Origin of the sequence: Caballeronia calidae (genome assembly GCF_900044055.2) — a bacterium.
Classification (GTDB): domain Bacteria; phylum Pseudomonadota; class Gammaproteobacteria; order Burkholderiales; family Burkholderiaceae; genus Caballeronia; species Caballeronia calidae.
This window is the reverse complement of record NZ_FCOX02000049.1, coordinates 1-57,383: the sequence shown is the minus strand read 5'-3', so window position 1 is coordinate 57,383 and position 57,383 is coordinate 1. Positions and strand designations below refer to the sequence as shown.

The window sequence follows — 57,383 nt, the reverse complement described above, 5'->3', positions numbered from 1 at the left end:
GTGAAACGACTCCACGCCGATGATAGTGCGGATCACCCGTGTGAAAGTAGGTAATCGTCAGGCTCCTCATGCTGAAATCAAAAACCCCACCCCGAAAAGGTGGGGTTTTTGCGTTTGAGGTGGCGCTTATAGCTTGGCAATGACTCAAGCAGCGGGCATTCGCCCGCGCCAAGTTTTCAACGCGCCAAGAACCGCTCCGCCAGACGCACCCAATACGACGACCCAATCGACAACAAATCATCGTTGAAGTCATAGCTCGCGTTGTGCAGCATGCATGGACCTGCGCCATGCCCGTGTTCGCGATGTCCACCATCGCCATTACCCAAGAACGCGTAGCATCCGGGCTTTTCGAGAAGCATGAACGAGAAGTCCTCTGCGCCCATCGTTGGTTCTGCGGCACTATCGACTCGATCTTTGCCAACGACTTCCGCCATCACTTCCGCGGCAAATCTCGCCTCCGTAGGAGTGTTGATCGTCGGGGGGTAGTTTCTGTGGAAGTGCAGATCCACTTCGCAATCGTAGGCGGCCGCGGTCGCTTCGACGATCTTGCGCATGCGCTCTTCGATCAGATCGAGCGTATCCACAGTGAAGGTGCGCACGGTGCCGCCGAGCCAAGCCTGATCAGGTACGACGTTCATCGCGTCGCCGGCGTGAATTTGCGTGATGGAAAGAACCGCGGTATCGATCGGCTTTTTGTTCCGCGTAATGATGCCTTGAAGGCCATTCGCAATCTGGACCGCCGTAAAAACAGGATCGCGCCCGTTATGTGGCAAGGCTGCATGCGAACCGGTCCCCCGAATCGTGATCCGAAATTCGTTACTCGACGCCATGATGGGTCCATCGGTCACGCCGAAATGACCGGTAGGAATGCCGGGCCAGTTGTGAATGCCAAACACCGCATCCACGGGGAAGCGCCTGAAGAGACCGTCCTCGATCATGGCTTTCGCGCCCGCACCGCCCTCTTCGGCGGGCTGAAAGATAAAAACGACCGTCCCATCGAACTTGCCGTGTTCGGCCAGATGTTTGGCGGCGCCGAGCAGCATCGCGGTGTGACCATCGTGACCGCACGCGTGCATGCGACCGTCATTCGTCGATCGATGTCCGAATGTATTCACTTCCTGGATGGGCAGCGCGTCCATATCGGCGCGCAGTCCGATCGATCCAGCGCCGGAACCCCGCTTCAATACTCCGACGACGCCCGTCTTGCCCAGCCCGCGATGGACTTCGATTCCCCATCGTTCAAGGCAATCGGCCACGAGTTTCGCGGTGCCGACTTCCTCGTAACGCAACTCGGGATGAGCATGGATCGTTCGTCGGAGCGTTTTGATTTCGTCGTGTGATGCTTCGATTTCCGGGATCAGATTCATTTGAACCGCTCTCACGTTTAAATTCAGAGCGCGCGTATTGACCGCGCAGAGTCGTTCCATTCTACGCCGCCAGTATTTACTCCACCGGACGGTCGATCGCATAGCGTCCGTAATAGAATTCGGTCATCTGCCGCCTTTAATCTGATTTACCGGACTTCCCGATGAACGCTCCAGCCGAGTTTGCCCGAGCCGTATGCCCGCACGATTGCCCCGACACATGCGCGATGCGCGTAACAGTAAAGGACGGCAAAGCGGTCAAAATCAGCGGCGATCCTGATCATCCGCCGACGCAAGGTGTCCTTTGCACGAAAGTGACGCGATATGCCGAACGCACGCATCACAAGGATCGCCTTCTGACTCCGCTCAAGCGAGTCGGGAAGAAGGGCGAAGGAAAGTTCGAACCGATCGGCTGGGACGAGGCGTTGCAACTTGCCGCCGAACGCCTGAATACGATCGCCGGGCGCGCGCCTGAGGCCATCGTCCCCTACAGCTACGCCGGCACGATGGGACTGGTGCAGGGTGAAAGCATCGCCGCCCGATTTTTCAACGTACTCGGAGCGTCACGCCTGGAACGCACGATTTGCGCCGCGGCGGGCGCGGCCGGTCTGCGCTACACCTACGGCGCAAGCCTCGGCATGCACGCGGAATTTTACGAAGAGAGCGAACTGATCCTGATCTGGGGCGCGAACCCGATCGCCTCGAGCCTGCACTTCTGGACACGCGCCCAGGAAGCCAAGCGACGGGGCGCGAAGCTGATCGCGATCGATCCCTACAGATCGCTCACCGCCGAAAAGTGCCACCAGCACATCGCGTTGCGCCCGGGCACCGATGCCGCACTCGCGCTCGGGATGATCGATGTGCTCGTCCGCGAGAATCTCATCGACCATGAATACGTGCGCGCGCATACCGTCGGCTTCGACGAGCTAGCAGCGCGCGCGGCGCAGTATCCGCCGTCGCGCGTCGCAAAGATCTGCGGCATCGAAGAGAACGTCGTCGTCGAGCTCGCCCGTGCATTCGGATCGACGAAGAAGGCTGCGATTCGGCTCAACTACGGCATGCAGCGCGTGCGGGGTGGCGGCAATGCGGTTCGCGCGATCGCCTGCCTGCCGTCATTGACCGGAGCGTGGCGTGAACGCGCTGGCGGATTGCTGCTCTCATCGTCAGGCTGGGCGCCGATCGACGGAAGCGCGCTCGAGCGTCCCGACCTGCTGCCCGGTCGACCCTCGAAACCGCCGCGCGCGATCAATATGAACGCGATCGGCGACGCATTGCTGCATCAAGGCGACGAGGCCTTCGGGCCGAAAATCGAAGCGCTGATCGTCTACAACTCGAATCCGGTGGCGGTCGCGCCGGACTCGGCGAAAGTCGCCGCCGGGTTCGCGCGTGACGACCTGTTCACGATCGTGCTCGAACACTTCCAGACGGACACAGCCGACTACGCCGACCTGATCTTCCCCGCGACGACGCAACTCGAGCATCTGGACGTCCACAAGTCATACGGACACACGCACGTGATGGCGAACCTGCCCGCGATTCCGCCGGTCGGTGACGCGCGCCCGAACACGGAGATCTTTCGCGGCCTCGCGCGCGCGATGGGCCTCGTCGAGCCGGCGCTTTTCGAGACCGACGAACAGATCGCGTCGAAGGCTTTTCGTTGGGACGACCGCACGCTCGAAGGTCAGAACTGGGACGCGCTGAAGTCCTCGGGCTGGCTGAAGCTCGACATCGCCGAGGCGCCGCTGGCGGAGGGCGCGTTCCGCACGCCGTCGGGCAAGTGCGAGTTTTACAGCGAGCGGCTGAAACGCGAAGGCCTCGATCCATTGCCCGATTACCTGCCGCCCTATGAATCCGCGGACGGCTCGCCGGAGCTGGCGGCCCGATATCCGCTCGGGATGATTTCCCCCCCCGCGCGCAACTTTCTGAACAGCAGCTTCGTGAACATCGAGAGCCTGCGCGCGGCGGAACGCGAGCCTTATCTGGACATTCATCCCGACGACGCCAAGGCGCGCGGCATCGTCGATGGCGCGCTCGTGCGTATCTTCAACGACCGCGGCTCCATGCAGGCTCGCGCGCGCGTGACGGAGCGCGCGCGCGAAGGCGTCGTGGTTGGACTCTCGATCTGGTGGAAGAAGCTGTCGCCGGACGGTTGCAACGCCAATCAGGTCACGAGCCAGGCATTGACCGATCTCGGGGGATCGGCGACGTTTTACGATTGCCTCGTCGAAGTGGAACAAATGGACGGATGGCGCTCGAAAGAGCGGGCCGGGATGGGCCTGGTGTAAGGCGTCTAACCCAATTGCCGCAGACTTGTCGAGAAGCTAGGATCTCGTTTCCGCACGATCATTCTAAAATCCTATAAAGGAGACGCCGTATGGAGAAACCCTGGCTGAAGTCTTACCCGGCCGGCGTGCCTGCGGACATCGATGCATCCGCGTACCGGTCGGTTTCCGAGCTGCTCGAGGACAGCTTCCGCGCGAATCGCGATCGGCGCGCGTTCGTGTGCATGGGTCAGTCGATCACCTACGCCGAGCTCGACGCGATGTCGAGAAAACTCGCCGGGTGGTTCCAGAAGAAGGGCCTCAGGCACGGCGCGCGCGTCGCGCTGATGATGCCCAATGTCTTGCAATATCCGATTGCGATCGCGGCCGTGCTGCGCGCCGGCTACATCGTGGTCAACGTCAATCCGCTCTATACGCCGCGCGAGCTGGAACATCAACTGAAGGACAGCGGCGCCGAAGCGATCGTCATCCTGGAGAACTTCGCGGGCACGCTGCAGGCCGTGGTCAGGAATACGGCGGTCAAACATGTGATCGTCGCGTCGATGGGCGATCTCATGGGGCTGAAGGGCCTGCTGGTCAACTTCGTCGTCCGACGCGTGAAGAAGATGGTGCCCGAATGGAGCTTGCCGGGCAGTATCCGGTTCAACGACGCGCTCGGTGAAGGTAGCCGGAGCACGCTTCAACCCGTCACTCAAAATCCCGATGACGTCGCGTTCCTGCAGTACACCGGCGGCACGACGGGCGTCTCCAAGGGCGCGACGCTCACGCACCGGAACTTGATCGCGAACACGCTGCAATCCGAAGTCTGGCTGGAGCCGGCGCGCAAGCGTCGTCCCGACATCGACCAGTTTGTCTGTGTGGTCGCGCTGCCGCTGTATCACATCTTCGCGCTGACGGTCTGCGGAATGCTGACGATCCGGACCGGTGGCCTCGGCGTGCTGATTCCGAATCCGCGAGACATCGCGGGGACGATCAAGGAGCTGAAGGGCATTCCCATCAACACGTTTCCGGCGGTCAACACGCTCTATAACGCGCTCCTGAATCACCCCGATTTCGGCAAGCTCGACTTCTCCAAGCTCATCGCGGCGAACGGCGGCGGCATGGCGGTCCAGGAAGCTGTGGCGAAGCGCTGGTTCGCCGCGACCGGCGTGCCGATCGTCGAGGGCTACGGTTTGTCCGAGACATCGCCGTGCGTGACCTGCAATCCGGTGACGGCGACGGAATACACCGGCACGATCGGCTTGCCGCTGCCGTCGACGGAAATCTCCATCCGCGACGACGACAACAACGAAGTGCCGCTCGGCCAGGCCGGCGAGATCTGCATTCGCGGACCGCAGGTAATGGCGGGCTACTGGAATCGCCCCGACGAAACCGCAAAGGTGATGACGCCGGACGGCTTCTTCCGCTCGGGCGATGTCGGCGTGCTCGATGAGCGCGGCTACGTGAAGATCGTCGATCGCAAGAAGGACATGATTCTCGTGTCGGGCTTCAACGTGTACCCGAACGAGATTGAGGACGTCGTTGCGATGTTGCCCGGCGTGTTCGAAGTCGCGGCGGTCGGCGTGAAGGATCAGACTTCCGGCGAAGCGGTGAAACTCTTCATCGTGCGCAAGGATCAGAGCCTCACCGAGGCCGACGTCATGGCCTACTGCAAGGAGCGGCTCACGGGGTACAAGCGCCCGCGCATGATCGAGTTCCGGAACGACCTGCCGAAGAGCAATGTCGGCAAGATTCTGCGGCGCGAATTGCGCGACGGACGCGCTTAGGCCGCTCCAATTTCCCGAAAACAAAAAGCCTTCGCGTCGCGAGACACGAAGGCTTTTTTGTTGTCCGCACGCGACACGAACGCAGAGCATTTCCGCCGGACGCATACGAAAAAAAGGCGCCCGAAGGCGCCTTTCAGAGCGTACTGCTTTGTTACGACCTTATTAGAACTTGTGGCGCATGCCGATGATAGCAGTCACCTGGTTCGACGTCGACGACGGCGACAGGCCGTTGATGTTCGCGACAGCCGAGGTGTTCGTCGAGTCCGTGCCGCTGGCGTGCTGGTACACACCGTTGATGTACACGTCGGTACGCTTCGACAGGAAGTAGTCCGCGCCGAGCATTGCCTGCTGATACTTGGCGTCGGTCAGGCCGTAACCCTTCGTGTAGTCATATGCCACGCCCAGGAGCAGAGCCGGGGTCAGCTGATACTTGAAGTTGATTTCGGCGTTGTGGAACTTGCCCGCACCGCTCGTGAAGCCAGCCGGGTTCAGGCCAGTGCCCGTAACGGTACCGACGTCCTTGAACATCGTGTTGCTATACGTCGCGCCGATGGTCGCCGCGCCGAACGTGTAAGCACCGCCAGCCGAGATCACTTGCTGCGTCTTCGCCGATGCGAAGCCCGAGTACACGCGGCTGAGCATGTTCGAACCCGTGGTGCTCGACGACGGCGTGTTGCCGAAGAACGAGAAGTTCGGGTCGCGCACGTTCAGGTAGCCAGCGCCCAACTGCAGGGGACCTTGCGAGTAGCCGAGACCAACCGACCAGATCTGGTTGCGGTTGAACTGGCCAGCGACGCCGCCGAGGCTGTACAGACCGCCGAACGTGAAGCCGGCGTAGTTCGCGCTCGTGTACTTGATCGCGTTGTTCACGCGATTCGCGTTGTTCATGTTATCCAGGTCGCCCGGGTGCGCACCGGCGAACGTTGCCCACTGGCTGCCGGCTTCGAGTGCGCCGGTGTAGTCGACCACGGAGTCGTACTGGCGACCCAGGGTGACCGTGCCAAACTGAGTCGAACCCAGACCGACATACGCCTGACGGCCGAACTCAGCGCCGCCTTGACCCAGACGGCCGTTGAACACGTTGAAGCCGTTTTCCAACACGAACAGGGCCTTCAGACCGCCACCCAGATCTTCCGTGCCGCGCAGGCCCCAACGGCTGCCCTGCAGGTTGCCGCTGCTCATTGCATACAGCTGTTCGCCGTTGCTGTTGTTGTTGAAGGCGAAGCCTGCGTCGATGATGCCATACAGCGTCACGCTGCTCTGCGCATGTGCGGCGCCTGCGAAAACGCCCAATGCGGCGAGAGCGAGAAGCGACTTTTTCATTGATTAGATCTCCAGGGAGTGTTTGCGACTTTTTGGCAAGGCCACTGTTCTAGCGCCAGTGTGTTGACGGTCCCTGCCGGGCTTCTTAACGAAGTTGACACGTAATGTAACAAAGAGACTTTGACGGACAAAGGAAAAGGGGGCGGTCCGCCGACTCATGTGACGTTTACGCAACAGGCGCTAAAATGTTGGTTTTGCAGGATTTTTACGACTCGTGTTTGCCCTAATTACCAACGGACGCGGTTGCGAAGGGGCGTTTGGGCGTCCGATCGGCCGGTAGAACCTCGTCCGATCAGACAATCCCGCGTTGGCTTGGGGCGGCTGTCGATGCGCTAAAATCCGCGTTTCCGCATGGACCCGACCGACTACCGGTCGAGATGCCGAGTTCGCATGAGCGAACGAGAGGATACGGATTGCTGCAACGCTGGATTTTGAAGAGAGGTGACAACATGACGCTCGATGAAGTCATCAGCGAGTTCGATCGAGGTTTGCGCTCCATGACCGGCGTGAGCCGCATGTCGCGGCCGATTCCCGAAGCGACGGCATCGGGCGCGGTCGCCGACGGCGATGTCCTTTCGGATGAGTCGCAATTGACGGACAAGGAGCGCGCGCACTCGGCCGGCCTGATGCGCGTGAACCATGTCGGCGAAGTCTGCGCGCAGGCGCTTTATCAGGCACAGAAGCTTGCCACCAGTTCGCCCGAGCTCAAGGCGAGCTTCGAGCAGGCGGCCCGGGAAGAGGAAGATCATCTTGCGTGGACCTCAAAGCGCCTGAAGGATCTCGACTCACGACCGAGCCTGTTGAACCCGTTCTGGTATGCCGGGGCACTCGCGATCGGCTTCGTGGCCGGCCGCTTCGGCGATCGCGCCAGTCTTGGTTTCATGGCCGAGACCGAACGCCAGGTCGAACAACATCTCGACGGCCACATGAAGACCTTGCCAGCGAACGATCACGCTTCGCGCGCGATCGTCGAGCAAATGCGTCTCGATGAAAGCGCGCACGCGGCCGCAGCGATCGGTGCCGGCGGCAGCGAAGTACCGTTTCCGGTCCGGGCGCTGATGCGCGCGGCATCGAGGGTGATGACGGGCACCGCTTACTATATATAACGTCGAGACGTCTTCGCCCGGCTCTTCCACCCTCGGACCGGGCGCTTCGTGGCCGCATCCCACCCGCAGCCCATAAATCGGCCGAAAAGACCGTTACATTTCCCTCATTTCGCCGATTGATTTCACGTACTACCTTCACATCCTTCACTAGCCCTCTAATTCATAACGGTTTTCTCTTTCGCCGTCACTTCAAGCTCCTGCGCTAAGTCCTTGTTCTAGCAAATAAAAAGCATTCGAAAAAAAGGTACGCGTCTTGACCGAGGAAATGCGTTCCTCTAAAGTGGGAGACAGTGTGAGAAAGTGGTCTTTTGTGTGATTCAGAGGCCATTTTCGAGCAAAAGCGGAGAGGGACGCACGTCACGGTGGGCGTCGATAACGGGGAGAGGGTGAGTGTTCCAAGGGGCGTCGGCGCTGACGCTCGATGCGAAAGGACGGATGTCGGTTCCGTCGCGCTATCGGGAAGCGCTGCAAGGGCAGGCAGAAGGCCGGGTGACGCTCACGAAGAGCCCGGATGGATGCCTGTTGCTCTTTCCTCGCCCTGAGTGGGAAGTCTTTCGCGCCAAGGTCGCCGCGCTTCCGATGGAAGCCATGTGGTGGCGGCGCATCTTTCTCGGTAATGCAATGGATGTCGAACTCGACGGCAACGGGCGCGTGCTGGTCTCGCCCGAGCTGCGCGCTGCCGCGTCGCTGGAAAAAGAAGTGACGCTGCTCGGCATGGGCGCGCACTTCGAGTTGTGGGATTCGCAGACTTACGCGGCGAAGGAAGCCGCGGCGATGGCGCAGGGCATGCCCGAAGCGCTGAAGAACTTCACTTTCTGACGCGGCGCTGAAGAACATGGCGAAGCCGGGAAATGAACTGCAGCACCGCACGGTGCTGCTGACAGAAGCAGTAGACGCACTGATCACGCGCGCGGACGGCATCTATATAGATGGCACGTTCGGACGCGGCGGTCATAGCCGGGCGATTTTGCAGCGGCTGGGGGATGCGGGGCGGCTCATCGCCTTCGACAAGGATCCTCTCGCCATCGCTACGGCGCAACAGATTCAGGACTCGCGCTTTTCGATCGTGCACGACAGCTTCGCGGCTTTACGCGACGCGGCGAGCGAGCGCGGGGTGGGGCGGGTGTCGGGCGTATTGCTCGACCTTGGCGTGTCGTCGCCGCAGGTGGACGACCCGGAGCGCGGCTTCAGCTTCCGCGCGCAAGGTCCGCTCGACATGAGGATGGACCCGACTCGCGGCGAGTCGGCGGCTGAGTGGCTCGCGCGAGCCACGGTGCAGGAAATTACGGAGGTCATCAGAGATTATGGGGAAGAACGGTTTGCTTTTCAGATTGCAAAGGCGCTTGTTGCTCGCAGGGCAGAGTCCGACCGTCTTGGGCCTCTCGACAGCACGGGCGAGCTTGCCGAAATCGTGGGTCACGTCGTCAAAACCCGTGAAAAGGGCAAGGACCCGGCAACTCGCACCTTTCAGGCTATACGGATTCACGTCAATCAAGAGCTTGCGGAGCTGCAGGTAGTACTCGAATCGGCATTGGCATTGTTGGAGCAAGGGGGGCGGCTGGTCGTGATCAGCTTTCATTCACTCGAAGACCGGATCGTCAAGCGGTTCATGCAGGCGCACGCGAGCGCGCCGGCGGTGGACCGTCGTTTGCCGATCCGCGCGGTCGACCTTCCCAGCCCGCCGCTGCGTGTGGTCGGCCGCGTGTTTCCGAGTGATGCCGAAGTCGCCGACAACCCGCGCGCCCGGTCCGCGGTGATGCGTATCGCTGAGCGGATCGCGCCATGAACCGTCTCAATATCTTCCTGCTGATCATCGTGCTCGGGTGCGCGTTGTCGGTCGTCAGTTCCACGAATCAGCAGCGGGAAATCTTCATCGATTTGCAGCGGGCGCAGTCGCAGGAGCGTCAGCTTCAGCAGGACTACGCGCAGTTGCAGTACCAGCAGAGCGCGCTGTCGAAGACATCGCGCATCGAACAGTTGGCCACCAGCTCACTGAAAATGCAGTCCGTGACGACCGGCCGCACGCAATATCTCACCTACGACACGGCGAGCAACAAAGCCGCCGACGCACCCGTGCCGCCGCCGCTGCCGGCGTCGGCGCCACCTGCACGCGGAGCCAAGCGATGAAAAAATCCGCGAAGCAGAAAGACGTCGCCCACACGCCGAACCCCCTCCTCGCCGTGCGCCTACCGATGTGGCGCTCGAAGTTCGTCGTGTTCCTGCTCTTCATGGCGTTTGTTGCGCTCGCCGCGCGCGCGTTCTGGATTCAGGGCCCGGGCAACGCGTTCTTCAAGAAACAGGGCGAGAGCCGCTATCAGCGCACGCTCGAGCTGCCGGCGACACGCGGCCAGATTCGCGACCGCAACGGCCTCGTGCTCGCCACCAGTCTGCCCGTGAAAGCCATCTGGGCCATTCCCGAAGCCGTGCCGAACGATCTCGGCGCGGACAAGTTCTCGCAATTGTCGAAACTGCTCGGAATGCCGGAAAAAGAGTTGCGCGCGAAACTTTCGATGGACAAGACCTTCGTCTACGTGAAGCGTCAGGTGCCGCTCGAAGTCGCGCAGAAGGTCGCCGCGCTGGACATCCCCGGCATTTATTCGCGAGGCGAATACAAGCGCTTTTATCCGGAAGGCGAAATCACCGCGCACCTGATCGGCTTTACTAATATTGAAGACAAGGGACAGGAAGGCGTCGAGCTCGGCGACCAGAACGTCCTCGCCGGCACGCCGGGCATGCGCCGGGTCATCAAAGACCGCATGGGCCACATCGTCGAGGACGTCGACGAGCAGGTCGTGCCGCACAATGGCGCGGACGTCGAACTCTCGATCGACAGCAAGATTCAGTACATCGCGTACACGAACCTGAAGGCCGCCGTCGAGAAGTCGAAGGCGAAGGCCGGCGCGGCGATCGTGATCGACACGAAGACGGGCGAGGTGCTCGCGCTCGTCAACTATCCCACGTACAACCCGAACGACCGTTCGCGCATGACCGGCGAGCAGTTGCGCAACCGCATCCTTACGGACACATTCGAGCCGGGCTCGATCATGAAGCCGTTTACTGTTTCGCTCGCGCTCGATCTGCATCGCGTGACGCCGAATACGCTCGTGGAAACGGGCGGCGGCGTTTTCGTGCTCGACGGCGCGCGCATCACGGACGATGCCGGTTTCGGCACGCTGACCGTGGGCGGCGTGATTCAGAAGTCGAGCAATATCGGCGCGACCAAAATTGCGATGCAATTGCGTGCCGAGGAAATGTGGAACATGTACACGAGCCTCGGTCTCGGTCAGGCGCCAAAAGTCGGTTTTCCGGGCGCGGTGACCGGGCGTCTGCGGCCGTGGAAGAGCTGGCGGCGGATCGAGCAGGCGACGATGTCCTACGGCTACGGCCTGTCGGCGTCGCTGTTCCAGTTGGCGCGCGCTTATACCGCGATCGCGCATGACGGTCAGGTCATGCCTGTCTCGATTTTCCGCACGCCGGGCGACCAGCCGCCTGTAGGTCAGCAAGTGTTTTCGCCGACCACCGCGCGTGAAGTGCGCGCGATGCTCGAAACCGTGACGGCGAAGGGCGGCACGTCGCCGGATGCGGCGGTGCCGGGCTATCGCGTCGGTGGCAAGTCGGGGACGGCATACAAACATGCGGGCCACGGCTACGACCGTTCGAAGTACCGCGCATCGTTCGTCGGCATGGCGCCGATGCCGAATCCGCGCATCGTCGTGGCCGTGTCGGTCGACGAGCCGACTGTCGGTAGCCACTTCGGCGGCCAGGTGTCGGGTCCGGTCTTCTCGGGCATCGTCGGCGATACGCTGCGCGCGCTGAACGTTCCCCCGGACATGCCGGTGAAGCAGATGGTCGTCACCGACGAGTCGAACTCCGCAGCACAGCCGGCCGCGCAGCAGCCGGCGAACACCAACAACGCGAACACCGCGAAGAAAGTCGCGGTGTCGAGCAATATGAAGACGCACCCGGGAGTCGTGCGATGAGCGCGCAAGCCCGACAGAGCAAGATGCAAAAGGACGTATCACATGCCGTTCAATGGCTGCGCGCGCACGCGCAGCCCGAGGCGCAGTTGCATGCCGACACGCGCGCGCTCAAAAGCGGCGACGTGTTTCTCGCCTATGCAGTCGAAGGCGCGGACAACCGTCCGTATCTCGATGCCGCGCTCGCCGCGGGCGCGGCCGCCGCGCTGTATCAGCCGGAGAACTTCACGGGCAAGCCGGATGCATCGACGACGCTCGCCGTGAAGGCGCTCAACGAACTCGCCGGTCCGATCGCGTCCGCGTGGTACGGCGAGCCGACCGCATCGATGCTCACCGTCGGCGTGACGGGCACGAACGGCAAGACCTCGTGCAGCCAGTGGATCGCCACTGCATTGACCGCGCTCGGCCGTCCGTGTGCGATCGTCGGCACGCTCGGCATCGGCATGCCGGGCAAGCTCGTGCATAGCGGCTTCACCACGCCCGACGCGCCGCAGCTTCAGCGCAATCTCGCGCAACTGAAGGCGCAGGGCGCGGAAGGCGTCGCGATGGAAGTGTCGTCGCACGCGCTGCATCAGGGCCGCGTGAATGGCGTCGATTTCGACATCGCCATCTTCACGAATCTCACGCAGGATCATCTCGATTACCACGGCACCTTCGAGGCTTACGAAACGGCGAAGGTGCGTCTTTTCGCGTGGCCGTCGCTCAAGACGGCGATCGTCAATCGCGACGACGCGGCCGGCCAGCGGCTGATCGAATCGCTGCGCGGCAAGGTGCGCACGATCGCGTACGGCGTCGACATGCCCACCGATGCCGCGCCGAGCGCCGACGCCATGCTGCTCGCGACGCAAGTCCGCGCAACGGCCACGGGCACGGCGTTTCATCTTTCGTCGGATTGGGGCGAGGCCGATGTCGAAGTCGGCACGCTCGGCGCGTTCAACGTGAGCAATCTCCTTTCCGTGCTCGGCGTGCTGCTCGAAGTCGGCGTGCCGTTCGATGCCGCGATCGCGCGCATCGAGAAGCTCGAGTCGGTCAGTGGCCGCATGGAGCGCCTCGGCGGGCGCGTTCAGAGCGACGAGCCGCTCGTCGTGATCGACTACGCGCACACGCCCGACGCGCTCGACAAGACCCTCGCCGCGCTGCGCCCGATCGCGCAGGCGCGTGGCGGCGAACTCGTCTGCATGTTCGGCTGCGGCGGCGATCGCGACGCGACCAAGCGTCCGCTGATGGGCGAGATCGCCGAGCGTCGCGCGGATCAGGTCGTCATCACGAGCGACAACCCGCGCAGCGAAGATCCGCAAGCCATCATCGACCAGATCGCGACGGGCATGAAGGACGCCGCGAAAGCGCGCCGCATCGAAGACCGCGCGAGCGCCATTCTGCATGCGATCCGCTCGGCGGCGCGTGAGGATGTCGTCGTACTCGCAGGAAAAGGACACGAAGCCACGCAGGAAATCATGGGCAAGAAGCGCGCATTCTCGGATCAGGATCACGCGCGCCTCGCGCTCGCCGCACGCGCCACGCAACAGCGCGGAGGTGGCGAATGACGATGTTCACTCTTCGCGAAGCCGCCGACATGATGCCCGGCGCAAACATCGACGGCGATGACAACATCACGATCCGCCGCGTCGTGACGGACAGCCGCGGCATTCAGGCCGGCGATCTGTTCGTCGCGGTGAAGGGCGATCGCTTCGATGCGCATGATTTTCTCGATCAGGTTGCGAAGAGCGGCGCGGCTGCCGCGCTCGTGTCTCGCGACCCGAGCAATGCCGATGCCTGGCCACTTCCTTTCATCAAGGTAAAGGACACGCGCGCCGCGCTCGGTGCGCTGGCGCACGGCTGGCGCAAGCGCTTCACGATGCCGCTCGTCGCGGTCACTGGCAGCAACGGCAAGACCACGGTCAAGGAAATGATCGCGTCGATCTTCGCGGCTGCGGTCGGCGAAGAAGCGCGGCTCGCAACCGCAGGCAACTTCAACAACGACATCGGCTTGCCGCTCACGCTTTTCGGTCTGAGCGACGCGCACGAGCTCGCGGTCGTCGAGCTAGGCATGAATCATCCGGGCGAAACGGAAGTGCTCGGCAAGATCGCCGCGCCGGACGTCGCCGTCGTGAACAACGCGCAGCGCGAGCATCAGGAATTCATGGCAACGGTGGAAGCCGTCGCGCTCGAACACGCTTCGGTGATTCACGCTCTGGGCGAAACGGGCACGGCCGTATTCCCCGCCGACGATCAATACGCCGTCTTCTGGCGGACCGCCGCGACGGACAACGCGATCATCGACTTCGCTCTCACCGATGACGCAGCGAAGGCCGCTGTCACCGGCACGCTCGAAGGCACGACAGTACGCATGCACACGCCGCAAGGCGCGCTCGACGTCGCGCTGAACGTGCTCGGCGAGCACAACGCGCGCAACGCATTGGCCGCCACCGCCGCCGCGCTGGCAGCAGGCGTGTCGCTCGATGCGATCAAGCGCGGGCTCGAAGCGTTTCAGCCCGTGAAAGGCCGCTTGCAGGTGAAGCGCGCGATTCTCGGTGCGCTGAACGGCGCGACGGTCATCGACGACACCTACAACTCGAATCCCGATTCGATGCGCGCTGCCATCGACGTGCTCGCGTCGCAAGCTCAACCGCGCGTCCTCGTGATGGGCGACATGGGCGAAGTCGGCGAGGAGGGCCCGGCGTTTCATCGCGAGGTCGGCGCGTATGCGGCCGAGCGCGGCATCGACGCGCTGTTCGCGCTCGGCGCCGCGAGCCGCGATTCGGTGAACGCATTCAACGCGAAAGCATCGAAGCAAACCGGCGCGCATTTCGCCGATGTCGAAAGTTTGATCGCCGCGCTTCAAAGCGCCGGTTACGGCAGCAAGGCAACGTATCTCGCGAAAGGCTCGCGCTTCATGAAGATGGAGCGCGTCGTCGACGCATTGACGATATCCCAGCAACCGGCAGCGGGCGAGAAGTCCGCCGCACACTGACTTACCGAAAGAGAAGGACCAGCATGCTACTCGCGCTCGCGCAATGGCTTCAGAATGACGCCAGTTTTCTGCGCGTGTTCACCTACATCACGTTCCGCGCCGTGGGAGCCACGGCGACGGCGCTTCTGATCGGCCTCGTCTGCGGCCCGTGGGTCATCCGCAAGCTCACCGCGCTGAAGGTCGGTCAGGCCGTGCGCAAGGACGGCCCGCAGACGCACCTCGTCAAATCCGGCACGCCGACGATGGGCGGCGTACTCATTCTCATCGGCATCGCGGTTTCGACGCTGCTGTGGGCCGACCTCACCAATCGCTTCGTGTGGATCGTGATGCTCGTCACCTTCGGCTATGGCGTGATCGGCTGGGTCGACGACTATCGCAAGGTCGTGCACAAGGACCCGCGCGGCATGTCCTCGCGGGAAAAGTATTTCTGGCAATCGGTCATCGGCATTTTCGCGGCGGTTTATCTCGCGTTCTCCGTGTCGGAGGCGAATAACGCGCGCGTGTTCGATCTCTTCATGGCGTGGGTTCGCAGCGGCCTGTCGATGGGCCTGCCCGCGCGCGCCGACCTGATGCTGCCGTTCGTCAAGGCGATCAGCTATCCGCTCGGCGTGTGGGGCTTCATCGCGATGACCTACTTCGTGATCGTCGGGTCGAGCAATGCGGTGAATCTCACCGATGGTCTCGACGGCCTCGTCATCATGCCCGTCGTGCTCGTGGGCGCATCGCTCGGCGCGTTCGCATACGTGATGGGCAGCTCGGTCTATTCGAAGTACCTGCTGTTCCCGCACATTCCCGGGGCGGGCGAGCTTTTGATCTTTTGTTCCGCAATGGGCGGCGCGGGCCTCGCGTTTCTCTGGTACAACACGCACCCCGCGCAAGTCTTCATGGGCGATGTCGGCGCGCTCGCGCTCGGCGGCGCACTCGGCACGATCGCGGTGATCGTCCGTCAGGAAATCGTGCTGTTCATCATGGGCGGCATCTTCGTCGCGGAAACGCTCTCCGTGATGTTGCAGGTCTTCTGGTTCAAATTCACGAAGCGCCGTTACGGCGAAGGCCGGCGCTTCTTCAAGATGGCGCCGCTGCATCACCACTACGAGCTGTCCGGCTGGACGGAGACGCAAGTGGTGGTGCGCTTCTGGATCATCACGTTGATGCTGTGCCTGTTCGGATTGTCGACGCTCAAGTTGCGTTGATTTTTATTCGTTTTCGCGGTTCTTCAGATCTTTGGAAAAGGTAAAGCGATGTTTGGCGAGAAGTTTGTCGGTCGGCAAGGTCCGATGGTGCTCGTGCTGGGACTGGGTGAATCCGGTCTCGCGATGGCGCGCTGGTGCGCCAGGCACGGTTGCCGCCTGCGGATCGCCGACACGCGCGAAACGCCGCCGAATCTTTCCGAACTCGCCATTCACAAGATCGACGCGGACTTCGTTGGTGGCGCGTTCACGCCCGCGTTGCTCGACGGCGGCATCGAACTCGTCGCGATCAGCCCCGGTCTTTCGCCGCTCGCGCCGGATCTCGCGCCGCTGATCGCGGCCGCGAAGGAGCGCGGCATTCCCGTGTGGGGCGAGCTGGAGCTCTTTGCGCAGGCGCTCGCCGGACTGGGCGCGAACGGCTACGCGCCGAAGGTCATCGCCATTACCGGCACGAACGGCAAGACCACGACGACGGCGCTCACGGGCCTTCTGTGCGAGCGCGCGGGCAAGTCGGTTGCGGTGGCGGGCAACATCAGCCCGGCGATGCTCGACAAGCTCACCGAAGCCATCGATCAAACCGCGCTGCCCGATGTCTGGGTGCTCGAACTGTCGAGCTTCCAGCTTGAAACGGCGCACACCTTCGCGCCCGATGCGGCCGCGGTGCTGAATATCACGCAGGATCATCTCGACTGGCACGGCGGACTCGACGCCTACGCAGCCGCGAAAGGCCGCATCTTCGGTCCGCGCACCACGCGCGTGCTGAACCGCGACGATAACCGCACGATGAAACTCGCAGCGAACGTCGCGCAGGATCGCGTCGTGAGCTTCGGGCTGAACGAGCCGCTGCACGTTGGCGATTACGGCTTGCTGCGCGATAACGGCATGTCGTGGCTGGTCATCGGTGTCGATCAGGACGCAAGCGACGAAGCGCCGACGCGTCGCCGTAAGCAGGAAGTCAGCGAGCCGACCGTCGTCTCGAAGCGACTGATGCCCGTCGATGCGCTGCGCATCCGCGGTCTTCACAACGCGGCGAACGCGCTGGCGGCGCTCGCATTGACGCGCGCGATCGACCTGCCGCTGGCCGCGTTGCTGCACGGACTGCGGGAGTATCGCGGCGAGCCGCATCGCGTGGAAGTGATCGCACAGATCGATGGCGTCGATTATGTCGACGACAGCAAGGGCACGAATGTCGGCGCAACGGTCGCCGCGCTCGACGGTCTCGCGCAACGCGTCGTGCTGATCGCCGGCGGCGACGGCAAGGGTCAGGACTTCTCGCCGCTCGAAGCACCCGTCGCACGCTGGGCACGCGCGGTCATGCTGATCGGCCGCGACGCGCCGCGCATTCGCGAGACGCTCGCATCGACGGGCGTCGCGCTCGAAGATCACACGACGCTCGAAGCCGCGACGAACGCCGCCGCGCGCATCGCCGAACCCGGCGACGCCGTGCTGCTCTCGCCCGCGTGCGCGAGCCTCGACATGTTCAAGAACTACGCACATCGCGCCGACGTGTTTCGCGGCGCGGTCGAAGATATCGCCGCGGCGCGGGGAGTGATGCTATGAGCTGGTCGGAACGCTTCGGATCGAAACTGACTGGCCAGCGCAACGCGGTTCCGCACGACTCGCTCGGCGGCCGTTCGAGTTCCGGCGTGCGCTCGCGCCGTGAAGAGGCGAGCGGTATTTCGAGCGCCGTGAACGGCGTGCGTCCCGCGCGCTCGCGCATGCTCGACTACGATTACTCGCTTCTGTGGGTGATGATCGCGCTGCTCGGCCTCGGCATCGTGATGGTGTACTCGGCGTCGATCGCCATGCCGGATTCGCCGAAGTACGCGAGCTACCGCGACTATCACTTCCTCGTGCGCCACCTGATCTCGATCACGACGGCGCTCGTCGGCGCGACCATCGCGTTCAAGATTCCGATCAAGACGTGGGAAAAGTACGCGCCGAAGCTCTTTCTCGTCGCGCTGGTGATGCTCGTCATCGTGCTGATTCCGCACGTCGGCAAAGGCGTGAACGGCGCGCGCCGCTGGATTCCGCTCGGCATCACGAACATGCAGCCGTCGGAAATCATGAAGCTCGCGGTGACCATCTACGCCGCGAACTACACCGTGCGCAAGCAGGAATTCATGCACAGCTTCGGCAAGGGCTTCCTGCCGATGGCGGTCGCCGTCGGCGCGGTCGGCGCGCTGCTGCTGCTCGAACCGGACATGGGCGCGTTCATGGTGATCGCTGCGATCGCGATGGGCGTGCTGTTCCTCGGCGGCGTCAACGGCAAGCTGTTCGGCGGTCTCGTGGCGACGGCGGTCGGCACGTTCACGCTGCTCGTGTGGGCATCGCCGTGGCGTCGCGAGCGGATCTTCGCGTACCTCAATCCGTGGGATGACCGCTATGCGCAGGGCAAGGCCTATCAGCTGACGCACTCGCTGATCGCGTTCGGACGTGGCGAGTGGTTCGGCGTCGGGCTCGGCGGCAGCGTCGAGAAGCTCAACTATCTGCCCGAAGCGCATACCGACTTCATTCTCGCGGTGATCGGCGAGGAACTCGGTTTCGTCGGCGTGATCTGCGTGATCCTGCTGTTCTACTGGATCGTGCGCCGCGCGTTCGAGATCGGCCGTCAGGCGCTCGCGCTCGATCGCACGTTCGCCGGTCTGATGGCGAAGGGCGTGGGCATCTGGTTCGGCGCGCAGACCTTCATCAACATGGGCGTGAACCTCGGCTTGCTGCCGACCAAAGGTCTCACGCTGCCGCTCGTTTCCTACGGCGGCTCGGGCATTTTGCTGAATTGCGTCGCGCTGGCGGTGCTGCTGCGTGTGGACTACGAAAACCGGGTTCTGATGCGCGGAGGAAAGGTATGACCGCGCAAGCTACGCGAACCCTGATGGTGATGGCCGGCGGCACCGGGGGCCACGTGTTCCCGGGGCTCGCGGTCGCGCACTGGATGCAGGCGCACGGCTGGCGCGTGGTGTGGCTCGGCAATGCGAGCGGCATGGAAGCGACGCTCGTGCCGAAGCATGGCATTCCGATGGAATGCGTGCGCTTCGGCGGCGTGCGCGGCAAGGGCATCAAGACGAAGCTGATGTTGCCGGTGAATCTGCTGCGCGCGTGCTCGCAAAGCCTGAGCGCCTTGCGTCGCGTGAAGCCGGACGTGGTGCTCGGCATGGGCGGCTACATCACGTTTCCGGCGGGCATCATGTCGAAGCTCGCCGGCTGCCCGCTCGTGCTGCACGAACAGAATTCGATCGCCGGACTCGCCAACAAGGTGCTCGCGCATCTCGCGAAGCGCGTGCTCGTCGCGTTCCCCAATGCTCTGCCGAATGCCGAATGGACCGGCAATCCGATCCGTGCGGAACTAACGCGCGCATTGCCACCCAAAGAACGCTACGCCGCGCGTTCGGGACGCCTGAACGTGCTCGTCGTCGGGGGCAGTCTCGGCGCGGCCGCGTTGAACGAAACCGTGCCCAAGGCGCTCGCGATGCTGAACGCGGATGAACGTCCGCGCATCGTGCATCAGGCGGGCGCGAAGCATATCGAAGCACTGGAAGCGAACTACGCGGCGGCGGGTCTCGCGCGCGGCGAGGACTTGCAGCTCGTGCCGTTCATCGAGGACATGGCGAGCGCGTACGCATCGGCGGATCTCGTTATCTGCCGCTCGGGCGCGATGACCGTCTCGGAAATCGCGGCGGTCGGCGTGGCTGCACTCTTCGTGCCGTTCCCGTTCGCCGTCGACGATCACCAGACGACCAACGGCGCGTTCCTCGCGAAGAACGGCGCGGCTGAACTGATACAACAACGCGATTTGTCGGCGCAAAAGCTAGCCGACTGGTTACGCGCACAGTCGCGCGCGACGCTCGCGGACATGGCCGAGCGCTCGCGCGCGCTCGCCAAACCGGATGCGACCGAAAGGGTTGCGAGCGTTTGCGCCGACGTGGCCGGCGCGCGTTTCGACGCGCAAGCTCGGGAGGCACATTAAATGAAACATATCGTCAAGCATATTCACTTCGTCGGGATCGGCGGCGCGGGCATGAGCGGCATCGCCGAGGTGCTGCTGAATCTCGGCTATCACGTGAGCGGTTCCGATCTCTCGAACAACGCCGTTACGGAGCGGCTGCGGGCGCTCGGCGCGCGCGTCGAGATCGGTCATCAAGAGCAGAACATCGAAGGCGCGAATGCGGTCGTCGTGTCGACGGCCGTGCGCCCGGACAACCCTGAAGTGCTCGCCGCACGCCATCGCCGCGTGCCGATCGTGCCGCGCGCCGTCATGCTCGCGGAACTGATGCGTCTGAAGCAGGGCATCGCGATCGCCGGCACGCACGGCAAGACCACGACCACGTCGCTTGTCGCGAGCGTGCTCGCAGCAGGCGGGCTGGATCCGACGTTCGTCATCGGCGGGCGCCTGATCAGCGCGGGCGCGAACGCGCGTCTGGGCACGGGAGATTTCATCGTCGCCGAAGCCGATGAGTCGGATGCGTCGTTCCTGAATCTCTTCCCGGTGATCGAAGTCATCACGAACATCGACGCCGATCACATGGACACCTACGGCCACGATTTTGCGCGGCTCAAGCAGGCGTTCATCGAGTTCACGCATCGTCTGCCGTTCTATGGCATCGCGGTGCTGTGCGTCGACGATCCGAACGTGCGCGAGATCCTGCCGTTCGTCTCGAAGCCGATCATCCGCTACGGCCTCGGCGCGGAAGCGCAGGTGCGCGCGGTGAACGTCGAGGCGCGCGACGGCCGCATGCATTTCACGACGCTGCGCGAAGACGCGCCGTCGCTCGACATCGTGCTGAACCTGCCGGGCACGCACAACGTGCAGAACGCGCTCGCTGCAATCGCGATTGCGACTGAACTTGAAGTCGCGGATGCCGATATCCAGCGTGCACTCGCCGAATTCAACGGCGTGGGCCGACGCTTCCAGCGTTATGGCGAAGTGAAAGCGAGCAGCGGCGAAGGCGCGTACACGCTGATCGACGACTACGGTCATCACCCGGTGGAAATGGCCGCGACGATCGCGGCGGCGCGCGGCGCGTTTCCCGACCGGCGTCTCGTGCTCGCGTTCCAGCCGCATCGCTATACGCGTACGCGCGATTGCTTCGAGGACTTCGTGAAGGTGCTGTCGACCGTCGATGCGCTCGTGCTCACCGATGTCTATGCCGCGGGCGAAGCGCCCATCGTCGCTGCGGACGGCCGCGCGTTGGCGCGAGCCATTCGCGTGGCGGGCAAGGTCGAGCCGGTGTTCGTCGAAACGATCGACGAAGTGCCTGACGCGGTCACGACGATCGCGCGCAACGGTGATGTGGTAATCGCGATGGGCGCGGGCTCCATCGGCGGCGTGTGCGGAAAACTGGCGAACGGCCAGAACTGAAATGAAAGACGTAACGAGTCATCAAGTGAATCAAATCGATCCGAAAGTCTTCGGCAAAGTCGCGGTGCTGCTCGGTGGAAATTCCGCCGAGCGCGAGGTCTCGCTCAACTCCGGACGCCTCGTGCTCGAAGGCCTGCGCGAAGCGGGCATCGACGCGCATCCGTTCGATCCGGCCAGGCATCCGCTTTCGGATCTGAAGGCTCAGGGCTTCGTGCGCGCGTTCATCGCGCTGCATGGCGGCTATGGCGAAAACGGACAACTGCAGGGCGCGCTCGATTTCTACGGCATCCGCTATACGGGCAGCGGCGTGCTCGGCTCGGCGCTCGGCATGGACAAGCTGCGCACGAAGCTCGTGTGGCAGCAGACCGGTATTCCGACGCCGCCGTTCGAAACCGTCTTCCGCGGCGAAGACTACGCGGCGCGCGCGCAGGACGCCATCGCGAAGCTCGGGCTTCCGCTCTTCGTGAAGCCGGCGAGCGAAGGCTCGAGCGTGGCCGTCATCAAGGTGAAGAGCGCGGAGGCGCTCGTGCCCGCGCTCGAGGAAGCCGCGCAGTACGACAAGATCGTGATCGTCGAGAAGAGCATCGAAGGCGGCGGCGAGTTCACGTGCTGCATCGCGGGCGATCTCGACCTGCCGGTCATCAAGATCGTGCCGGCGGGCGAGTTCTACGACTACCACGCGAAGTACGTCGCCAACGACACGCAGTACCTGATTCCGTGCGGCCTGACGGACGCCGAGGAAGCGCGCATGAAGCAGCTGACCAAGCGCGCGTTCGAGATTCTCGGCTGCACCGACTGGGGTCGCGCCGACTTCATGCTCGATGCCGACGGCAACCCGTATTTCCTCGAAGTGAACACGGCACCCGGCATGACGGATCACTCGCTGCCGCCGAAGGCCGCGCGCGCGGTCGGCATCAGCTACAAGGATCTCGTCGTGAAGGTGCTGTCGCTCACGCTGAAGAACTAGTTCGATCACACAGGACACGAACAAGCGAAACCATGTGGAACAACGTTCGCCAGATGAACCTCGCCAGCAGCGCACTGCACGCCGTCTTCGTGCTGACGCTGCTCGGCGCCGCCGGTATCTGGGCGATCCAGCGTCCCGAGTTTCGCCTGCGCGCGATCCAGATCGACGGAGATACGGCGCACATCAGCTCGCCGCTCGTGCGCGCGAGCGTGGTCGGTCACCTGAAGGGCAACTTCTTCACCGTCGATCTCGATGCGGCGCGCGCCGCGTTCGAGCAGGTGCCGTGGGTGCGCCATGCGAGCGTGCGGCGCGTCTGGCCGAATGCGCTCGCGGTCACGCTCGAGGAATACAAGCCGCTCGGCACATGGGGCACGGATCAACTGGTGAGCGTGGACGGTGAGCTCTTCACCGCGAACCAGGGCGAGCTCGACGACGACCTTCCCGCGTTCGACGGCCCCGAGGGCACGGCGAAGGAAGTCGTCGCGCGGTATCACGATTTCCAGAAGTGGTTCGCGCCGCTCGACGCGCAACCCGACGAAGTGACGCTGTCGCCGCGTTTCGCGTGGACGGTGAAGCTGTCGAACGGCACGCAGATCGAGCTGGGCCGCGAGCGCAATCAGGACACGCTGAACGAGCGCTGCAAGCGTTTCGTGGCGTCGTGGTCTTCCGTGACGGGACGATGGGGGAAGGACATCGAATATGCGGATTTGCGTTACCCGAACGGCTTCGCGATACGCGCTGCCGGCATGCGCTTCATCAACGACACCGACAAGGCCAAGAAGTAAGCAGACATCACAGGCATGAGCACGCTATGAGCAAAGACTACAAAGACCTGCTGGTTTCCCTCGACATCGGAACGTCGAAGGTGGTCGCGATCGTCGCCGAACTGAAGGGCGAAGGCCACTACGAGGTAATCGGACTCGGTCAGAGCGACTCGAAGGGACTGAAGAAGGGGGTCGTGGTCAATATCGAGGCCACGGTGCAATCCATCCAGCGCGCGCTCGAAGAAGCCGAACTGATGGCGGATTGCAAGATCACAAACGTATTCACCGGGATCGCGGGCAGCCATATCCGCAGCTTCAATTCGAGCGGCATGGTCGCGATCAAGGACAAGGAAGTCACGCAGGCGGACGTCGCACGCGTGATCGAGACGGCCAAGGCGATCAACATTCCGACCGATCAGCAGGTGCTGCACATCCTGACGCAGGAATTCATCATCGACGGCCAGGAAGACGTGCGCGAGCCGATCGGCATGAGCGGCATCCGCCTCGAAGTGAAGGTGCACATCGTGACGGGCGCGGTGAGCGCGGCGCAGAACATCGTGAAGTGCGTGCGCCGCTGCGGGCTCGAAGTGAACGATCTCATCCTGCAGCCGCTCGCGTCGTCGCTCGCGGTGCTGACGGAGGACGAGAAGGAACTGGGCGTCGTGCTCGTCGATATCGGCGGCGGCACGACCGACATCGCCATCTTCAGCGAAGGCGCGATCCGTCATACGGCCGTGATCCCCATCGCCGGCGACCAGATCACGAGCGACGTCGCGATGGCGCTGCGCACGCCGACGCCGGACGCGGAAGACATCAAGGTGAGCTACGGCATCGCGAAACAGGCGCTCGCCGATCCGGACGAAATGATCGAAGTGCCGGGGCTCGGCGAGCGCGGTCCGCGCACGCTGTCGCGTCAGGCGCTGGCGGCGGTCGTCGAGCCGCGCGTCGAAGAGCTGTTCTCGCTGGTGCAGCAGGTCGTGCGCGAGTCGGGCTACGAAGAGCTGCTGTCGAGCGGCGTCGTGCTGACCGGCGGCGCGGCGATGATGCCGGGCATGGTCGAGCTCGGCGAAGACATCTTTTTGAAGCCGGTGCGCATCGGCGTGCCGGAGTACGCGGGCGGTCTCGCCGATGTCGTGCGCAATCCGCGCTACTCGACGGCAATGGGCCTGCTCGCGGAAGGACGTTCGCAACGCATGCGCGGCCGGAAGGTCGCGGTGCAAAACGGTTCGATGGGACAAGTGTTTTCGAGGATGAAGGACTGGTTCCTCGGAAACTTCTAAGTAAAACGCATCGAAGAATTATGCGCTGGTACCGGCGGCTGGCGCGCGACGAAAGGTTGCCCGATCTTTCGCCGAATAACGCCGATTTTCATTCTTGACGGAGGCAACATGGATTTCGAAATGCTGGAAACGGAAACCAACGGCACGATCATCAAGGTCGTGGGTGTTGGTGGCGCTGGCGGCAACGCGGTTCAGCACATGATCAACCGGGGTGTGCAGGGCGTCGACTTCATCGTGATGAACACCGACGCGCAGGCGCTCGCCCGTTCGCGCGCGCCGGCGGTTCTGCAACTGGGCATGACCGGTCTCGGCGCGGGCGCGAAACCGGAGAAGGGCAAGGAAGCGGCGGAAGATGCACGCGAGCGCATCGCCGATGCACTGCGCGGCGCGCACATGGTGTTCATCACCGCCGGCATGGGCGGCGGCACGGGCACGGGCGCGGCACCGGTGGTCGCGCAGATCGCGAAGGAAATGGGCATTCTCACCGTCGGCGTCGTGAGCAAGCCGTTCGAGTTCGAAGGCGGCCGCCGCATGCGCGTCGCGGAAGCTGGCTCGCAGCAACTGGAGGATCACGTCGACTCGCTGATCGTCGTGCTCAACGACAAGCTGTTCGAGGTGATGGGCGATGACGCCGAGATGGACAAGTGCTTCCAGTGCGCGGACGACGTGCTGAACAACGCAGTTGCCGGTATCGCGGAAATCATCAACGTCGATGGTCTCGTGAACGTCGACTTCGAAGACGTGAAGACGGTGATGGGCGAGCAGGGCAAGGCGATGATGGGTACGGCGACGGTTGCCGGCGTCGATCGCGCGCGTCTGGCCGCGGAACAGGCTGTCGCAAGCCCGCTGCTCGAAGGTGTGGATCTGTCGGGTGCGCGCGGCGTGCTCGTGAACATTACGTCGAGCCGTTCGCTGCGTCTGTCGGAAACGCGTGAAGTGATGAACACCATCAAGAGCTACGCGGCTGACGACGCAACGGTCATCTTCGGCGCGGTGTACGACGACGCGATGGGCGACGCGCTGCGCGTGACGGTGGTGGCAACGGGCCTGGGCCGTGCGGCGAAGAAGCAGCAGCAAGCGCCGATGACCCTCCTGCGCACGGGCACCGACAACCAGCCGGTCGCGCACGCGCATCACGCAGCGCACAATTCGTACAGCACGCAGCACGGTCAGGGCACGACGGACTACGGTCAGCTCGACACGCCGGCAGTGTGGCGTTCGACGCGTGAAACCGCGGCATCGCACGTGCAGGCGCTGCAGGAAAAGGGCGTCGATACGTACGACATTCCGGCCTTCCTGCGCAAGCAGGCGGACTGAGCGCGGCGCACGTTATTTGCTGCAAGGTTGGTGATGACGATGCAACCCACCGCGTGCACGCGCTGAATATCCGGCGCGGATGATGCAGGCGTACGTGGGGCGACTGTCCAAGGCCGCGTTCTGATTTGCAATGGACGCCTGGCCGTGGCCAGCCGACCCCCACGAATCTGTTCCTGACGTCGAGGAAGGCAGATTGACGCCGAATTCGCCGCAATGGCGTTCGGCAACGCAGCGGGACGATGCAATCGCGAGGATGTCCGCGAGCACTGACGAGGGAAGGACCGAGCATGATCAAAGTGGGTGACACGTTGCCCGATGTGCGTCTCTTCGAGTTCATCGACGAGGCCACTGAGGGCTGTGCCGTGGGACCGAATGCGTTCCCGGCGCGCGAGCGGTGCGCAGGCAAGCGCGTGGTGATCTTCGGATTGCCGGGCGCGTTCACGCCGACGTGCTCCGCCAGACACGTGCCCGGCTACGTCGAAGCGGCGGCGGAACTCTCCGCGGCCGGCATCGACGAGGTCTGGTGCGTTTCCGTCAACGACGCGTTCGTCATGAGCGCGTGGGGACGCGATCTTCAAACCGCGGGCAAGGTGAAGATGATCGCAGACGGCAGTGCGCGTTTTACCCAGGCACTCGGACTGGATCAGGATTTGTCGGAGCGAGGCATGGGAATCCGTTCCCAGCGCTACGCGATGGTGGTCGACGACGGCGTGGTCAAGACGCTGAAAGTCGAAGCGCCCGGCAAGTTCGAAGTCAGCGACGCTCGAAGCATCCTGGCGACGTTGCGCTGAATGCAGCGGCGCCGCGTTGCCTGCGCGCAACGCTCAAGGCGCCCTCGCAATGAGCAGCAACTTGGGGCCGATGACCGGAAATGCCTCCATTCCGGGCATCGGCCCGCTCTACTTCAAAAATCGCCGTGGACCCGTAACACAGGGAAACAGTTGATACCTCCCGGATCAGGACGTCGCGCGGTGGATGGAGTATAATTAGAGCTATTGGTATTTAATGTGCGATTAATTCTCTTAATAGGGAATATAAATCGGAAAAGAACATCATGTTGAAGCAGCGAACAATCAAGACCGTCGTCAAAACTGTGGGAATCGGGCTCCATTCTGGCCGAAAGGTCGAATTGACCCTGCGCCCCGCGCCCATTGGCACGGGCGTCGTATTTTCGCGGATCGACCTGCCCGAGCCGGTCGATATTCCCGCGTCGGCGATGGCGATCGGCGACACCCGTCTCGCGTCCGTGTTGCAGAAGGACGGCGCACGCGTGTCCACCATCGAGCACTTGATGTCGGCGTGCGCGGGCCTCGGTATCGACAATCTGTATGTCGATGTAACCGCTGAGGAAATCCCGATCATGGACGGCAGCGCTGCTTCTTTCGTGTTTCTGATCCAGTCGGCGGGTATCGAGGAACAGAACGCGGCGAAGAAATTCATCAAGGTGACGAAACCGGTGGAAGTGCGCGACGGCGACAAATTCGCGCGTCTCGAACCCTATTTCGGTTTTAAGCTGAGCTTTACCATCGATTTCCGTCATCCGGCCGTCGATAAAACCGGCCAGGCGTTGGAAGTGGATTTCGCGACCACGTCGTATGTGCGTGAAATCGCCCGTGCCCGCACCTTCGGCTTCGCGCACGAAGTCGAAATGATGCGCGAGTTGGGTCTGGCGCGCGGCGGCAGCATGGACAATGCCATCGTGCTGGACGAATACCGCATCCTGAACAACGACGGCCTGCGTTACGACGACGAATTCGTGAAGCACAAAATGCTCGACGCGATCGGCGACCTGTACGTGGTCGGCCATCCGTTGCTGGCATCGTACAAGGCGTACAAAGGCGGCCACGCGATGAACAATATGCTGCTGCGTGAATTGCTCGCGAACGAAGACGCTTATGAAATGGTCACGTTCGAGGATACGCAGAAGGCGCCGCGCGGTTTCGGATTCGATACGCAGACGGCTTTTGCCTGATATCGAGCGGGCAGTGACAAGTGAGATGAGCGGCAGCGAAAGCGCCGCTCATTTTTTTTGCGCGCGTCCCTGATGGCGCGACGCCATGCGCGCGAGCGCTTCCTGCAGCGGCGAAGGCTCGAGCGTCTCGGCCAGCTCGCGCAGCGCCGACGCGCCCACCGGCGACATGCGCGCTTGTTTCGGCGGCGCGGGCTCTTTCATCGACTGGGGGCGTACGCGGATTTTGAGCGCGTTGACCGCCCAGCCGCGCTGCTGAAGATCGGAGAGCAGACGCGGTTCCAGATGCCGCAAGCGCGCCGCGAGCGCATTATGAGCGGCGAAGAGCGCGAGCACGCCGTCCTTGATGAATCCCGGCTCCACGTTCGACGCCAGATAATCCGGCAAAAGCGCGCTCAGATCGCGCTGCAACGACGCCACCTGCTCGACGCCCGCGCGAAGCGCGCGAAATGCATCGGTGCGGTCGAGCACGTCGGCGACGGCTTGCGGCCGGCGCGGATCGAATCGCGATCTTGAATTTGTAGAAAAGCGGCTCATTTTTGATTAGGCAAACGCCCGATGGAACGGCTCGATTGTACGCGAGGCAAGTCATTGCACGATGCGCGCGCCTTCTCTCGACGCTGCCGGCGACCAAGCTTTCATCACCTTGACTGTCGCGCCGCGCCGACGCCCGCGCGGGCACGCCCACGCAAAGTCTGACAAACTCGCGTGCTAAAATTCCCGATTCGAATTTCACCTTATGGACTTAAGTCGCCGAGGTTCTCCGAGCCCGGACGCAGCTTGCTGCTGTTTCCGTCCGAAGCCGCGACGCAGACACTGATCCGATGACGACCGGTTTCCTTCAGAAGATTTTTGGCAGCCGCAATCAGCGGCTGGTCAAGCAGTATCAAAAGACCGTTGCGGCGATCAATGCCCTCGAGCCGACCGTCGAGAAATATTCGGACGACCAGCTGCGCGCCAAGACCGATGAGTTCCGTCAGCGCGTCGCGGGTGGCGAATCGCTCGACGTGATCCTGCCCGAGGCGTTCGCGGTCTGTCGCGAGGCGAGCAAGCGCGTCCTGAAGATGCGCCACTTCGACGTCCAGCTCATCGGCGGCATGGTCCTGCATTACGGCAAGATCGCCGAAATGCGCACCGGCGAGGGCAAGACGCTCGTCGCGACTCTTGCGGCGTATCTGAACGCGCTGTCGGGCCGTGGCGTGCATGTCGTGACGGTGAACGACTATCTCGCACAGCGCGACGCCGAATGGATGGCGCGCCTCTACAACTTCCTCGGGCTGTCGTGCGGCGTGAATCTGTCGCAGATGGAGCACTCGCAGAAGCAGGAAGCGTACGCGGCGGACATCACGTACGGCACCAACAACGAGTTCGGCTTCGACTATCTGCGCGACAACATGGTCTACGAGACCAACGCGCGCGTGCAGCGGCCGCTCAATTTCGCGATCGTCGACGAAGTGGACTCGATCCTCATCGACGAGGCGCGCACGCCGCTCATCATCTCCGGTCAGGCGGAAGATCACACGGATCTCTACGTCCGCATGAACGCACTGCCGCCGCTGCTCGAACAGCAGATCGGCGAGGAGAAAGCGGATGGCACCGGCGTCGAGAAGCCGGGCGACTACACGCTCGATGAAAAAGCGCGTCAGGTGTTCCTCACTGAATCGGGGCACGAGAAGGCCGAGCGTCTGCTCGCCGAGTGGGGTCTGATCGGCGAGGGTGAGAGCCTTTACGCGCCGCAGAACATCACGTTGATGCACCACATCTATGCCGCACTGCGCGCGCATACGCTCTTCCTGCGCGACCAGCATTACGTGGTGCAGAACGGCGAAGTCGTGATCGTCGACGAATTCACGGGCCGCATGATGACCGGCCGACGCTGGTCCGATGGTCTGCATCAGGCCGTCGAAGCGAAGGAACACGTCCAGATTCAGGCCGAGAACCAGACGCTCGCGTCCATCACGCTGCAGAACTACTTCCGCATGTACGCGAAGCTGTCCGGCATGACCGGCACCGCGGACACGGAAGCGTACGAATTCCAGGAAATCTACGGCCTCGAAACGGTCGTGATTCCGACCAATCGTCCGCCGAAGCGCGTCGACAAGCAGGATCAGATCTACAAGACATCGAAGGAACGTTACGACGCTGTGATTCGTGACATCCGCGATTGTGTCGAGCGCGGGCAGCCGACGCTCGTCGGCACCACGTCGATCGAAGCGTCGGAGTTGCTGTCCGGTCTTCTGGGCCAGGCGGGCGTGAAGCACGAAGTGCTCAACGCCAAGCAGCACGCGCGCGAAGCGGCGATCGTCGCGGAAGCGGGCCGTCCGGGCGTCGTCACCATCGCGACGAACATGGCCGGCCGCGGCACGGACATCGTGCTCGGCGGCAACGTCGAGAAGCAGGCGTCGTTCATCGAGGCGGATCTGTCAATTCCGGAGAGCGAGAAGGCCGCGCGCATCCAGAAGCTGCACGACGAATGGCAGACGCTGCACGATCACGTGAAGGCCGCGGGCGGTCTGCACATCATCGGCACCGAGCGTCACGAGTCGCGCCGTATCGACAACCAGCTTCGCGGCCGTGCGGGCCGTCAGGGCGATCCGGGCTCGTCGCGCTTCTATCTTTCGCTGGATGATCCGCTTCTGCGCATTTTCGCGGGCGACCGCGTGCGCGCGATCATGGATCGCCTGAAGATGCCGGAAGGCGAGCCGATCGAAGCGGGCATGGTCACGCGGTCGATCGAAGGCGCGCAGCGCAAGGTCGAAGCGCGCAACTTCGATATCCGCAAGCAACTGCTCGAATACGACGACGTCTCCAACGATCAGCGCAAGGTGATCTACCAGCAGCGCAACGAGTTGCTCGAAGCAAACGACGTGCAGGAAACCATCGCCGCGATGCGCCAGAGCGTGGTCGGCGACGTGGTGCGCACGTTCGTTCCGGCGGGCAGCATCGAAGAGCAGTGGGAAGCGCCGGAACTGGAAGAAGTGCTGCGCAACGACTGGTCGCTCGATCTCGCCGTTCAGGAGATGATCAACGAGTCGAATTCGATCGACGCCGAAGAGATCTGCGAAGCCGTGCTCGCCGCCGCCGACGAAGCGTACGAAGCGAAGGTCGCCATGGTGGGCCGCGAATCGTTCAGCGCGTTCGAGCGTTCGATCATGCTGCAGACGCTCGACAGCCGTTGGCGCGAGCATCTCGCCGCGCTCGATCATCTGCGTCAGGGCATCCATCTGCGCGGCTATGCGCAGAAGAACCCGAAGCAGGAATACAAGCGCGAAGCGTTCGAGCTTTTCGCCGCGATGCTCGATGCCGTGAAGCAGGAAGTCACGCGCGTCGTGATGAACGTGCAGATCCAATCGCCCGAGCAACTCGAAGAGGCCGCCGAGCAGTACGAAGAGAAGGGCAGCCATCTCGAGAACGTGTCGTTCACGCACGCGGACTTCAATGCGCCGGCTGCGGAACCGACGCCGGCCGCGGCCGCCGCGAGCGCCACCGCGCAGATGGTCAGCCAGGCGATGGCCGCCGGCGACGACATCAGCGTCGCGACGCACCCGGCGGACGATGTGCCGAAGGTCGGCCGCAACGATCCGTGCCCGTGCGGCAGCGGCAAGAAGTACAAAAACTGTCACGGCAAGCTGGCTTGATCGGCTGCTGACCAGACCCAAGCGACGCAGCGATGCGTCGTTTGTCTTTGCAGGTTCCCTTATTCGCGGCGCCGAACTCGCTCAGCCGAACGGCGTCAGTCTTCCAAAGCGTGCCGGTTCGATGAGCCGGCCCGCGCCACCAACAGCCGAGACGCGAACATGGCCGTCAATTTCCCCTCGATCGATCCCGCAGCGCTTCATCCCGTCGCCGGCGTCACGCTAGGCTGGGCCGAGGCGAATATCCGCAAGCCCAATCGCAAGGACGTGCTCGTCATTCGCGTCGACGAAGGCGCGAGCGTCGCGGGCGTGTTCACGCAGAACCGCTTCTGCGCCGCGCCCGTCATCGTGTGCCGCGAGCATCTCGCGGCGGTGGGCAAAGGCGGCAAGGGCATTCGCGCGCTCGTCGTGAACACCGGCAACGCAAACGCGGGCACGGGCGAGCCGGGGATGGTGATCGCGCGTGAGACCTGTGCGGAACTCGCGCGTCTCGCGGGCCTCGATGCGCAACAGATCCTGCCGTTCTCGACCGGCGTGATTCTGGAGCCGCTGCCGATCGACCGTCTAAAGGCCGGTCTGCCGGCGGCGCTCGCGAATCAGGAGAACGCGCACTGGTTCGACGCCGCGCAAGCCATCATGACGACGGACACGCTGCCGAAGGCCGCATCGCGTCAGGTGACGATCGATGGTCACGTCGTCACGCTCTCCGGCATCAGCAAGGGCGCGGGCATGATCAAGCCGAACATGGCGACGATGCTCGGCTTCCTCGCCTTCGATGCGGCCGTCGCGCAGCCGGTGCTGGACCAGCTCGTGAAGCACGTCGCGGATCGCTCGTTCAACTGCATCACGATCGACGGCGATACGTCGACCAACGATTCGTTCATCCTGATCGCGTCGGGCAAGTCGTCGCTGCCCGCGATCACGTCGACGGATTCGCCCGCGTACGCCGCATTGCGCGACGCGGTGACGGACGTGGCGCAGGAACTCGCGCAACTGATCGTGCGCGACGGCGAAGGCGCGACCAAGTTCATGACGGTCACGGTCGAAGGCGGCAAGGACGCTGCGGAATGCCGCCAGATCGCCTATGCGATCGGCCATTCGCCGCTCGTGAAGACCGCGTTCTACGCCTCGGACCCGAACCTCGGCCGCATTCTCGCGGCGATCGGCTACGCGGGCGTGACGGATCTCGATGTCGGCAAGATCGATCTTTATCTCGACGACGTCCTCGTCGCGAAGGCGGGCGGACGCAACCCCGCGTACAAGGAAGAAGATGGCCAGCGCGTGATGAAGAAGAGCGAGATCCTGATTCGCGTCGTGCTCGGACGCGGCAACGCGACGGCGACTGTCTGGACCTGCGACCTCTCGCACGACTACGTGAGCATCAACGCAGATTACCGTTCCTGAAGAAGCGGCGCGCATCGATACGAACATGGACAAGCTCGAACAATTTCTCACGCGCGCCGAGGCGGTCCTCGCGCGCATCGAAGGCATGTTGCCGCCCGCGACGCCCGATATCGACTGGGCATCCGCAGTGGCGTTTCGCTGGCGCAAGCGTCAGGGGCGCGGCTTTTTGCAGCCCGTGCCGGCCATCTCGCAGATTTCGCTCGACGACCTTCAGAACATCGATCGTCAGAAGGGCCTGATTCAGCAGAACACGCAGCAATTCGTGAAGAGGCTGCCCGCGAACAACGTGCTGCTGACGGGCGCGCGCGGCACCGGCAAGTCGTCGCTGATCAAGGCGTGCCTGAACGCGTATGCGAAGGACGGCCTGCGCCTCATCGAGGTCGACAAGGACGATCTGCACGATCTCGGCGATATCGTCGATCTGATCTCGGCGCGGCCTGAGCGCTTCGTCGTGTTCTGCGACGATCTTTCTTTCGAGGAAGGCGAGTCGGGCTACAAGGCGCTGAAGGTCGCGCTCGACGGTTCGGTGGCCGCCCAATCGGACAACGTGGTGATCTACGCGACGTCGAACCGCCGTCACCTGTTGCCTGAATACATGAGCGACAACGAGACGTACAAGCACACGTCCGACGGCGAGATTCATCCGGGCGAAGTGGTCGAGGAGAAGATTTCGCTGTCCGAGCGCTTCGGTCTGTGGGTCAGCTTCTATCCGTTCAAGCAGGACGACTATCTGTCGATCGTCGGACATTGGCTGAAGCACTTCGGCTGCGACGCGACCGAAATCGAAAACGCGCGCGGCGATGCGCTCGTCTGGGCGCTCGAACGCGGCTCGCGCTCGGGGCGCGTGGCGTGGCAATTTGCGCGCGACTGGTCGGGACGCAAGCAATGAGCGGTTCCCAAACCGACATCGCGCCCGATGGCCGCAAGGTGACCGAAGTGGCCGTCGGCGTGATGGTGCAGGACGACGGGCGCTATCTGCTCGCGCAGCGGCCCGAAGGGAAGCCGTACGAAGGGTACTGGGAGTTTCCCGGCGGCAAGCTGGAAGCGGGCGAGAGTATCGAGGCGGCGCTCGGGCGCGAATTGCACGAAGAACTGGGCATCGACGTCACCGCATGTCAGCTCTGGCGCACGCTCGAGCACGATTATCCGCACGCGTACGTGCGTCTTTTTTTCTGCAAGGTGACGGACTGGAAGGGCACGCCGCGCGGGCGCGAAGGTCAGGCGATCGCCTGGCAAACGCTTCCCGTCGAGGTCGCGCCGCTTCTTCCCGCAGCCATTCCGATTCTCGAATGGCTCGAAGAGGAAGAACGCGAGTAAAGGTCAGCGAACGCTCAGTTCAGGCCGCCGTGCGTATCGTCGTCCGGCGGCGTTTCCTGCGAATTGCCCGAGATCTTGTATTTTTCGGCTGCCCACGCGCCGAGATCGATCTGCTTGCAGCGCTCAGAGCAGAAGGGACGAAAGCGGTTCTCCGGAAGCCAGCGGACTTCCTTGCCGCAGGTCGGGCATTTGACGACAGTGGTCATGACGGTAAAACGTGACGGATCACGCCGGCCTGAATCAACATCGATTCCATATGGGGCCGGCTGACCCGATTCAAAGGCTGCAAAGCGTCAGATGAAAGGGCACGTCGACATCGACGGCGCGTGGCTTCAGATCGCCGTCCTGCACCGTGAAGCGCACCCACAGCATGTATTTGTTCGCGCTCGCTTCAGGAATCACGCGCGTGTCGGGTGAAACGCGAACCTGCATCAACTGATAGGTGCGACCGGACAGCATCTGCTGATAGCTGCCCTGCATGGCCATCACTTTCGATGCCTGGCCCGATTCGCGCGCAAGCCGCAGCACGATGGTCGCGGCGTCGCGCAGCGCGAGCATCGGCATGACCCACTTCGCGATGTCCTGACGCCGTTCCTCGACGGGCAACTGCTGCCACGCGTAGTACGACGGCAGATCGAACTTGCACGTTCCGCCGGGAATGATCGTGCGGCTGCGGATGCTCGCGAGCCACTCGTTGTCGGCGAGATGCTGGCCGGTCTTGCCGTGCATTTCGGTCAGCCCGGCGAGCGTCTGCTCGATTTCGCCGAGCACGGCTTCGAGCGCTTCCTGCTCGATGCCCGGATTGCCGCGAAACGGCGCGAGCGTCTGCCGCTGCCGTTCCAGTTCCTTCATGAGGTCGGCCTTGAGATCCGTGCGGCCGGCGACTTCGGCGATCTCGAAGAGTGTCGTGAGCGCGACGTGATGTTCTCGCGCGTCTTCCTGAGTCAGAAAGAACGTGAAGCGCTCGAAGAGGTCTTCGAGGCGCAGCAAAGTCCGGATTCGCTCGTTGAAGGGATACTCGTAAAGGATCAAGCGCGCTCGCCTCGGCGTGGGTCGGTTGCTTCCATGAGCGGAAGTGAGCACATTCTAATGCCGCATCCTCACCCTAGCAAATGGCGGCCTGTTGGCGCGGCAAACTGCGTGTTTACACGCGAAATTGGGAACTTTTCGAGGATTTGGCTAACTCAGGCGACCCTTTTTTTCACGCGGATGCAAGCGAGAGATAGCGCGCATGCAGTGTATCGACTTGCTGCGCGAGCGTGCCGAGCGTTGCGGTTTCGTCGTTGACGACGATGTCGTCGGCCGCCGCGAGACGTGCCTCGCGCGACGCCTGTTTCGCGATGATCGCGAGCACCTGTTCGCGCGTGAAGCCGTTGCGGCGCATGACGCGCGCGATCTGCGTCTCGACGGGGCAATCCACCACGAGCACGCGCGACACGCGGTTCGCCCATTCGCCGGACTCCACGAGCAGCGGCACGACGACGATGTGATACGCCCCCGGCGCGGCGTGCCGCTGCCGTTCCGTTTCCGCGCGAATCAGCGGATGCACGATGCCTTCGAGGCGTGTCTTCGCGGTGTCGTCGGAGAAGACGAGCGCGCGCATTTTCGCGCGATCGAGCGAGCCGTCCGCCGCGATGAAATCGTCGCCGAATTCGCTCGCGATGAGCGGCATCGCGACGCCACCCGGCGCCGTGATTCGATGCGCGATCAGATCCGTGTCGATCAGCGGCACGCCGCGCGCGGCGAACAAGTCCGCGACCGTGCTCTTGCCGCTGCCGATGCCGCCGGTGAGTCCTATGCTGAACATGCGTTGCGCTCCTTCGATCATCCGAACAATGCATAGAGCGGCGTGCCGACGAACAGCGTGATCGCTCCGCCCGCCGCGAGAAACGGCCCGAACGGCAAGGGCTCTTCGAAACGCATGCGCTTGCGCCACGTCGCGACGATGCCGAACGCCGCGCCCGCGACGGCCGCGATCAGCACCACTTGCGCGAGCGCTCCCCAGCCGAGCCACGCGCCGATCGCGGCGAGCAGCTTGAAGTCGCCGTATCCCATGCCTTCGACGCCGCGCACGAGCTTGAAGAGCCAGTACACGCACCACAGGAAAAGATAGCCCGCGATCGCACCGGTCACGGCATCGTGCAGCGTCGCGAATCCGCCTTCGCCGAAATTCACGATGAGTCCGGCCCATAGAAGCGGAAGCGTCAGCACATCGGGAAGATAGCGCGTGTCGTAGTCGATGAGCCCGGCCGCGAGCAAGGTCGCGCACAGGCCGAACGCGGCCACGGCGCCCCACGACGGACCGTAGGCGTAGAGCGAAAGCGCCGCGAGCGCGCCGGTCGCGAGCTCGATCAGCGGATAGCGCGGGCTCACGCGCGCGCCGCACGCCGAGCAGCGGCCGCGCAGCGCGAGGTAACTGATGACAGGGATGTTTTCCCACGCGCGCAGCACATGTTTGCAATGCGGGCACGCGCTGCGCGGCACGGCGAGATTGAAGCGCTCGGGATAGGCATCGGCGGCCGGCTTCGGGTTATCGGGCATGGCCGCGTCGACTTCCGCGCGCCACGCACGTTCGAGCATGATCGGCAGACGATGCACGACGACGCTGAGAAAACTGCCGATCACGAGGCCGAACACGACGGCGAACCCGTACTGCACGGCGACGGGAAGCGCGGCGAATGCCTCTGCATAGCGGCTCGCGAAATGCGCGGCGGTCGGATCGAACGAAGGCTGCATGATGAACGAACGGTTGCTTTGGCCCGCGATGCTACACCACGTTGCCGAGATGAATGATAGGAAGATACATCGCAATGACAAGCCCGCCCACGAGCGCGCCCAGCACCGCGATGACGATCGGTTCGCGCAGGCTCGCGAAAGCGCCGATGCGCTCGTCGACCTGCCGGTCGGCAAGCGTCGCGAGATCGAGCAGCATCGCATCGAGCGAGCCCGATTCTTCCGCGACTGCGATCGGCTGCACCACGTCCTGCGGAAAGCATCCGGCGGCGCGCATCGCGGCGGCGAGGCGCTCGCCGTTGCGCAGGCGCGCGGCGATATCGACGGTCGCGCGATCGAACAGGCGATTTCCGGTGGCATGCGTGAGCGAGGCGAAGGCATCGGAGAGCGGCGTGCCGGCGGCGAGCAGCGTGCCGAGCGCGCGGCTCCATCGCGCGACGGCGAGTGAGCGCAGCAGTTTGCCCGCGAGGGGCAGGCGCAGCGAGGCGCGATCGGCCGCTTCGCGCGCGTCCGGCGAGCGCTTCATCCAGTTCGACGCGACGATGACCCCGCACGCACACATCACGGCAAACGGCACGCCGACGCGCGCCACGCCATCCGAAAGCGCGAGCACGAAGCGCGTCGGCGCGGGCAATGCGGCCCCGAAGCCGTCGAAGATCGTCTTGAATGTCGGCACGACGCCGATCAGCAAGCCCGCCGTGATAGCGAGCGACAACAGCAGCACCATGACCGGATAGGTGAGGGCGGCGCGCAGTCTGGCACGTTGCGATGCCGCGCGCTCGCGATCGTCGGCGAGACGGGCGAGCACAGCGGGCAGGGCGCCGGCCACCTCGCCGACCGAGACCAACTGACAGTACAACGCGCCGAATGCTGCCGCATGCTGGGCAAGCGCCGTCGAAAACCGCACGCCGCGCGTGATATCGCGGGCGAGTGTGCGTACGATGCGCGGCAATCCGCCGCCTGTTGCGCTGCTTCCCAGCAAGTCGAGCGCGCCGGCGAGCGGCAAACCAGCGCGCAGCAGGCCGGCGAGCTGTCGTGTGAATACCGTGATTTCTGCTGCCTTCACTTTGGGCGGCGGCGCGGCGCCGAGCATGTCGAGCCCGACGACGATCACACCTTCGCGCCGCAGCGAAGCGCGTGCGGACAGCGCATCGCTGGCGATGATCTTGCCGTGCCGCTCCTTGCCTTCGGCATCCATGCCACGCCACGCGAAGCGCATTTCACTGGCGGTGCTCATCATTGGATCTCCGTCGCTTCGGCCGCTTCGGCGACGCTCGTCACGCCCTCCCGCACGCGCGCGAACGCCGCGTCGCGCAATGCCGGCATGCCCTGCATCTGCGCCGTGCGCGCAATCGCGTGCGTTGCCGAGCGGGAGACGATCAGTTCGCGTATCTCATCCGAGACCGGCATCAACTGATGCACACCGACGCGCCCCCGATACCCCATTCCATGACACGCCGGACAGCCGCGCGGCTCGAATGGATGAAATCCGTCGGCGAGCGGCAGCGACGAACGCGCGCGACAGCGCTCGCACAGCTTGCGCACGAGCCGCTGGGCGGTGACGAGCCTGAGCGCCGACGCGAGGTTATAAGGCGCCACGCCGATATCGATGAGCCGCGCGATCGCGGCGGGCGCATCGTTCGTGTGGAGCGTCGAAAGCACGAGATGCCCTGTCTGAGCCGCCTTCACGGCGACATCCGCGGTTTCGGCGTCGCGGATCTCGCCGACCATGATGACGTCCGGGTCCTGCCGCATGAACGCGCGCAGCGCCACGGCGAACGTCAGCCCGGCCTTTTCGCGCACGCTCACCTGATTGATGCCGGCGAGCTGGATCTCGACCGGATCTTCGACCGAGCACACGTTGCGTGCCTCGGCGTTGAGCATCTGCAGGAAGCAGTAGAGCGACAGCGTTTTGCCGCTGCCGGTAGGACCGGTCACCAGCACGAGACCGTGCGGCGCGCGTATCGACGATTCGACCGTACGGCCCTGCGCATCATCGAGGCCGAGCGCGGCGAGCGACAGATCGGGCGGCAGTGCGTCGAGTCGTCGCAGCACGAGCTTTTCGCCGAAGAGCGTCGGCAGCGAATTCACACGATAGTCGCCGATCCGCCCGCCCGGCAGATTCAGACGCAATCGGCCATCCTGCGGCACGCGCCGCTCGGCGATATCCATGCGTGCCAGCACCTTGATGCGCGTGACGAATGCGTCGCGCAGATGCGGCGGCGGGCGCTTCAGCACATGCAGCGCGCCATCGACGCGCAGCCGGATGCGCCAGTCGTGCTCGGACGGCTCGACGTGAATGTCGGACGCGCCGCGCTCGGCGGCTTCGCGCAAGGTTTCGATGAGCAGCGAGACGGCGGGCGTTTCTTGATCGGCGGAGGAATCGCGCGCGGCCTCGGCGGTGCGGGCCGGGCGCGCGAAAGTGTCGAAAGCGTCGCGGGAAGGGGAAATCATGGGCGTCGGAGCGTCGGAGTCGAGATGATCCGATCATCCCGTCCGCGGCCGCTTGCGCCCAGTCGTCCGAATGGCTAACGCGATGCGTGTTTGGCGAGCGCCGCCGGACGGAAGATTTTGACGGTGCGGATTGCCTGATCGTCGCTGCGCATCACTTCGACGGTCACGTCCGCGATACGCACGGACACATCGCCGTCCGGAATATCTTCGAGCGTTTCGAGAATCAGGCCGTTGAGCGTCTTCGGGCCGTCCGTCGGCAGCGTGAGTTGCAGCCAGCGGTTCAGTTCGCGCAGCGGCATGCTGCCCGCCACGATGCACTCGCCGTTCTCGTCCCAGCCGCTGCGCGTGCCGGTGCCGCGCGGGATCGTCGTCGTGAACTCGCCGATCAGCTCCTCGATGATGTCCTCGGGCGTGACGAGTCCCTGCAGCTCGCCGTACTCGTCGACGACGATCGCAATACGGTGGCCGCTTTCCTGAAAGTACTGCAACTGCTGGAAGACGGGCGTGCCGGTCGGCACGAAGTACGGCTCGGTGAGCAGATCGCGCAGCGTCTCGCGCTCGAGCTCCTGGTTATGCAGCGCCGACAGCGTCTTCCGCACGTGCAGAATGCCCATCACGCGATCGATATCGCCCTGATAGACGACGAGCTTGTTGTGATAGCACGTCTCGAGCTGATGCAGGATCTGCTCGAAGGGCGCTTCGAAGTCGAGCGCTTCGATGCGGCGCCGCGGAATCATCACGTCGTCGACGGTGATGTTCTCCAGATCGAACAGATTGAGCAGGATGCTGCGGTGCTTGGTCGGCATGAAGCTGCCGGTTTCGAGCACGATGGTGCGCAACTCCTCCGGCGAGATGCGCTGATCGCGCTTGTTTTTCGTGTTGATGTGCAGCGCGGCCAGAATCGCGTTGGCGAACAGGTTGACGAACCAGATCAGCGGCCGCGCGATGCGCATGAGCGGCGCGAGCACGAGGCTCGCGGGCAGCGCCACTTTCTCCGGATACGTGGCGCCGACGATCTTCGGCGCGATTTCCGCGAACACGATGATCAGAAACGCGATGACGCCCGTCGTGATCGACAGGACGAGATTGTTATGCCCGAACGTGTGCAGCGCGATCGATGTGGTGAGCACCGGGATGATCGTGTTGATCAGGTTGTTGCCGATCAGGATCACGGAAAGCAGCTGGTCGGTCTTCGCGAGTAGGCCTTGCGTCGTGCGCGCGCGAAGCGATCCCTGGCTCGCCAGATATTTCAGCCGATGGCGATTGAGCGCCATCATCGACGTTTCGGAGATCGAGAAAAAGCCGGAAAGGATGAGAAGCAGAAAAATGGCGCAAATTTGCGCCCATAAGGGAAGGTTGTCCACGCGATGATCGAGTAGGGGCGGAGATGGGAGGCAATATAGCAGACGGGCCGGCAACCTCGCCCTTGGCCTTTCGGCCAGCGTACGCGATTTCGGTCGGCGGAAATAAAAAACCCGCATGGCGGACCATGCGGGTTTTTGCAATTCTGGTCGGGGTGAGAGGATTCGAACCTCCGGCCTCTACGTCCCGAACGTAGCGCTCTACCAGGCTAAGCTACACCCCGAATTGAATACTGCTGTACTACTTGGACTCTTGCGTCGCTTCAGTCTCTTTCAAGACTGCCGTGACGTCGAGTAAGAACATAATTCTAGCAGGCTATCTTTGTATATGGAAGAGGGAAATGAAGAAATCGCATTCGCCGCCGCCTCTGCCTCTTTGCGCGCGCATTCGAGCGTGTGATCGAGCGCGCCGGACGTGGTGATGGCGTCGAAGATCGTGTCGAAGCGATCCGTGCCGCCCTGTTCGATGGCCTCACGCGCGAGCGCCGCCTGTTCCGGCGTGCCGTGCTCCATCAGATAGATGAGCGGCAGCGTAGGCTTGCCTTCGCGCAGATCGTCGCCGGCGTTCTTGCCCATCGATTCGGGCGTGCCGGTGTAGTCGAGCCAGTCGTCCATGATCTGGAACGCCGTGCCGATGCGCCGGCCGAATTCCGCCGCCGCCGCTTCGGTGCGCGCATCCGCGCCTGAGAGCACCGCGCCCAGTTGCGCGGCCGCTTCGAACAGCTTCGCCGTCTTGTAGCGGATCACCTGCATGTAGCGCGCTTCGTCGACGTCCGGGTCGTGCATGTTGAGAAGCTGCAGCACTTCGCCTTCGGAAATGATGTTGGTCGCGACGGAGAGAATCTCCATCACGCGCATCTTGCCGACGCTCACCATCATTTCGAACGAGCGCGAATACAGGAAGTCGCCGACCAGCACGCTCGCCGCGTTGCCGAAGAGCGCATTGGCGGTCTTGCGGCCGCGGCGCAGATCGGATTCGTCGACGACGTCGTCGTGCAAAAGCGTCGCCGTGTGAATGAACTCGACGACGGCCGCGAGTTCGTGGCGATGCCCGGTCGTGTCGCCCAGCGCGCCCGAAACCAGCAGCAACAGCGCCGGACGCAGCCGCTTGCCGCCCGCGCCGATGATGTATTCCGAAATCTGGTTGATCAGCATCACTTCTGATGCCAGGCGCTGCCGAATGACGCGATTGACCTGCTGCATGTCCTCGGCGATCGGGGCAAGCAGCGCGGCGGCGTTTGGAGAGGAAGTGGCGGTGGACGACATGATCGGCAAAAAGGGTAATCCGGCGGATTATAAGGCGAATCCGACAGACGACGGGATTCGGCAGCGTCGATTCGCGCAACGTCGGCGGAATTCAGACACGATTCGTGTCCTATTCGCCGAGGGTCGGATGCGCGGCGCATGTCGGGCTGCTCCGTCGCGGTGGGCGGCACAGCGTTTTGACGTCGAGCGTAACTCTATGTATAATCGCGTGTTTTCCCCCGCGTGGTGCGTGGGAAATATAGTTTCCCGCGCGAGCGGGAAAGAATTTTGAGTGAGGTTCTCAATGTACGCGGTCATAAAAACCGGCGGCAAGCAGTATAAGGTTGCTGTTGGCGAAAAATTGAAAGTAGAACAGATACCGGCAGACATTGACGCTGAAATCACGCTCGACCAGGTTCTCGCAGTGGGCGAAGGCGAATCGATTAAGTTCGGTACGCCGCTGGTCAGTGGGGCTTCCGTCAAGGCTACCGTCGTGTCCCAGGGTCGTCACGCCAAAGTGACCATCTTCAAGATGCGTCGCCGGAAGCACTACCAAAAGCACGCTGGCCATCGCCAGAACTACACCGAACTGCGCATCGACGCGATCAACGCGTAAGCGCACCGGTAAGGAGCTAAGCAAATGGCACACAAAAAAGCAGGCGGGTCTTCCCGCAACGGCCGCGACTCCGAGTCGAAACGCCTCGGCGTGAAGGTGTACGGCGGCCAGGCAATCAACGCAGGCGGCATCATCGTTCGCCAGCGCGGCACGCGCATGCACCCGGGTGAGAATGTCGGCATCGGCAAGGATCACACGCTGTTCGCGCTGGCCGACGGCCACGTCAAGTTCGTGACCAAGGGCGCTGCGAAGAAGCACACGGTTGTCGTTGTCCCGGCAGCGTAAATTTTACGCACGGGCTTCAGGACCGAAAAATGGCCCCGCGAAGTTCGCGGGGCCATTTCATTTGGTGCAGTCAAAACGAGTTATGAGTGACCGCTTAAGTCGGTCACGGCAAAATAGCTGGAATACACGGGACGGAGCAACGCATGAAGTTCATTGACGAAGCGAGGATCGAAGTCATCGCCGGCGACGGAGGAGATGGCAGCGCGTCGATGCGCCGCGAAAAGTTCGTCCCGTTCGGCGGGCCGGACGGCGGCGACGGCGGCCGCGGCGGCAGCGTCTACGCGGTCGCGGATCGCAATATCAACACGCTGATCGACTATCGCTTTTCCAAGAAACACCAGGCGCGCAACGGCGAAAACGGCCGCGGCGCGGATTGCTACGGCAAGGGCGGCGACGACATCACGTTGCGCATGCCGGTCGGCACCATCATCTCGGATCAGGAAACGGGCGAGATCATCGCCGACCTGACCGAGCACAATCAGCAAGTGCTGATCGCGAAGGGCGGCGCGGGCGGCCTCGGCAACCTGCATTTCAAGTCGAGTACGAACCGCGCGCCGCGTCAGAAGACCGACGGCAAGCCGGGCGAGCGCCGCATGCTCAAGCTCGAGCTGAAAGTGCTCGCCGATGTCGGTTTGCTCGGCATGCCGAACGCGGGGAAATCCACGTTCATCTCGTCGGTGTCGAACGCGCGGCCGAAGATCGCGGATTATCCGTTCACGACGCTCGCGCCGAATCTCGGCGTGGTGCGCGTCGGGCCGAGCAAGAGCTTCGTGATCGCGGACATTCCCGGCCTGATCGAAGGCGCGGCGGAAGGCGCGGGGCTCGGGCATCGCTTCCTGCGTCACCTGCAGCGCACGGGCGTCCTGCTGCATCTCGTCGATATGGCGCCGTTCGATGAAAACGTCGATCCGGTTGCGGAAGCAACGGCCATCGTCAACGAACTGCGCAAGTACGACGAGGCGCTCTATGAAAAGCCGCGCTGGCTCGTGCTGAACAAGCTCGACATGGTGCCGGAAGACGAGCGCGAGGCGCGCATCGCCGATTTCGTCGAGCGCTTCGAGTGGGACGGCCCGGTCTTCGAGATTTCGGCATTGACCGGTCAGGGCTGCGAAGCGCTGACCTACGCGATCTACGACTACATCTCTCAGCATTCGGACGCGTCGCGCGCGGCGGAAGCCGAGGATCTCGCGGCCGATGTGCGCTTCCGTGACGATGCAGCCGGCAAGGAACAAGAGTAAGGACGCACCCCACAACACGCCATCCGAGGAGAAAGCGCACGATGCGTTCGGTCATCGCCGCTGCGAAGCGAATCGTAGTGAAAGTAGGGTCCAGCCTCGTCACCAACGACGGGCGCGGTCTCGATCATGCCGCAATCAATCGCTGGGCGTCGCAGATCGCGGCGCTGCGCGAGCAGGGCAAGGAAGTCGTGCTCGTGAGTTCGGGCGCGATCGCGGAAGGCATTCACCGGCTCGGCTGGACCAAGCGGCCGCGTGAAATCGACGAGTTGCAGGCTGCGGCCGCGGTCGGTCAGATGGGACTCGCGCAGGTCTACGAAAGCAGCTTCGGCGCGCACGGCATCCGCACCGCGCAGATTCTGCTAACCCACGCTGATCTCGCCGATCGCGAGCGCTATCTGAACGCTCGCTCCACGTTGCTCACGCTGCTGCGCCTCGGCGCGGTGCCGATCATCAACGAGAACGACACGGTCATCACCGACGAAATCAAGTTCGGCGACAACGACACGCTCGGCGCGCTCGTCGCGAATCTGATCGAAGGCGATGCGCTCGTCATCCTCACCGATCAGCGCGGCCTCTTCACCGCCGATCCGCGCAAGGACCCGAACGCGACGCTCGTCGAGCAGGCCGATGCCGGCACGCCCGAACTCGAGCAGATGGCGGGCGGCGCGGGGTCGAGCCTTGGGCGCGGCGGCATGCTGACCAAGATCCTCGCGGCGAAGCGCGCGGCGCACAGCGGCGCGAACACGGTGATCGCGAGCGGACGTGAAGCCGATGTGCTCACCCGCCTCGCATCCGGCGAGATGATCGGCACGCAGCTCATCGCGCGCACGGCTCGCATGGCGGCGCGCAAGCAATGGATGGCGGACCACTTGCAGGTGCGTGGGCACGTCGTGATCGATGACGGCGCGGTTTGCAAGCTCACCGCAGACGGCAAGAGCCTGCTGCCGATCGGCGTGATCGATGTGAAGGGCGCGTTCGATCGCGGCGAAGTCATTGCGTGCGTCAACGATCAGGGGCAGGAGATCGCGCGCGGCATCACGAACTACAGCAGCTCGGAAGCGCGGCTGATTCATCGTCGGCCGAGTGGCGAGATCGAAACCGTGCTCGGCTATATGCTCGAGCCCGAGCTGATCCATCGCGACAATCTCGTGCTCGTCTGAGCCGTTGTCCGCAAAAAAACGAAGCCCGCTGAGCCGCAAGGCCAGCGGGCTTTTTTCACGACGGGAGCCGCATCAGCGCGAATTGATCACGCTTTGCGTGCGCTTGTACTGGATGTTGTTGACGATCTGCTTGGCCGTGCCGACAGGCAGCTTGCTCGCGCAGAAGTAATCCTGATAGAGCGCGGCCTGATAGGCATTCAGCTCGCCGTTCTCGATGCGCTTGAATTCGAACGCGGAACCCTGGTCCCAGCCGTTCTGGTCGTCGTTGATGCTCGCATAGCGGCGCCATTCATAGGTGTCGCAGCGAATGCCTTCATAGTTGACGTTGCGCGCGCCCGCCGGACTCGTCACCACAACCACATAACGCACGACGCCATCCTTGCCGACCGTGAGCGAGGTCTTGTCGACGGCAAAGCTGAGCGGCGTATTCTGCGACACATTGAACGCGAGCAGGTTGGAAGCTTGCGGCAAGGGCGGCAGCGTCTCGATCTTCTCCTCGGTCCAGTTCGGCTTGCGATCGAGGAGATAGGTGAAGACGCCGTCGTCCTGCGTGGACGGGCCTTTGTTGCTGGAACAGCCGGCGAGCACGGCAAGCGCTGCCGCGGATGCCGCGATTACCGCGAGTGAGGCATTCACTTTCAATTGGGTCTTCCCGGAAACATGCGCGCGGGACGCGAAGCGCCCGCCCGGCGGAACAAAGCGAGATGGCACGGCGAGAAGTTCGCCGTGCCATCGATCGGAGTCGTGCTGAGTGTCAAAGTGTGCGAAGAAACGCGGCGATCGGTCGCACGCTCAGTCGTACGATGAGCGCTGCACGATCACGTGCACTTCTTCACTGACCGTGCATTCTGCCTGAACCGCCGCGCCGGAGGCAGTGACAGGAGGTGCTTCGATCGTCATCGTCTGAAGCACGCGCGGATAGCGCGGCCCATGATGCGCGGCTCGCTCGCCGCGTTCGCCGCGGGAGTTGGTTCGCCGCAGGAACCGGGACAGCTCGGTGAGAGCCATTTGATAAACGTCGCGCTTGAACTCGATCACCGCATCCAGCGGCACCCAATACTCGTTCCAGCGCCAGGCATCGAACTCCGGATGGTCCGTCGCACGCAGGCAGATGTCGCAATCACGTCCTACCATGCGCAGCAGAAACCAGATCTGTTTCTGACCGCGATAGTGTCCGCGCACCTCGCGTTTGATGAACTTGTCCGGCACCTCATAACGCAGCCAGTCGCGCGTGCGACCGACAACTTTCACATGCTCCGGTAGCAGGCCGGTTTCTTCGTGTAACTCCCGATACATCGCTTGCACAGGGGTCTCACCGTATTTGATGCCCCCTTGCGGAAACTGCCAGGAATGTTCACGCAGCCGCTTGCCCCAAAACACTTCGTTGCGCGCGTTCAAGAGGATGATGCCGACGTTCGGGCGAAAGCCTTCACGATCCAGCATACAGCCACCTTCAAATCCTTTAAAATTGCTTTGATTATAAACAGTTAACGGACCCCGCGCATCGGTTCGAACCCGTGGCACGAACGCGAATTCGTTCCACGTTTCCGGGGCAGGGCGCAAGACGCTTTGCCAGCGTTCCGGGAAGACGGCAAAATCTTCTTCTTTGCCGAGCCGTCGACCGTTTCCGTCGTTCACCTTCGATCCGCCTGCTCCGGCGCCACATCGGCTCCGAAGCGCGCGCCGCTTTTGGAATATTTGAATGAAAGCATCCCGTTTCTTCATCGGCACCCTGAAAGAAGCTCCCGCCGACGCCGAGATCGTCAGCCACAAGCTGATGATGCGCGCCGGCATGATCCGCCGCGTCGCGGGCGGCATCTACGATTACATGCCGATCGGCCTGCGCTCGGTGCGCAAGGTCGAAGCCATCGTGCGTGAAGAGATGAACCGCGCGGGCGCGCTCGAATTGCTGATGCCCGCTGTGCAGCCCGCCGAGCTCTGGCAGGAATCGGGCCGCTGGGAGCAGTACGGCCCCGAACTGCTGCGCTTCAAGGATCGCCATGAGCGCGACTTCGTCGTCGGCCCGACGCACGAGGAAGTCGTGACGGACATCGCGCGCCGCGACATCAAGAGCTATCGCCAGTTGCCGGTGAACTTCTACCAGATTCAGACGAAGTTCCGCGATGAAATCCGTCCGCGCTTCGGCGTGATGCGCGGCCGCGAGTTCATCATGAAGGACGCCTATTCCTTCGATAAGGACCTCGACGGCCTTGCCGAGTCGTATCGCAAGATGTACGAAGCCTACGTGCGCATCTTCACGCGCATCGGCCTGGAGTTCCGCGCGGTCGCGGCGGACAACGGCTCGATCGGCGGCAGCGGCTCGCACGAGTTCCACGTGATCGCCGAGACAGGCGAGGACGACATCGCGTATTGCCCGAGCTCGGAGTTCGCGGCAAACGTCGAAGCTGCCGATGCGCTGCCGCTCATCGAGAAGCGCGCTGCGCCGACCGAAGAGTTGAAGAAGACGCCGACGCCCGGTGCCGCGAAATGCGAGGCCGTCGCGCAGCTTCTGAACATTCCGCTCGAAAAGACCATCAAGTCGATCGTCCTCGCCACCGACAACGAAGGCGCCGAGCCCACGATCTGGCTGCTGATGCTGCGCGGCGACCACTCGCTCAACGACATCAAGACCGGCAAGCTGCCGGGCCTGAAGGGTTATCGTTTCGCGACGGAAGCCGAGATCATCGAATGGTTCGGCACGCCGCCGGGCTATCTCGGTCCCATCGACACGAAGAAGCCGGTGCGCGTGATCGCGGACCGCACCGTCGCGAACATGAGCGATTTCGTCGTCGGCACGAACGAGGTCGATTACCACACGACCGGCGTGAACTGGGGCCGCGATCTGCCCGAGCCGGAAGTGGCGGACATCCGCAATGTCGTCGCGGGCGATCCGTCGCCGGACGGCCGTGGCGCGCTCGAAATCTGCCGCGGCATCGAAGTGGGACACGTGTTCCAGCTCGGCACGAAGTACTCCGAGGCGATGGGCGCGACCTTCCTCGACGAAAACGGCAAGCCCGCGCCGATGCAGATGGGCTGCTACGGCATCGGCGTGACGCGCGTGCTGGGCGCGGCGATCGAACAGAACTTCGATGACAAGGGCATCATCTGGCCGGAAGCCATCGCGCCGTTCGAAGTCGTGATCTGCCCGATGGGCTACGACCGCAGCGACGCCGTGCGCGAGCAGGCCGACAAGCTCTACGCGACGCTGCAGCAGGCCGGCATCGACGTGATCCTCGACGATCGCGGCGAGCGTCCGGGCGTGATGTTCGCGGACTGGGAACTGATCGGCGTGCCGCATCGCGTCGTGATCGGCGATCGCGGGCTGAAGGAAGGCAAGCTGGAGTATCAGGGCCGCCGCGACGCCGAAGCGACGCTGCTGCCGGTCGATGAAGCGGCTGACGTCGTCGCAGGCAAGGTGCGGGCGGCGCTCGGGAAGTAATGCAGTACAACTTCCTGTCGGCGACGATCCTGCTGCTGCTGATCACCGATCCGCTCGGCAACATCCCGATCTTCATCAACGCGCTGCGCGGCGTCGCGAAGGAGCGGCGCCGCGTCGTCATTCTCCGGGAAGTGGCGATCGCGTTCGGCATTCTGCTCGTGTTCATGCTGGCCGGCGACCGCTTCCTGCGCGCGATGAATCTGACGGATCTGTCGCTGCGCATCGCGGGCGGGATCGTGCTGTTCCTGATCGCGCTGCGGATGATCTTTCCTCATCCCGATGGCGCCATGGGCGGTGATTCTCGCGGCGGCGAACCGCTGATCGTGCCGCTGGCGATTCCGGCGCTGGCCGGGCCTTCGGCGCTCGCTACCGTGATGCTGCTGACGTCGCAGGCGCCGGGGAAGATGCTGGAGTGGATCGGCGCGCTGACGGTCACGATGTCCGTCTGCGCCGTGGTGCTGATTCTCGCGGAGAAGATTCAGCAGTGGCTCGGCGAGCGCGTGGTGACGGCGTTCGAGCGCCTGATGGGGCTCGTGCTTGTCGCGATTTCGGTCGAGATGATATTGACCGGCATTCGCATTTTCGTGCATCAGTTATGAAAAAAGCGGCCTCGGCCGCTTTTTTTGTGTCGCATCGCAAGGCGAAAAACTCACGCGCCTTCCGTCAACGCGCGGATCGTCGGCAAATTCCGCCAGTAGCCCTTCGCGTCCATGCCGCAGCCGAATACATACCGGTCCGGCACTTCGAATCCACAAAAATCCGGACGCAGCGGCTTCGCCTTCGGGATGATCTTCTCGCACAGCACCGCGGAGAGAAACGTCTTCGCGCCCATCGCCATGATGCGGTCACGGATGGCGGCCATCGTCTCGCCTTCGTCGAGGATGTCGTCGAGCACGAGCACCACGCGATCCTTCACCGATTCCGCCGGCGCCACGCGCCACTGCATCTCGCTGCCGCCCTTGATGGCGTTGCGATAGCGCGTCAGGTGGATGTAATCGAACTCGAGCGGGAAATCCAGATGCGGCAGCAGCATGCCCGTGAACACGGCCGCGCCTCCCATGACCGAGAGCACGAGCGGGAAGTCGTCTTTCGTCGCCGCCTTGATGGCCGAGGCCATCTTGCCGATCGATGCGTTGACTTCGTCAGCCGTCACGATTTCTTCGGAGTGGCTGAAAATGTGGAGGGCTTCTTCGCGATTCATAAGGGGAAGCGGGAAAGGCTGACTTCTTAGTGTGGAAAAAAACGGCGGCGTGCGCCATATGATAAACCCGCGTTTCTTCGAGTCGGACGACCGAAGAGAACGCGGGTTCAATAAAAGTGCGGATCAGCGCATGCCGGGCAGCATGCCCTTCATGCCGCGCATCATCTTCTGCAGGTTGCCGCCCTTGAGCTTTTTCATCATGCCGCGCATCTGCTCGTACTGATTGAGCATGCGATTCACTTCCTGCACATGCACGCCCGCGCCCGCGGCGATGCGGCGTTTGCGCGCCGCCTTGATGAGCTCGGGCTTTGCGCGCTCCTGCAGCGTCATCGAGTTGATGATACCTTCCATGCGGCGCATCTGCTTCTCGGCGTTGTTCATGTCCGCGCCTTGCGCGGCCTGCTGGAACTGTGCCGGCAATTTATCCATGAGCGACGAAAGACCGCCCATCTTCTTCATTTGCGACAACTGCGCCTTGAAGTCGTTCAGATCGAAGTCGCCGCCTTTCTTGACCTTGTCGGCGAGCTTCTGCGCAGCGGCCGTATCGACGCCGCGCTGTGCCTCCTCGACGAGCGCGAGAATGTCGCCCATGCCGAGAATCCGGTTCGCCATGCGATCCGGATGGAAGACTTCGAGGCCGTCGAGCTTTTCTGCCACGCCGACGAACTTGATCGGCTTGCCGGTGACGTGGCGCACGGAGAGCGCCGCGCCGCCGCGCGAATCGCCGTCGAGCTTGGTGAGCACGACGCCCGTGAGCGGCAGCGCGTCGTTGAACGCCTTCGCAGTGTTGACGGCGTCCTGGCCGAGCATGGCATCGACGACGAAGAGCGTTTCAGCGGGCTTGAGCAGCGTGTGCAGCTCGCTGATCTCTTTCATCATCGCTTCGTCGATGCCGAGACGGCCGGCGGTATCGACGATCACGACGTCGTGATAGTGACGCTTCGCCCAGTCGATCGCCGCGCGCGCGATATCGGCCGGCTTCTGATTCGGCTCCGACGGGAAGAAGTCCGCGCCGACCTGCTCGGTCACCGTCTGCAGCTGACGGATAGCGGCGGGGCGGTACACGTCGACGGAAACGGTGAGCACTTTCTTCTTGCTCTTCTCGCGCAGGAGCTTGGCGAGCTTGCCGGTGGTCGTGGTTTTACCCGCGCCCTGCAGGCCGGCCATCAGGATCACGGCGGGCGGCGCGACGGCGAGATTCAGCTCGGCGGCCTTGCCTTCGTAATCGCCGCCGATGACGGCGGTCAGTTCCTTCTGGACGACGCCGACGAGCGCCTGACCCGGCGACAGACTCGACAGCACTTCCTCGCCGAGCGCCTTTTCCTTCACCTTCGCGATGAACTCGCGCACGACCGGCAGCGCCACGTCCGCTTCGAGCAGCGCGAGCCGCACTTCGCGCAGCATCTCCTGCGTGTTGGCCTCGGTGAGCCGGGCCTCGCCGCGCAGCGTCTTGACGACGCGCGCCATCCGTTGAGTGAGGTTATCGAGCATGGGGAAACGGTAGAGAATGCGGCCCTTTTTCAGCGCGACGCCACACGCCGCCCCGCGTTGCCGCAAGGGAGAAAACGTCGCGATTCAGGGGCCTAGTGTAAACTTCGAACATGGATATTGTACTGTATGCCCTCACTGCGCTTCTCTACGGCGGACTTGCCGTGGCGGGCTGGCGCGCGCATCGCCACACGGCCGTGGAGCCGGCGCTGGCGGGCGTGCCTTCGGGCATTGCACCGCCGTCGGGGCCGAAAACGGCGTCCGGCATGGGCGGTATCGGACGCGCTCTATTATTAATAGCGTTGCTCGTGCATGGCCTGTTGCTGCACGCGACGATCTTCCCCCAGAACGCGATGATCTTCGGCTTCGCGTTCGCGCTCTCCGCGATGTTCTGGCTCGGCGCCGGCATCTACTGGATCGAAAGCTTTTTCTTCCCGCTTGACGGTTTGCGCCTGCTCGTGCTGCCGCTCGCGTGCATTGCGTCTCTGCTGCCTCTCGTCTTCGGCGGCGTGCGCGTGCTGTCCTACTCCGCCGCACCGATGTTCAAGCTGCACTTCCTGATCGCGAACATCGCGTACGGGCTGTTCGCGATCGCCGCGCTGCACGCCGTGCTGATGCTGCTGCTCGAACGCCGTCTGCAACACATGCGCGGGCTGGCTACGCGTCATACCGGCAACGGCTGGCTCGCGAGTTGGCTCGACACGCTGCCGCCGCTTCTGACGCTCGAAAAGCTGCTGTTCCGTCTGATCGCGGCGGGCTTCGTGCTGCTCACGCTCACGCTGGTGTCGGGCGTCGCGTTCAATGAGCAACTGCTCAATCGCGCGCTTCAGTTCGATCACAAAACCGTGTTCGCGTTTCTCTCCTGGCTCATGTTCGGCGCGTTGCTCACCGCGCGCCGCATCTCCGGATGGCGCGGACGCGCGGCATTGCGCTGGGTGCTCGCTTCGTTCGCTGCGCTGCTGCTCGCGTATGTCGGCAGCCGCTTCGTGTTCGAAGTGCTGCTGCATCGCGCAGTCGTCTGAGCGTCCGCACGCGCACCATTTATCGGCATTCATTCGATGCGAAATTTCTTCTTCCTCGTCGTCCTCTTCTTTGTGTGCCAATGGCTCCTGAAGAAGCTGCGCCGCGCGAACGAGCGCGCGCAGCAAGGCGAAGCACAAGCCGGCGCGCGACCCGCGGGCGGCGCGACGGCCGGTGGCGCCAACGGCGCGCACCACGCGCGCAACGGCAATGGCGCGGCGCACGGCGCGCCGCAACTCGCCGATCCGCTCATCCGTTGCGCGCAATGCGGCGTTCACACGCCGCGCAGCGAATCGATCGTCGTCGCGGGCGAGCGCTTCTGCTGCGCCGATCACGCGCGCCATTTCGCGAGCCGTCCGGCCGGACGCGACGCACGATGAACATCGCTTCCAGCCGCGATCCGCATATCGACGCGCAAGGCTGGCTCACCAACGCGACGCGCCTACCGTCGCCGAACTTCGAGGCGCGTCCGGACGACGCGGTGCCGACGCTCATCGTCGTGCACAACATCAGCCTGCCGCCGGACGACTTCACGACGAACGCCATCGCCGATTTTTTCCTCAACACGCTGGATCACGACGCGCATCCGTACTTCGATCATCTGCGCGGCATGCGCGTGTCGGCGCACTTCGTGATCCGCCGCGGCGGTGAAATTCAGCAGTTCGTCTCCTGCGATGAACGCGCGTGGCACGCGGGCGTCTCGTCCTTCTGCGGACGCGAGCGCTGCAACGACTTTTCGATCGGCATCGAGCTCGAAGGCAGCGACCGCATGCCGTTCGAAGACGCGCAATACGAAGCGCTGAGCGCGCTTACGCGCATCATCGTGAAGCGTTATCCGATCGACGCGCTGGCCGGACATTCCGATATCGCGCCCGGCCGCAAGACCGATCCCGGCCCGCATTTCGACTGGCCGCGTCTGCGTCATGACAGCGCGTTGCCGCCTTCGTACTTCCCGTTCCAGTCCAACATCTGAGCGCTGCTTAAGGTCTTTCTCGTTGCGGCGCAGCAGCGTCGCGCGCGAGGCCTTGTCGCACTTTGCGATAGCAAAAGTCAACCCCGCGGCGGCATATCCAAAGCAAATAAAACTTTTTGAGACTGGAGGGATGTCCACTATACTTGGTGCCGACAGACGTACTTTGCACTAGATCTTGTGTTGTTAAGGCGGCGCCTGCTCCGACGAGCCGGCGCCGCCGGCTTTCCGGCGTAAGAGAAGTTTGGCTGGCCCGGGGCGATGCGCGAGACGGTTTCTCTTTGCGAGGAGAGAGGCGTCGGGCGCATCGAGCGCCAGCGAGCAGCACCGTGAAGGAGGCAAGCAAGCAAGCGCGAGTTGCGTCGACCGACACCGCGCGCCAACGCGGGCACCGCATGAGACGCCAAAAACAATGCGGGCCGTAAGCGCCGCGATTCGTGTTTCCAGCCTGCTGCATTCACAGCCCGGCTTTACCGCCAAAACACCGCGCGAGCTTCATGACGATCTCGTGACGCGCGCGGCATAAGTGATAAATCCGCGGACCATCCGCACCATTCGAACACCAGGAGTTTTGCAAATGCAAACCACCGACAACGCCACGACTTCCTTCGAAGGCGCATCCGCACAGCCGATCGGCGGTGCGCAGGCCACGAGCGCAGAGCAGGCGCTCGCACCGAACACGACGTTTGCCGACTACAAAGTCATCCGTCGCAACGGAAGCGTGGTGTCGTTCGAGCCGACGAAAATCGCCATCGCCGTGACGAAGGCGTTCATCGCCGTGAACGGCGGCCAGGGCGCGGCCTCCGCGCGCGTGCGCGAGCTCGTCGAGCAACTGACGCAAGCCGTCGTGCGCGCGCTCGTGCGCAGCCGTCCGCATGGCGGCACGTTCCATATCGAAGACATTCAGGATCAGGTCGAGCTCGCGCTGATGCGCGGCGGTGAGCACAACGTCGCGCGCGCGTACGTGCTGTATCGCGAGAAGCGCACGCAGCAGCGTTCGCAGGAGCGCACGCAAGCGCAGAACGCGCAGTCGCACGAAGGCGCGATCAACGTGACCGACAACGGCGTCACGCGTCCGCTCGATATGGAAGCGCTGAAGGCGCTGATCGTCTCCGCATGCGCGAATCTGGGCGACGCGGTCTCCGCCGATCCGATCGTCGCGGAAACGGTGAAGAACCTGTATGACGGCGTGCCGATGTCGCAGGTCTACGACTCGGCCATTCTCGCCGCGCGCACGATGATCGAAAAGGATCCGGCCTACAGCCAGGTCACCTCGCGCATCCTGCTGCACACGATCCGCCGCGAAATTCTCGAAGGCGAAGTCACGCAAGCCGAAATGGGCGAGCGCTACGCCGAATACTTCCCGCTGTTCATCAAGCGCGGCGTCGAAGCCGGCCTGCTCGATGACAAGCTCCAGCAGTTCGACCTGAAACGCCTCGGCGCAGCGCTCGATGCAGATCGCGATCTGCAATTCGGCTACCTTGGCCTGCAGACGCTCTACGACCGCTACTTCCTGCACGTCGAAGGCACGCGCATCGAACTGCCGCAGGCATTCTTCATGCGTGTCGCGATGGGTCTGTCGCTGAACGAGATCGACCGCGAAGCGCGCGCCATCGAGTTCTACAACGTGCTGTCGTCATTCGACTTCATGTCGTCGACGCCGACGCTCTTCAACTCGGGCACGCATCGCTCGCAGCTGTCGTCGTGCTATCTGACGACGGTTTCCGACGACCTCGACGGCATCTACGAAGCGCTCAAGGAAAACGCGCTGCTCTCGAAGTTCGCTGGCGGCCTCGGCAACGACTGGACGCGCGTGCGCGCGCTCGGTTCGCACATCAAGGGCACGAACGGCAAGTCGCAAGGCGTGGTGCCGTTCCTGAAGGTCGTGAACGACACGGCTGTCGCGGTGAATCAGGGCGGCAAGCGCAAGGGCGCGGTGTGCGCGTACCTGGAGTCGTGGCACCTCGACATCGAGGAATTCCTCGAGCTGCGCAAGAACACGGGCGATGACCGTCGCCGCACGCACGACATGAACACGGCGAACTGGATTCCCGACCTGTTCATGAAGCGCGTCGTCGAAGGCGGCGACTGGACGCTGTTCTCGCCGTCGACGTGCCCGGACCTGCACGACCTGTTCGGCGCGGACTTCGAGAAGGCGTACACGGCTTACGAAGAGAAAGCTGCGCGCGGCGAAATCAAGCTGTTCAAGAAGCTGCCGGCGGCGCAACTGTGGCGCAAGATGCTCGGCATGCTGTTCGAGACCGGCCATCCGTGGATCACGTTCAAGGACCCGTGCAATGTGCGCTCGCCGCAGCAGCACGTGGGCGTCGTGCATTCGTCGAACCTGTGTACGGAAATCACGCTGAACACGAGCGAAACGGAAATCGCCGTGTGCAACCTCGGCTCGGTGAACCTCGTCGCGCACATGGTCAAGCAGGCCGACGGCAGCTACGCGCTGGATCACGCGAAGCTGAAGCGCACGATCAGCGTCGCGATGCGCATGCTCGACAACGTCATCGACATCAACTACTACGCGGTGCCGAAGGCGCGTAACTCGAACCTGAAGCATCGTCCGGTCGGCATGGGCATCATGGGCTTCCAGGACTGCCTGCACTTGCTGCGCACGCCGTATGCGTCGACGGATGCTGTCGAGTTCGCGGATCGCTCGATGGAAGCCGTCTGCTACTACGCGTACTACGCGTCGACGGAGCTTGCTGAAGAGCGCGGCCGTTACGCGACGTATCGCGGCTCACTGTGGGATCGCGGCATTCTTCCGCAGGATTCGCTGAAGCTGCTGGCCGAAGCGCGCGGCGGCTATGTGGAAGTGGACACGTCCGAATCGATGGACTGGCCGGCACTGCGCTCGCGCATCTCGACCTACGGCATGCGCAACTCGAACTGCGTGGCGATTGCGCCGACGGCGACGATCTCCAACATCATCGGCGTGTCGGCGTGTATCGAGCCGACGTTCCAGAACCTGTACGTGAAGTCGAATCTGTCGGGCGAATTCACGGTCGTGAACGACTACCTCGTGCGCGATCTGAAGGCGCGCGGCCTGTGGGACGAAGTGATGGTGTCGGATCTGAAGTACTTCGACGGCACGCTCTCGCGCATCGACCGCGTTCCGGGCGATCTGCGCGCGATCTACGCGACCGCGTTCGAAGTCGATCCGAAGTGGCTGGTCGAAGCGGCGTCGCGCCGTCAGAAGTGGATCGATCAGGCGCAGTCGCTCAACATCTACATGGCGGGCGCGTCGGGCAAGAAGCTCGACGAGGTTTACAAGCTCGCGTGGATTCGCGGCCTGAAGACGACGTACTACCTCCGCACGATGGCGGCGACGCACGTCGAGAAGTCGACGGTGGCGCACGGCGCGTTGAACGCGGTGCCTTCGGGCGATAGCGGCAGCGGTGCGTCGGGCGCGCAGGGCGGCGGTTTCGGTGGCGTGTCGGGCGGTGCTTCGTCGGGTGTGGGTGGGTTCAATGCAGCGGCGGTCGAAGTGGCTGCTTCCGCGCCGGAAGCGGACGGCCCCGTGTGCATGATGCGCCCGGGTGATCCGGGCTTCGATGAGTGCGAGGCTTGTCAGTAGGTTTCGGCTGAGCGCCGGGGGGAGCCGGTCTTGCGGGCCGGCATCGGGGCAGCGTTTTGCTCTGGTGCCGGTCCGTTTTGTTTTTTTTGTGTGTTGCCGGATCCTGTTTTCGCGTCGGTCTATTAGCGTTGCCCCTGTGCGGGGCGGCAGTCACTTTCTTTGCTGCTGCAAAGAAAGTAACCAAAGAAACAGCTATCCCCAGCCTAAGCACTTCAGGCCGGCCGCGGCACAGAACTTCGCAAGTGGTCCAGCAGTAGCGAGTGCCCTCATAGGCCTAACCGGGCTTGGACCGCGCACGGTCTGACAAGCTAGAACATTTAGGGCACGGGTTCAGCGCGAAAGAGCTCCGGCACAGCGCTACGCGCTGCCGTTGGGTTTGCAAGGGAAACCGCCGGTGGGCGAATGCAGTGAGATGGAAGCGTTAGTAAAGATGCACGCGCATCCCCGATGGACCGGTCGGCCGCGCAGCGGGCCGGAGCTATTTGGCGCCTTACCAGTCAGTTGAGTGGCGCGATGTGACAGACCGTGCGCGATCCAAGCCCGGAGAGTTTTGTGAGGGCACTCGCTACTGCCGGACCACGAGAGTGCTTCTGTGC

Annotated in this window: 49 protein-coding genes and 1 tRNA gene; 34 read left to right on the top strand and 16 right to left on the bottom strand. The window is 63.3% G+C overall.

Features of this window, described 5'->3' with window-relative positions; genetic code table 11:
• Positions 1 to 176 precede the first annotated feature (176 nt).
• Positions 177 to 1,367, bottom strand: coding sequence for a M20 aminoacylase family protein (locus AWB78_RS31325; RefSeq protein ID WP_062610506.1), 1,191 nt, complete (start codon positions 1,365 to 1,367; stop codon positions 177 to 179).
• Between the two features lie 161 nt (positions 1,368 to 1,528).
• Between AWB78_RS31325 and AWB78_RS31320 the strand changes: the two genes are divergently transcribed.
• Both AWB78_RS31320 and AWB78_RS31315 read left to right on the top strand, forming a co-directional pair.
• A complete protein-coding gene (locus AWB78_RS31320) occupies positions 1,529 to 3,649 on the top strand; it encodes a molybdopterin-containing oxidoreductase family protein (RefSeq protein WP_062610505.1) in 2,121 nt (706 codons plus the stop codon).
• Between the two features lie 89 nt (positions 3,650 to 3,738).
• Entirely contained in the window at positions 3,739 to 5,412 is a 1,674-nt protein-coding gene (locus tag AWB78_RS31315) for a long-chain fatty acid--CoA ligase (protein WP_062610504.1), read from the top strand.
• 162 nt (positions 5,413 to 5,574) lie between these two features.
• On the opposite strand, the gene AWB78_RS31310 is transcribed toward AWB78_RS31315, so the two are convergent.
• Complete coding sequence (locus tag AWB78_RS31310; RefSeq protein ID WP_062610503.1) at positions 5,575 to 6,735, bottom strand: porin; 1,161 nt, start codon at positions 6,733 to 6,735, stop codon at positions 5,575 to 5,577.
• A 449-nt stretch (positions 6,736 to 7,184) separates the two neighbouring features.
• Here AWB78_RS31310 and coq7 point away from each other — a divergent pair, with 449 nt between their 5' ends.
• From coq7 to lpxC, 18 genes are all read left to right on the top strand, one after another.
• Positions 7,185 to 7,841, top strand: a complete 657-nt coding sequence (gene coq7, locus AWB78_RS31305) for a 2-polyprenyl-3-methyl-6-methoxy-1,4-benzoquinone monooxygenase (RefSeq protein ID WP_062610502.1) — start codon at positions 7,185 to 7,187, stop codon at positions 7,839 to 7,841.
• Between the two features lie 390 nt (positions 7,842 to 8,231).
• Positions 8,232 to 8,660, top strand: coding sequence for a division/cell wall cluster transcriptional repressor MraZ (gene mraZ / locus AWB78_RS31300; protein WP_062610501.1), 429 nt, complete (start codon positions 8,232 to 8,234; stop codon positions 8,658 to 8,660).
• 16 nt (positions 8,661 to 8,676) lie between these two features.
• Entirely contained in the window at positions 8,677 to 9,627 is a 951-nt protein-coding gene (rsmH, locus tag AWB78_RS31295; RefSeq protein ID WP_062610500.1) for a 16S rRNA (cytosine(1402)-N(4))-methyltransferase RsmH, read from the top strand.
• Complete coding sequence (gene ftsL / locus AWB78_RS31290; protein WP_062610499.1) at positions 9,624 to 9,968, top strand: cell division protein FtsL; 345 nt, start codon at positions 9,624 to 9,626, stop codon at positions 9,966 to 9,968. Before rsmH ends, ftsL begins: the two co-directional genes overlap by 4 nt.
• Positions 9,965 to 11,821 carry a peptidoglycan D,D-transpeptidase FtsI family protein gene (locus AWB78_RS31285; RefSeq protein ID WP_062610498.1) on the top strand — a complete coding sequence of 619 codons (1,857 nt, stop codon included), beginning with the start codon at positions 9,965 to 9,967 and terminating at the stop codon, positions 11,819 to 11,821. The genes ftsL and AWB78_RS31285 overlap by 4 nt, the downstream gene beginning before the upstream one ends.
• A complete protein-coding gene (locus tag AWB78_RS31280) occupies positions 11,818 to 13,362 on the top strand; it encodes a UDP-N-acetylmuramoyl-L-alanyl-D-glutamate--2,6-diaminopimelate ligase (protein WP_062610497.1) in 1,545 nt (514 codons plus the stop codon). The genes AWB78_RS31285 and AWB78_RS31280 overlap by 4 nt, the downstream gene beginning before the upstream one ends.
• On the top strand, positions 13,359 to 14,789 hold the full coding sequence (locus AWB78_RS31275) for a UDP-N-acetylmuramoyl-tripeptide--D-alanyl-D-alanine ligase (RefSeq protein WP_062610496.1): 1,431 nt from the start codon (positions 13,359 to 13,361) through the stop codon (positions 14,787 to 14,789). Before AWB78_RS31280 ends, AWB78_RS31275 begins: the two co-directional genes overlap by 4 nt.
• A 23-nt stretch (positions 14,790 to 14,812) precedes the next feature.
• Complete coding sequence (mraY, locus tag AWB78_RS31270; RefSeq protein ID WP_062610495.1) at positions 14,813 to 15,982, top strand: phospho-N-acetylmuramoyl-pentapeptide-transferase; 1,170 nt, start codon at positions 14,813 to 14,815, stop codon at positions 15,980 to 15,982.
• 48 nt (positions 15,983 to 16,030) lie between these two features.
• On the top strand, positions 16,031 to 17,539 hold the full coding sequence (gene murD, locus AWB78_RS31265; protein WP_062610494.1) for a UDP-N-acetylmuramoyl-L-alanine--D-glutamate ligase: 1,509 nt from the start codon (positions 16,031 to 16,033) through the stop codon (positions 17,537 to 17,539).
• On the top strand, positions 17,536 to 18,831 hold the full coding sequence (gene ftsW, locus AWB78_RS31260; RefSeq protein WP_062610493.1) for a putative lipid II flippase FtsW: 1,296 nt from the start codon (positions 17,536 to 17,538) through the stop codon (positions 18,829 to 18,831). The genes murD and ftsW overlap by 4 nt, the downstream gene beginning before the upstream one ends.
• Positions 18,828 to 19,946: an undecaprenyldiphospho-muramoylpentapeptide beta-N-acetylglucosaminyltransferase gene (murG, locus tag AWB78_RS31255; RefSeq protein ID WP_062610492.1), complete on the top strand. Its 1,119-nt coding sequence runs from the start codon at positions 18,828 to 18,830 to the stop codon at positions 19,944 to 19,946. Before ftsW ends, murG begins: the two co-directional genes overlap by 4 nt.
• Positions 19,947 to 21,338 (top strand): UDP-N-acetylmuramate--L-alanine ligase, encoded by a 1,392-nt coding sequence (murC, locus tag AWB78_RS31250; protein WP_062610491.1) that lies wholly within the window; start codon positions 19,947 to 19,949, stop codon positions 21,336 to 21,338.
• A 25-nt stretch (positions 21,339 to 21,363) separates the two neighbouring features.
• Complete coding sequence (locus tag AWB78_RS31245; protein WP_062610512.1) at positions 21,364 to 22,305, top strand: D-alanine--D-alanine ligase; 942 nt, start codon at positions 21,364 to 21,366, stop codon at positions 22,303 to 22,305.
• Between the two features lie 32 nt (positions 22,306 to 22,337).
• Positions 22,338 to 23,090, top strand: coding sequence for a cell division protein FtsQ/DivIB (locus tag AWB78_RS31240; RefSeq protein WP_062610490.1), 753 nt, complete (start codon positions 22,338 to 22,340; stop codon positions 23,088 to 23,090).
• Between the two features lie 26 nt (positions 23,091 to 23,116).
• Positions 23,117 to 24,349: a cell division protein FtsA gene (gene ftsA, locus AWB78_RS31235; RefSeq protein WP_008342980.1), complete on the top strand. Its 1,233-nt coding sequence runs from the start codon at positions 23,117 to 23,119 to the stop codon at positions 24,347 to 24,349.
• Between the two features lie 108 nt (positions 24,350 to 24,457).
• Entirely contained in the window at positions 24,458 to 25,666 is a 1,209-nt protein-coding gene (ftsZ, locus tag AWB78_RS31230) for a cell division protein FtsZ (RefSeq protein WP_062610489.1), read from the top strand.
• A 287-nt stretch (positions 25,667 to 25,953) separates the two neighbouring features.
• Entirely contained in the window at positions 25,954 to 26,457 is a 504-nt protein-coding gene (locus AWB78_RS31225) for a peroxiredoxin (RefSeq protein ID WP_062610488.1), read from the top strand.
• 263 nt (positions 26,458 to 26,720) lie between these two features.
• Positions 26,721 to 27,638 carry a UDP-3-O-acyl-N-acetylglucosamine deacetylase gene (lpxC, locus tag AWB78_RS31220; protein ID WP_062610487.1) on the top strand — a complete coding sequence of 306 codons (918 nt, stop codon included), beginning with the start codon at positions 26,721 to 26,723 and terminating at the stop codon, positions 27,636 to 27,638.
• Between the two features lie 48 nt (positions 27,639 to 27,686).
• On the opposite strand, the gene AWB78_RS31215 is transcribed toward lpxC, so the two are convergent.
• Entirely contained in the window at positions 27,687 to 28,172 is a 486-nt protein-coding gene (locus tag AWB78_RS31215) for a DciA family protein (protein ID WP_062610486.1), read from the bottom strand.
• Between the two features lie 287 nt (positions 28,173 to 28,459).
• Here AWB78_RS31215 and secA point away from each other — a divergent pair, with 287 nt between their 5' ends.
• The 4 genes from secA (at position 28,460) to AWB78_RS31195 (ending at position 33,991) form a co-directional block, all read left to right on the top strand.
• Positions 28,460 to 31,273, top strand: a complete 2,814-nt coding sequence (secA, locus tag AWB78_RS31210) for a preprotein translocase subunit SecA (protein WP_062610485.1) — start codon at positions 28,460 to 28,462, stop codon at positions 31,271 to 31,273.
• 159 nt (positions 31,274 to 31,432) lie between these two features.
• Positions 31,433 to 32,674, top strand: coding sequence for a bifunctional glutamate N-acetyltransferase/amino-acid acetyltransferase ArgJ (argJ, locus tag AWB78_RS31205; protein ID WP_062610484.1), 1,242 nt, complete (start codon positions 31,433 to 31,435; stop codon positions 32,672 to 32,674).
• A gap of 25 nt (positions 32,675 to 32,699) precedes the next feature.
• Positions 32,700 to 33,563: an ATP-binding protein gene (locus tag AWB78_RS31200; RefSeq protein ID WP_062610483.1), complete on the top strand. Its 864-nt coding sequence runs from the start codon at positions 32,700 to 32,702 to the stop codon at positions 33,561 to 33,563.
• Positions 33,560 to 33,991, top strand: a complete 432-nt coding sequence (locus tag AWB78_RS31195) for an NUDIX domain-containing protein (RefSeq protein ID WP_062610482.1) — start codon at positions 33,560 to 33,562, stop codon at positions 33,989 to 33,991. Before AWB78_RS31200 ends, AWB78_RS31195 begins: the two co-directional genes overlap by 4 nt.
• 14 nt (positions 33,992 to 34,005) lie before the next feature.
• Here AWB78_RS31195 and yacG read toward each other — a convergent pair whose 3' ends face one another.
• The 9 genes from yacG to AWB78_RS31150 all read right to left on the bottom strand — a co-directional run bounded on the left by yacG (position 34,006) and on the right by AWB78_RS31150 (position 41,805).
• Complete coding sequence (yacG, locus tag AWB78_RS31190; protein WP_062610481.1) at positions 34,006 to 34,197, bottom strand: DNA gyrase inhibitor YacG; 192 nt, start codon at positions 34,195 to 34,197, stop codon at positions 34,006 to 34,008.
• A gap of 70 nt (positions 34,198 to 34,267) precedes the next feature.
• Positions 34,268 to 35,023 (bottom strand): cell division protein ZapD, encoded by a 756-nt coding sequence (gene zapD, locus AWB78_RS31185; protein ID WP_061122466.1) that lies wholly within the window; start codon positions 35,021 to 35,023, stop codon positions 34,268 to 34,270.
• 169 nt (positions 35,024 to 35,192) lie between these two features.
• Positions 35,193 to 35,798 carry a dephospho-CoA kinase gene (gene coaE, locus AWB78_RS31180; protein WP_062610511.1) on the bottom strand — a complete coding sequence of 202 codons (606 nt, stop codon included), beginning with the start codon at positions 35,796 to 35,798 and terminating at the stop codon, positions 35,193 to 35,195.
• A 17-nt stretch (positions 35,799 to 35,815) separates the two neighbouring features.
• A complete protein-coding gene (locus AWB78_RS31175; protein ID WP_062610480.1) occupies positions 35,816 to 36,727 on the bottom strand; it encodes a prepilin peptidase in 912 nt (303 codons plus the stop codon).
• 31 nt (positions 36,728 to 36,758) lie between these two features.
• The gene (locus AWB78_RS31170; protein ID WP_096031876.1) at positions 36,759 to 37,964 is read right to left on the bottom strand and encodes a type II secretion system F family protein; all 1,206 of its coding nucleotides are present in this window, start codon (positions 37,962 to 37,964) and stop codon (positions 36,759 to 36,761) included.
• Positions 37,961 to 39,178, bottom strand: coding sequence for a GspE/PulE family protein (locus tag AWB78_RS31165; RefSeq protein ID WP_062610479.1), 1,218 nt, complete (start codon positions 39,176 to 39,178; stop codon positions 37,961 to 37,963). Before AWB78_RS31165 ends, AWB78_RS31170 begins: the two co-directional genes overlap by 4 nt.
• A gap of 74 nt (positions 39,179 to 39,252) precedes the next feature.
• A complete protein-coding gene (locus tag AWB78_RS31160) occupies positions 39,253 to 40,542 on the bottom strand; it encodes an HlyC/CorC family transporter (protein WP_062610478.1) in 1,290 nt (429 codons plus the stop codon).
• Between the two features lie 144 nt (positions 40,543 to 40,686).
• Positions 40,687 to 40,763, bottom strand: a tRNA-Pro gene (locus tag AWB78_RS31155).
• Positions 40,764 to 40,812: 49 nt separating this feature from the next.
• The gene (locus AWB78_RS31150; RefSeq protein WP_062610509.1) at positions 40,813 to 41,805 is read right to left on the bottom strand and encodes a polyprenyl synthetase family protein; all 993 of its coding nucleotides are present in this window, start codon (positions 41,803 to 41,805) and stop codon (positions 40,813 to 40,815) included.
• Positions 41,806 to 42,088: 283 nt separating this feature from the next.
• Between AWB78_RS31150 and rplU the strand changes: the two genes are divergently transcribed.
• The 4 genes from rplU (at position 42,089) to proB (ending at position 45,083) form a co-directional block, all read left to right on the top strand.
• Positions 42,089 to 42,400 carry a 50S ribosomal protein L21 gene (gene rplU, locus AWB78_RS31145; RefSeq protein WP_016346298.1) on the top strand — a complete coding sequence of 104 codons (312 nt, stop codon included), beginning with the start codon at positions 42,089 to 42,091 and terminating at the stop codon, positions 42,398 to 42,400.
• Between the two features lie 24 nt (positions 42,401 to 42,424).
• Positions 42,425 to 42,685: a 50S ribosomal protein L27 gene (rpmA, locus tag AWB78_RS31140; RefSeq protein ID WP_008342952.1), complete on the top strand. Its 261-nt coding sequence runs from the start codon at positions 42,425 to 42,427 to the stop codon at positions 42,683 to 42,685.
• A 143-nt stretch (positions 42,686 to 42,828) separates the two neighbouring features.
• Entirely contained in the window at positions 42,829 to 43,923 is a 1,095-nt protein-coding gene (gene cgtA, locus AWB78_RS31135; RefSeq protein ID WP_062610477.1) for an Obg family GTPase CgtA, read from the top strand.
• A gap of 41 nt (positions 43,924 to 43,964) precedes the next feature.
• Positions 43,965 to 45,083, top strand: coding sequence for a glutamate 5-kinase (gene proB / locus AWB78_RS31130; protein ID WP_062610476.1), 1,119 nt, complete (start codon positions 43,965 to 43,967; stop codon positions 45,081 to 45,083).
• A 72-nt stretch (positions 45,084 to 45,155) separates the two neighbouring features.
• Here proB and AWB78_RS31125 read toward each other — a convergent pair whose 3' ends face one another.
• Both AWB78_RS31125 and AWB78_RS31120 read right to left on the bottom strand, forming a co-directional pair.
• Positions 45,156 to 45,719: a CNP1-like family protein gene (locus tag AWB78_RS31125; protein WP_062610508.1), complete on the bottom strand. Its 564-nt coding sequence runs from the start codon at positions 45,717 to 45,719 to the stop codon at positions 45,156 to 45,158.
• A 156-nt stretch (positions 45,720 to 45,875) separates the two neighbouring features.
• On the bottom strand, positions 45,876 to 46,526 hold the full coding sequence (locus AWB78_RS31120) for an RNA pyrophosphohydrolase (RefSeq protein ID WP_062610475.1): 651 nt from the start codon (positions 46,524 to 46,526) through the stop codon (positions 45,876 to 45,878).
• Positions 46,527 to 46,785: 259 nt separating this feature from the next.
• Here AWB78_RS31120 and AWB78_RS31115 point away from each other — a divergent pair, with 259 nt between their 5' ends.
• Complete coding sequence (locus tag AWB78_RS31115; protein WP_062610474.1) at positions 46,786 to 48,522, top strand: proline--tRNA ligase; 1,737 nt, start codon at positions 46,786 to 46,788, stop codon at positions 48,520 to 48,522.
• Positions 48,522 to 49,121 (top strand): MarC family protein, encoded by a 600-nt coding sequence (locus tag AWB78_RS31110; protein ID WP_062610473.1) that lies wholly within the window; start codon positions 48,522 to 48,524, stop codon positions 49,119 to 49,121. Before AWB78_RS31115 ends, AWB78_RS31110 begins: the two co-directional genes overlap by 1 nt.
• A gap of 50 nt (positions 49,122 to 49,171) precedes the next feature.
• Here the strand turns inward: AWB78_RS31110 and AWB78_RS31105 are convergent, their stop codons facing one another.
• Together AWB78_RS31105 and ffh are read right to left on the bottom strand one after the other, a co-directional pair.
• Positions 49,172 to 49,723, bottom strand: a complete 552-nt coding sequence (locus AWB78_RS31105) for a hypoxanthine-guanine phosphoribosyltransferase (protein WP_062610472.1) — start codon at positions 49,721 to 49,723, stop codon at positions 49,172 to 49,174.
• 123 nt (positions 49,724 to 49,846) lie between these two features.
• On the bottom strand, positions 49,847 to 51,214 hold the full coding sequence (gene ffh / locus AWB78_RS31100; RefSeq protein ID WP_062610507.1) for a signal recognition particle protein: 1,368 nt from the start codon (positions 51,212 to 51,214) through the stop codon (positions 49,847 to 49,849).
• A gap of 110 nt (positions 51,215 to 51,324) precedes the next feature.
• Between ffh and AWB78_RS31095 the strand changes: the two genes are divergently transcribed.
• From AWB78_RS31095 to AWB78_RS31080, 4 genes are all read left to right on the top strand, one after another.
• A complete protein-coding gene (locus AWB78_RS31095) occupies positions 51,325 to 52,233 on the top strand; it encodes a cytochrome C assembly family protein (protein ID WP_062610471.1) in 909 nt (302 codons plus the stop codon).
• Between the two features lie 36 nt (positions 52,234 to 52,269).
• Positions 52,270 to 52,611 (top strand): PP0621 family protein, encoded by a 342-nt coding sequence (locus AWB78_RS31090; RefSeq protein WP_062610470.1) that lies wholly within the window; start codon positions 52,270 to 52,272, stop codon positions 52,609 to 52,611.
• Complete coding sequence (gene ampD, locus AWB78_RS31085; RefSeq protein WP_062610469.1) at positions 52,608 to 53,204, top strand: 1,6-anhydro-N-acetylmuramyl-L-alanine amidase AmpD; 597 nt, start codon at positions 52,608 to 52,610, stop codon at positions 53,202 to 53,204. The genes AWB78_RS31090 and ampD overlap by 4 nt, the downstream gene beginning before the upstream one ends.
• A 574-nt stretch (positions 53,205 to 53,778) precedes the next feature.
• Positions 53,779 to 56,787 (top strand): ribonucleoside-diphosphate reductase subunit alpha, encoded by a 3,009-nt coding sequence (locus AWB78_RS31080; RefSeq protein WP_062610468.1) that lies wholly within the window; start codon positions 53,779 to 53,781, stop codon positions 56,785 to 56,787.
• Positions 56,788 to 57,383: the final 596 nt, after the last annotated feature.

Bases quoted from the DNA above. Each gene is read 5' to 3' on its own strand.
- ftsA (WP_008342980.1), top strand. From the start codon at position 23,117: ATGAGCAAAGACTACAAAGACCTGCTGGTTTCCCTCGACATCGGAACG.
- ftsL (WP_062610499.1), top strand. From the start codon at position 9,624: ATGAACCGTCTCAATATCTTCCTGCTGATCATCGTGCTCGGGTGCGCG.
- AWB78_RS31150 (WP_062610509.1), bottom strand. From the start codon at position 41,805: ATGTCGTCCACCGCCACTTCCTCTCCAAACGCCGCCGCGCTGCTTGCC.
- AWB78_RS31165 (WP_062610479.1), bottom strand. From the start codon at position 39,178: ATGATTTCCCCTTCCCGCGACGCTTTCGACACTTTCGCGCGCCCGGCC.
- AWB78_RS31240 (WP_062610490.1), top strand. From the start codon at position 22,338: ATGTGGAACAACGTTCGCCAGATGAACCTCGCCAGCAGCGCACTGCAC.
- AWB78_RS31170 (WP_096031876.1), bottom strand. From the start codon at position 37,964: ATGATGAGCACCGCCAGTGAAATGCGCTTCGCGTGGCGTGGCATGGAT.
- ftsZ (WP_062610489.1), top strand. From the start codon at position 24,458: ATGGATTTCGAAATGCTGGAAACGGAAACCAACGGCACGATCATCAAG.
- AWB78_RS31120 (WP_062610475.1), bottom strand. From the start codon at position 46,526: ATGCTGGATCGTGAAGGCTTTCGCCCGAACGTCGGCATCATCCTCTTG.
- AWB78_RS31285 (WP_062610498.1), top strand. From the start codon at position 9,965: ATGAAAAAATCCGCGAAGCAGAAAGACGTCGCCCACACGCCGAACCCC.
- ampD (WP_062610469.1), top strand. From the start codon at position 52,608: ATGAACATCGCTTCCAGCCGCGATCCGCATATCGACGCGCAAGGCTGG.
- AWB78_RS31115 (WP_062610474.1), top strand. From the start codon at position 46,786: ATGAAAGCATCCCGTTTCTTCATCGGCACCCTGAAAGAAGCTCCCGCC.
- coaE (WP_062610511.1), bottom strand. From the start codon at position 35,798: ATGTTCAGCATAGGACTCACCGGCGGCATCGGCAGCGGCAAGAGCACG.
- lpxC (WP_062610487.1), top strand. From the start codon at position 26,721: ATGTTGAAGCAGCGAACAATCAAGACCGTCGTCAAAACTGTGGGAATC.
- rsmH (WP_062610500.1), top strand. From the start codon at position 8,677: ATGGCGAAGCCGGGAAATGAACTGCAGCACCGCACGGTGCTGCTGACA.
- proB (WP_062610476.1), top strand. From the start codon at position 43,965: ATGCGTTCGGTCATCGCCGCTGCGAAGCGAATCGTAGTGAAAGTAGGG.
- AWB78_RS31315 (WP_062610504.1), top strand. From the start codon at position 3,739: ATGGAGAAACCCTGGCTGAAGTCTTACCCGGCCGGCGTGCCTGCGGAC.
- AWB78_RS31195 (WP_062610482.1), top strand. From the start codon at position 33,560: ATGAGCGGTTCCCAAACCGACATCGCGCCCGATGGCCGCAAGGTGACC.
- ftsW (WP_062610493.1), top strand. From the start codon at position 17,536: ATGAGCTGGTCGGAACGCTTCGGATCGAAACTGACTGGCCAGCGCAAC.
- AWB78_RS31310 (WP_062610503.1), bottom strand. From the start codon at position 6,735: ATGAAAAAGTCGCTTCTCGCTCTCGCCGCATTGGGCGTTTTCGCAGGC.
- AWB78_RS31090 (WP_062610470.1), top strand. From the start codon at position 52,270: ATGCGAAATTTCTTCTTCCTCGTCGTCCTCTTCTTTGTGTGCCAATGG.
- AWB78_RS31225 (WP_062610488.1), top strand. From the start codon at position 25,954: ATGATCAAAGTGGGTGACACGTTGCCCGATGTGCGTCTCTTCGAGTTC.
- coq7 (WP_062610502.1), top strand. From the start codon at position 7,185: ATGACGCTCGATGAAGTCATCAGCGAGTTCGATCGAGGTTTGCGCTCC.
- AWB78_RS31110 (WP_062610473.1), top strand. From the start codon at position 48,522: ATGCAGTACAACTTCCTGTCGGCGACGATCCTGCTGCTGCTGATCACC.
- ffh (WP_062610507.1), bottom strand. From the start codon at position 51,214: ATGCTCGATAACCTCACTCAACGGATGGCGCGCGTCGTCAAGACGCTG.
- mraY (WP_062610495.1), top strand. From the start codon at position 14,813: ATGCTACTCGCGCTCGCGCAATGGCTTCAGAATGACGCCAGTTTTCTG.
- murC (WP_062610491.1), top strand. From the start codon at position 19,947: ATGAAACATATCGTCAAGCATATTCACTTCGTCGGGATCGGCGGCGCG.
- AWB78_RS31325 (WP_062610506.1), bottom strand. From the start codon at position 1,367: ATGAATCTGATCCCGGAAATCGAAGCATCACACGACGAAATCAAAACG.
- AWB78_RS31215 (WP_062610486.1), bottom strand. From the start codon at position 28,172: ATGAGCCGCTTTTCTACAAATTCAAGATCGCGATTCGATCCGCGCCGG.
- AWB78_RS31175 (WP_062610480.1), bottom strand. From the start codon at position 36,727: ATGCAGCCTTCGTTCGATCCGACCGCCGCGCATTTCGCGAGCCGCTAT.
- cgtA (WP_062610477.1), top strand. From the start codon at position 42,829: ATGAAGTTCATTGACGAAGCGAGGATCGAAGTCATCGCCGGCGACGGA.
- AWB78_RS31095 (WP_062610471.1), top strand. From the start codon at position 51,325: ATGGATATTGTACTGTATGCCCTCACTGCGCTTCTCTACGGCGGACTT.
- yacG (WP_062610481.1), bottom strand. From the start codon at position 34,197: ATGACCACTGTCGTCAAATGCCCGACCTGCGGCAAGGAAGTCCGCTGG.
- AWB78_RS31320 (WP_062610505.1), top strand. From the start codon at position 1,529: ATGAACGCTCCAGCCGAGTTTGCCCGAGCCGTATGCCCGCACGATTGC.
- secA (WP_062610485.1), top strand. From the start codon at position 28,460: ATGACGACCGGTTTCCTTCAGAAGATTTTTGGCAGCCGCAATCAGCGG.
- AWB78_RS31200 (WP_062610483.1), top strand. From the start codon at position 32,700: ATGGACAAGCTCGAACAATTTCTCACGCGCGCCGAGGCGGTCCTCGCG.
- AWB78_RS31275 (WP_062610496.1), top strand. From the start codon at position 13,359: ATGACGATGTTCACTCTTCGCGAAGCCGCCGACATGATGCCCGGCGCA.
- AWB78_RS31080 (WP_062610468.1), top strand. From the start codon at position 53,779: ATGCAAACCACCGACAACGCCACGACTTCCTTCGAAGGCGCATCCGCA.
- argJ (WP_062610484.1), top strand. From the start codon at position 31,433: ATGGCCGTCAATTTCCCCTCGATCGATCCCGCAGCGCTTCATCCCGTC.
- murD (WP_062610494.1), top strand. From the start codon at position 16,031: ATGTTTGGCGAGAAGTTTGTCGGTCGGCAAGGTCCGATGGTGCTCGTG.
- rplU (WP_016346298.1), top strand. From the start codon at position 42,089: ATGTACGCGGTCATAAAAACCGGCGGCAAGCAGTATAAGGTTGCTGTT.
- rpmA (WP_008342952.1), top strand. From the start codon at position 42,425: ATGGCACACAAAAAAGCAGGCGGGTCTTCCCGCAACGGCCGCGACTCC.
- AWB78_RS31105 (WP_062610472.1), bottom strand. From the start codon at position 49,723: ATGAATCGCGAAGAAGCCCTCCACATTTTCAGCCACTCCGAAGAAATC.
- AWB78_RS31280 (WP_062610497.1), top strand. From the start codon at position 11,818: ATGAGCGCGCAAGCCCGACAGAGCAAGATGCAAAAGGACGTATCACAT.
- murG (WP_062610492.1), top strand. From the start codon at position 18,828: ATGACCGCGCAAGCTACGCGAACCCTGATGGTGATGGCCGGCGGCACC.